This is a genomic window from Methanosarcina baikalica (assembly GCF_031461075.1).
In the GTDB taxonomy this organism is placed as follows: domain Archaea; phylum Halobacteriota; class Methanosarcinia; order Methanosarcinales; family Methanosarcinaceae; genus Methanosarcina; species Methanosarcina baikalica.
Genome location: NZ_JAVKPK010000001.1, coordinates 115,343 through 158,030, shown reverse-complemented (window position 1 = coordinate 158,030; position 42,688 = coordinate 115,343). Strand labels below are relative to the sequence as shown.

The window sequence follows — 42,688 nt, the reverse complement described above, 5'->3', positions numbered from 1 at the left end:
AAATATCTCATAGAGTGGGTTAGAAATGAGAAAGACAAAAGCGTTAGCTTTGATAATTTTGATAAGCCTGGCTCTCTTTGCATCAGGATGTGAGGAAGAGCTGAGTGCAGAAGAGATCGCAACGAAGATGCAGGAAAAAGGAGAAAGCATCGAAGATTACTCCTGCATAATGTATACGGCGACTTATGCCAATGGAGAGAAGGTTCAGGAAAATGAAGAACGGATAATGTACAAAAAGCCGAATATGATGAAGGGTTGGATCATAGAACAGGGAAAAGAAGAAGCTGCAACTGTTTCGGACGGGGAATTCTTGTGGAGTTATAATGCAGGGACAAATACGGTTACAAAAATTAAACTGCCTGAGAAGTCACCTTTAAATAAAAGTGGTTATGTGGGGCTTATTGAGGATTTCCTAAATAAAACAAATGTTTCACTTCTGGGAGTTGAAGAGGTGGACGGAAGGAGCGCATATGTCCTTGAAGCTGAGCCGGAAGCGGAGAAAGAAGGGTACAGCCTATTTTCTCGGACGAAAATGTGGGTGGATAGAGAGACATGGATGCCTCTTAGAAACGAAATGTATGACAACAAAGGAAACCTGGTAATAGAAACAGAAATGAGCGACCTGAAACTAAATACAGGCATTCCTGATCCCGAATTTGAGTTTGAGGTTCCGGAAGGAGCAGAGATAAAAGTTATTGACCTGGAAGATTTTAAAGCTCCTGAAGAAATGAGCCTTGAAAAAGCCAGAGAAAAAGTTAGTTTTGAAATACTTATCCCGGAATACATCCCCGAAGGATATGTGCTTAACTACACAATGGTATACGATAATTACGAGACAGCCCTTGAAGGCCAGGGTTCCGAGGCTGTAATGCTTAACTACCAGAGAGAGGATGAAAGTTTCCTGATAACACAAACTATTTACGAAAACAAGCCCGAAGAAAATGCTACGCCCGCGCAGATGGCTGAAAATGTCAGTATCAACGGAAAGGAAGGAAAATACATTAACCAGTTCGGAGACCTCAAAATTCTGATATGGAATCTTGGAGAATTTGAAATGACCCTTACTGGTTACCTTGAAAAAGCCGAGATGCTGAAAATCGCGAAGTCTTTACAGGAACCTTTTACCGAATTCGATATTCTGGACGCAGAATCTTTAAAGGAGCCTTTTACCGAAGTCTACATCTTGGGGCCTGAAGGGACGGCTGAAAACTATCCAACAGATTACGTACTCGGGGGGAATGGGACAATAATAGTTGGAATTATAAATCATGAGCAGAAGCCCGTAAACGATACAATGGAAGTCAGGCTCGAAGACACGCCTCTACCTTTGCCGGATGATTGGAAAAGTATATGCATCGTGAACAATGAGACCTGGGAAAAAGCAGTAACCATAACTCCTCCCTTCGTGGGAACGAACATGAACCTTGAATTTTTGTTCTACAATAACGATAAAAAGGACATGTTAGAAGAGAATGTCAGTGTGCCTTATAGAGAACTTCATCTATGGATAAATGTAACAACGCAGAATTTCTCGAAGAATGCTTCAACTCCGTTAACGGTGATATAAGCAACTAAGCTGAGATTCAGCACTGAACCCTGTCTTTCTCAAGAAAAGTTGAAATAATTAAAATCGCGAAATCGATATCTGGAAACGGGGGAAATTCCCATGTTTCAACGAGACCTGAGAGCACACGGTCCTGTCGCACATTTTCCGCAGGCTGGTTGATTGAGTTCGGGAAAAGCTTTTGCATTTTCCTGAAGCAGCCTGAAACATTTTTCTTTGTCAAGTCCTCTTGTGCTGAGAGCGCCAGCAGGGCACCTGTCCACACAGACAAGGCATTTCTCACCTTTTTTGTAGCAGCAGAACTCCTCGATCGGGCGTGGAGTAGGAGGGATTTCAGCAGAGATCAAGAGAGTTCCAAAACGACCTGCGCATCCTGCCGCTGTTATCAACATCTGATGGACTCCGAAAGTACCAAGCCCGGCAGCGTAAGCGGCGCTCTTGTGGGACCAGGCAACGTCAAAACCCTTATTCTTATAATCGAAAATAATTTCAGGCACAATTGTCGAGATCCCCTCTTTTGCAAGCTCGGCTTTGAGCGCTTCATTGATTTTCGTGATCAATCGATCTGTTTCACCCTTAGCCTGAATCCATTCTTTTACCGGGTCAGGAGACTTCCAGTTTAGTTTCACAAGTTCTTTTTCAAAAGGCAGGAAGAAGGAAACAACGGTTTTTGCTTCGGGAAATACTTCCTCAGGGTACAGGTTATGAGGCCCTATGATTTCTTTCATTTCATCGAAAATGGGATCATTTGCTGAAACATAACCGATAAGAGGTCCATGGTATCTGGTTTCAGTACCTGGATTTGTGGCGGCTGTTTTAATAATGCTCTCAATCTTATTTTTGAGCTCCATAGTGGTTTCTCCTGAAAATCTGTTGTTGTCGGGTGCATGAATAACAGATTTAAAATTTATCTAGCAAGAATTATTTAAAATAACGGCAGGTCACGCCGAAATAATAGCCACTCTTTAGAGGGTATTGTTCTTGATAGTGGAGTACTATTTTTTGAAAATGGTTTATAGGTTAAAGAAAAAGTGATAATATCCAGATGGAAAATAACGGTATGGAGATTTCAGGGTATAATCTATTTTTAATCAGCATACGGCTCGTTCCCTTCAAGCTTTAATAAGAATGCTTTTACATCCAGACCCGAAGCATAGCCGGTAAGTTTCCCATTTGCCCCTATAACCCTGTGGCAGGGAACGATTATAGCAATTGGATTCCGGTTATTCGCAAGCCCCACCGCCCTATAAGCCTTTGGTTTCCCTATAGATACGGCTATATCCTTGTAAGTCCTGGTCTCCCCGCAAGGTATTTTACACAAAGCTTTCCAGACGGATTTCTGAAAATCCGTTCCCTCAGGAGCCAGCTTGAGGTCAAAGGATTTGAGTTTCCCTGAAAAATAAGCTTCAAGCTGCCTGCCCGTTTCCTTGAAAAATTCTTTGTTTTTTACCCAGTCATCAGGGACTTCTACTTTCCTCTCTCCTTTCAGGAAGATAAGATGCTTCAGTCCGTCTTCATTTCCTGCCAGAAGAATAGGACAAATTGGGGATTCGATTATATCATAATACATTTTGTTTGCCTCCTGCAGCAGTTGCAAATAGAGTTGTAGCGCTTCTGGCAGAAATGTTTATTCAATGGTGTGGCAAAAAGCGCTGGTTGAGCTTAAGTCATGGCCTGAGATGTGGAGAAAATCCTGCTCTGAGTAAAAAGAAAATAAATTAAAGGCTGAGGGACACTTAAAGCCCGCAAGCAGCCTCAAACGTTCACCTAAAATATTTAAATTCATTTAATTTTACGTCCGATGTTCCAGAAAGATCCCGAATAAATATTCAGGTTTTCCACGGCAGAATCAGACTCAGGTCCATCCTTGTCTTTTTCCAGTTCATTCAATTCCTTAATCCTCAACTCCACGACGACCATTGCATCTTCAAAGAGCTGCCTGTTGATTTCGATCCCGAAATACTTTTTGAGTTTCTCTTCAGGAAGCATTGTCGAACCTGCCGAAAGATAGGCTATGTAGTTCTCATTGAAAGTTTTCGGATCTTCCCTGTACTGTTTGAAGAGGGAGAGAGTTATTGCCTTTGAAACTGCGTAGTTAAAAGTATAGTAATTGTTTGTGAGGTAAATGTGGTTAATATAAGCCCATTCCGCAGAATTTTCATCGTAATATTCAACTGAGTCGCTCCCGTATTCTTTAGATAGACTTGTCCAGAGCGCATTGAGTTCGGCTCCGCTGACATTTCCGTTTTCAGCGCATAGCTGGTGTGCTTTATATTCAAATTCCGTAATCATGGGCTGCCTGGTCAAGTAGTTCTGATATTCTCCTATATGCTGGGAAAGTACCGCAACTGCGGTTTCTTTATCAGAGTTTTCGACCACATAATCAACAAAGAGTTCTTCATTGAAAGTTGAAGGAATTTCCATTTCGTATATCTGACCGAAGCAGTAGGTGTAATCTACGGAGTTGCCCATCAGGTAGAAATTGGCCCCATGCCCCAGTTCATGAGTAAGAGCCTTCTGGTCACTGATAATACCGTTGTAGTTGATAAAAATCAGAGCCGGGGCCTTCAGGGCACAGAGTTCGTAACAGTAACCTCCTGGCTGTTTTCCGTGTTCAGGGTCAGGATATACGTCTATGAAATTGCCAGTTACCGTTTTTAAAAAGATTTCATTGAAAATGGGATCCATTCTGGAATAGGATTTCTGGATCTCCTGCAAAGATTCTACATAAGTGTAATTTCTACCAGGTTGATCCGTTAACTGCAGCATGAGGTCGTATGGCTTGAGAGTTTCAAGCCCTAGCTTTTCTCTCCTGAACTTATTGTAGTCTTCAAATACGTATTTTTTCTCCTTGAAAACCGTATTCATATCATCAATCTGAGTTCTGTTGAGATAGAGCCCGTAGAGGCAGGAATCATAAGAATCCGTGTAGTTCAACTGCCTGGAGGCAAGGTCGTCAAGCCGGGCTTTTTCGGAGTAGAGGGATGCCATCGAATCGGACTCGTTGATCAGGTGGTAAAATCTCTTATCATAACATTTTTTCCTGTCTTCTCGGCACTGGTCTGTTGAAAGCAGAATGTTGTAGGACTGGGAATTGACTGAAAACTCCTCCCCGTCCTCAAGCGTTATATTTCCTGCCATCGTGACGTTGTTCGTGATCTTCGAAAGTGCTTCAGTCTCCAGTTTCATGCGCTGATTTTCAATATCTGAAAGATATACAGCCTGGGATTCATTCATTGACCTGTGATCTGCAAACCTCATATAGGTAGCTTCAAGATGCGGCCGATATTTCTCAAGCCCGGGTTCTTCAGAAAAGAGCCTTTCCCACTCATCATTTGAGAGTGATGTCAACTTTACGGTTGCAAACGCAGTGGCTTTCCCATGTTCAGTAGCCAGATCTTGAGAGTCAGTAAGAAGGGAAACAAGGAACTGATCATTAACATTTTTACTGAGCTGAGTATATGCGTAAATGTACAGAATATCAAAAGACCTTGAAAATTCCTTTTCAGCTTCCATATAACTCAGTAAAACAGGTCCCGACAGATTTTCAAATTCCGGACGGAAAGTTTCGTTTATTTCTTCGGATCTCTTTTTTAATGCCTCAAGTTCTTCTAAGGCATCTTCCCTGTTGCTGAAGAGATATGAATCGTTCCATTCAGTGGTAACCTCGTCGGGATTAAGCTCTTCAAATGTGCATTCTTCGCTCATTATTTCCGAAGGCTTCGCCACCTCTGCAGAAGCTCCGCATTCTGAAAAGACTGTAAAAAATAGTAATATTCCGAGAGTAAGGAACCCCTTAATTACTCCGAGAGCAACGAGCCCTTTAACTGATTTTCGTTTCATAAAACCTCTACCCTTGATAGAATCTAAAATGTCCTTCTGGATTATGTATCATGTAAGAAGACTGTTCAACGTTTCAGTAAATTATAGAAAAGATAACTTCCGATATTTTAAAGATATTTATGTAAAAAACTATCGATTTTAAACTACCAGAAAGGCAAAAATTGGGACTGAAAAACAATATAAAAAATGCCTGAATTAAAAGAAAAGCCAAAGTTGAGCTGGCGTATCCCGTTGCAAGTAACAGGGTAAATGATAATATAAATCAAAAATCGAAAAAGTAAAAACAGAAGAAAGCATGGCCAAAAGGCCTTACTTTCCTTTAAGAAGTACTGTATTTATTTTGCGAGATTATAGCTCTGGTTGACGATCTTCAGGGCGCAGTAGTTACCGCACATTGTGCAGGCGTCTGTGTCTTCGGGTGCCCTGCTGGCCCGGACTGCTCTTGCATGTTCGGGGTCGATTGCAAGGGAATACATCTTTTCCCAGTCAAGTTCTCTTCTTGCTCTGCCCATAGCGAGGTCCTGTTCTCTTGCTCTGTCGGGGTACTTTACCATATCCCCTACGTGAGCTGCAATCCTTGAGGTCTTGACCCCTGTGATGACGTCTTCGAGGTTTGGAAGGGCAAGGTGTTCTGCAGGAGTCACGTAGCAGAGGAAGTCACAGCCATAAGATGCAGATACGGATGCACCTATTGCGGTTACTATATGGTCGTAGCCGGGCGCGATGTCGGTTACAAGCGGACCAAGCATATAGAAGGGCTTATGGCCGCTCATTTCCTTCATGAGTTTTACGTTGGTTGCGATCTGGTCGAGCGGGACGTGGCCAGGACCTTCGACAATGACCTGCAGACCCTGTTTATGAGCTTTATCAGCCAGTTCGGCATTGATGATGAGTTCCTGGATCTGGGCACGGTCAGTTGCGTCGTGAACTGCACCTGCACGCATTCCATTTCCTGTGGAGAGTACAACTTCATGTTCCTTGAGAATCTCAACGAGGTAGTCGAAATTGGCATAAAGCGGGTTTTCCTTTTCGTTGTGGAGCATCCAGGAAGTCATAAAGGCCCCGCCGCGGGAACAGAGACCGCCGTACCTGCCGTGGGCTTTGAGCCGGTCCATAGTGATATTGTTGATCCCGGTGTGGATTGCCATAAAGTTGGTCCCGAGCTTTGCCTGGTCTTCGGTCGCCTTGAAGAGTTCTTCTTCAGTCATATGCACAATTGAGCCGTACTTCCTTGCGGCCTCAATGAAAGCCTGATAGAGAGGTACTGAACCTACAGAAAGGGAGATGCTGTCAATGACCATTTTCCTGATTGCGAGGAAATCTCCGCCAGTCCCCAGTTCCATAAGGGTGTCTGCGCCTGCGGCTTCCGCAGCCTGGGCTTTTTCGACTTCCATATTTGGATCGACAATGTCTGAGGATACACCGATGGATGCGTTGACCTTTGTCCTGAGCCCTTCTCCGATACCACAGAGCTTTACCTGCCTGTAAGGGGAAGTTGGAATAACGATTCTTCCGGCTGCAATACCACGGCGGATAAATTCAGGGTCAAGTCCTTCATTCTTTGCAACGACCTTCATCTCTTCGGTGATTATTCCTTTTTGAGCATCTTCCACAATTGTCATATTATTAACCTCAAGCTTTCTATTATCTGTAACATGTATCTGTAAGATTAGGCTGTAATTAAGGTAAAAGTGAGTTAGATCATAAAAAGCGCGTAATTATATATAACGCTATTTAAAAAATTAACTTTAACCTTAATCAACTTTACTTTACTTCAATGCCCATAGATCTCGGAAAAATAAAATATATATTCAAAATAAATCTTTCATAACTAAATCATAAAGTTGTTTTGAGGAAAAAACAAGTAAAGTTGTTTTAAATTAAAAATTGAAGAAGGCAAGGCTCATAGTAAAATCAGGCATAAAAAATATAGTCTAACGGGAGAAAAAATAAGACCTCAATTTTCTATATTCAAAAATTAGTTTACTCTTTTGAACTATTATCTATTGGCAAATCCATTGGCAAATCCATTGGCAAACATCACAATAAATAAATTAACATAGTTTCGATGTGTATTTGATACTTACAACATTCCAAAAAATCATTCATTTACTCCTAGTTGTGGAGTTCAAATGGCCTGGAAAGTTTGCTTGAACTCCACAAAAACGTTTAAGTCAATATTATAAATTTTATTAATGGAGTATAAGGAACACCCAGTTTTGTTACTGTTAAGAAGTTTCATTAACATAATTAGGAATTTTATCGCTAATATTCTGGAATTATTGAGGTATTGCCATAAAATAAAATTCCTGTCCCAGAGTAACCTTGACTTTTAAAAAGCCCGTGCCACTGATAGTTGCTTTTATTTCGTTCAGGTACTGGCCCCTGTATTCTTTGGGCCACTCCCCAGGGTCATTATTTGCTTCCAAACGGATGTGGAAATCTATCGGTGCTCCTTGTCTACATTCACTTACATAGACATAACTGTCATAAGTTGGATTTGAGGCATACCTGGTGTATTCTCCATAAGGGATTACAGAAATATTCGAAGTGTTTTCAACCGGGAATAATATTGGACTTCCGTTACTTATAGGATCGAAAATATCAAAATAGTCTGCAACAAAATTTGCACTAAAAGAAATATCCTGGAGCACGGATTCATTTGTCCTGAATCCAAGCATATATCCTTTCTCAGTTTCTACAATGAAGGTTGTCCAACCTCCTGGCGTTGTTTTGTTGTCAAAGATTTCAGTTGCATTTTCAAAATAGGGACCTTTGCGGTATTGTTCAGGCCAATTGTTGATTTCGTGCATCAGCTCCTGGGTAAAATAAGGGTCTTTCTGAGCAAGTGGAGTGAAAAATCTGCCTTCTTTTGTTGCAGGAATCGGAACCATTATTACAGTAGGCCCCAGCACATTTCTTCCGGAAAGGCCCTCTACCCTGACACCATATCCACAATGATAGTGTTGACTTCTATCCCTCCAATCTTTCGTATCCATATGAATAGCATGGAACCATATGCTCACGACAATGCCCCCTCCAACAAGAATAAGCAAAACAGTAATAAGTAACAGATTTCTTTTTCTCACTTTTACTTGCCCCCTCATATTCTAAAAAATGAGAGGAGTTATCCTCTCACATAATTTACAAGCCCCTTATTGTATTTTGTTGCCTCACGTAGTCCATCCTTACCACGTCTCCATATTTTTGTCCGACATCCCAGTTATTATATACAATCCGGTATACCAACTATCTGGCTCGTCGGAATAATCACTTGCAGTTTGCGCATAATTTATACTGACTCCCATCTTTCTGCACGCACTATATGTCATTTTATTATGAGTACCTGTATTAGTACCATCTACAGACCATTGAATCCCAATATCTTTCTTTTCTTCATTGGAAACATAGCAATTGTCAATATAACTAAAGAAGATTTTTTGCTGATTTTTGTCTGCCTCGAGTAAGTACCAATAAGGCAATTTAGCTGTTGTATTTAGTGTTATAATCGGTTCTGGCTCTGGGACATTCTACTCGATTTCTTCAACAGGCTTTCTCAGTTGTCTTTTCAGTTAATGGCTTAGCACTAGAGGCTGGTATTAAGCAACATGCTTATCAGCAGCATTGCCAAAATCAATGTTCTTAATCCAAATTTCTTCTTTGTTATCATGTCTTTACTTAGTTTCTTTACTCCAGAGGCAGAATTAAGTAAGTTAAGTACTTGCAAGTCTATGATTCTCTTGCCTCTGGGAATATGGAGTTCAGATTGGCTCTCAAACTTTTTGTTTGAACTCTATATATGTTACATTAGATTAATTATTCATAAGTGGGTGGGATTAATTCCCTAATAAATATTAATAAAGGTAAAGTTATAGACCTAAGGTGAACAAATAAAAATCAATTAGAATTTTTAGGCAGAACTTACTTATAGGGTAATCGCTATCGGTTGTTTCTTACCTGGGCTTTAGATTTTAAGTTCTTAACTTATAGAAAGCGTAAGCTGTACGCTTTCTAAACAAAAAAATAGAAACCAATTCATAAATCATTCAATATAAACTAAATAATAATTTTAAAGCTAGTTTAATATGTCCGATTTTTAGAAATAATCAAAAAATTGTTAATATATTGATGTTATAGCAGTTTTAGTGATCTCTTAACTTCAAAAAAGTCACTATCTCCGAGTTAAAAAATATAAACTGAAAAATTAGAAATTTTTTACTTTTTCTGTTTATTCATTTCTATAATTAACTGGACTGTTTGCCTATGAAGGGTTAATATGAAATCGCTCAAGGTTCCGAAGATAAACATCTGAAGGCCGAATATGATCAGCAGGGTTGTAAGAATGGTAAGTGGGATATGATCGGTTCCCTCGATCCACTCGCTTACAACAAAGGTTCCTGTGAACAGGCCTGCCAAGATTGAGATGTAACCTATAATTCCAAAGTAAAACATAGGGTTATGCATTTTTGCAAGCTTGTAGATAGTAGACCCGATTCTGAACCCGTCTTTTACCGGATTTAGCTTGGTTGCACCTTTTTCACTTCTCGGAAGGTAAGTGATAGGGACTTCTTCGACCCTTTGCTTTTTAAGAATGCATTCCACAGAAATCTCAGTCTCGATTTCGAAGCCTGTCTTGTTAAGTTCAAGCTCCCTCACACTCTCGAGCGTAAAAGCACGGTAACCTGAGAGAATGTCTTTTAATTTTACTCCGTACGCAATGTCAAAAAACATGTTTATCAGACGGTTACCCATAAGGTTAAGCTTTGTAAAGGCTCCAGGGGAGTAATTTTCCAGCCGATTGCCTATAACGTGATCGGCACGGCCTTCAAGCACAGGCTCGAGAAGGAAACGAGCCTCTCGGGCAAGATATGTCCCGTCACCATCAACCATTATTACGTAAGGGCTTTCTATAAGCCCGAAAGCCTGAATCATTGCCTGCCCTTTACCTTTTCCGGTCTGCATGACAACTCTTGCCCCTTCAGCCTCTGCAATTTCCCCTGTGCCGTCCCTGCTGTTTCCGTCGATCACCAGGATGTTAGAAAAGCCTTCTTTCCTGAAGTCCTTGATAAGCTGCCCTATTGTTGCAGCTTCGTTAAGTGTGGGAACAAGAATGCAAACATCTGCGCTGTTCACGTTTTACACATATCCTTTGCCGGAACCTCTACGCGTGCCGCAGAATCCGTTTTATTGTAAAATATATCAGTTTTCTTATTTCCGTAGAATGAATCCTGAAAAGGGAGTATAATATTGTAATAGATTGAAGGTTCTTATAAAAGCCCCATGTTGTCTAGTTGCTGGCGGACGACTTCGACACCTCTCTCACAATCCTCAGGGGACTTGCCGCCTGTAACCACCAGTTTTCCTGAGCTGAAGATAAGCACAACTACTTTGGGCACATCGATTCTGTACACAAGGCCAGGGAACTGTTCGGGCTCATATTCGATGTTTTCAAGCCCAAGCCCTATTGCAATTGCATTGAGGTTCAAAATAGTGTGCAGGTCTGCGGAAGCGACAATATTCTGGACAGTAATCTGGGGGTTCTCTAAGGTCTTGATCCCGATGCCGTTCAGTTTTTTTGCCATGTTACCTATAACTGTGTGCACGTCGGCAACATTTTTTGCTCCTGTACAGACAACCTTGCCGGAAGTAAAGACAAGGAATGCAGCTTTAGGGTCCGTAACCCTGTAAACGAGCCCTGGGAACTTCTGCTTGTTGTACTCAGCTCCTTCGAACTCCGATTCGATAACAATTAAATCGAATTCTTCAGCGAGTTTAGTGGATGCGACCACGTTTTCGATTTTGATGCTAGATTCGCTCATTAGTCAACCCTCAGTATATAAAGCAAAGGTAATATTCTCTAACCAGTATATAAAGCTATAGTCAAATACTCTGCTTACTATATAAAGCATTTATATATAGGATATAATGAGACAGAAAAACTTAAATTTCGGGCGCCCGTGATTTTAAAGAAATTGAACAAGAAAGGGGTATCCATGCTGTATTTCAGACGTCTCAATCCTCAAACTTTTCCAGACCTTGAAGAATAGCATCATATTTTGTGCAGACTCTCTTGAGGAGGTCACCTTCCACGCTGCGATGAGTGGGTATAAGGATTTGAGCTCCGGTCTCTATTTTTACCCCGTTCCTTGAAGTCCCGTAGTCAGGAGCAACGAGAACGCCGTCTGCGGAAATTCCGAGAGAAAGGTCATTTATGACCTTTGAGACCATCTCGGTTGCCGGCTTTACCTTCTTCTCAATGAGCACAGCGGAAGAAACATATCTTTCCCTGGTCTCCCGAATCTTCTTAATAGTTTCTTCCACGGTTTTAGGGGCCACTTCATCGGGAAGTTCTTCGGCAAGTAACGAAATCGCTTCTATGAGATCTTCAAAAGTTGTTGAATGCATTTCAAGGATTTCTCCGTCGCAGTATTGCCTTACGGTATCAGAGTAACCGGCCGAGACAACCAGCACATCCGCCTCAAGCAAACGGGAGATCTCTTCCTTCGAAGGTGAGTAAGCATTGGCCACAAAGTATTCCTTAATCCCGCACATGCTCATGAGAGATTCATACATCGGAGTCACAACAATAGTCTTTTTTCCGATCCACAGGTTGATCTCACTCTGCCCGCCCTGAGACCTCAAAAGTTCAAGGATTTTCTCCTTTATGGCTGTCGGGTCGTTTTTCTTAAGCCCGAAATAATCTGCAAAAAGAGAAGTTGTGGAAAGCTGCCTGCTCCTTCCGCAGGGTACGGACTCTACAAACCCCCGCTCTATAAGGTCCTTTATATGATCATAGGCTCCGCTTCCCCTCATATCAATAAGGTCTGACTGGAGCATAGGCTGGTGGTAAGCAATCATGGAAAGGGTGCGAAGTTTCGGGGCCGAAAGCTCTTTTGGGGCAACTTCCCGCATAAGTTCGGAATATTCGGGCTTGACCTGCATGACGTAACGGTCCCCGAGGTCAAGGATCTCAATACCCGAGCCCCTGGAAGAGTAAGCCTCCGTTAGTTCCTGTACTACTGAAAGGACGGCTTTTTTTGGCTTCCCTGTAATTTTTGCAAGCTTCTCGAGGCTTACTGCCCTCCCAGCGGCAAAAAGTGCCGCTTCGATAATCTCAAGCATCTCAAGCTCACTCATAAATTTCACTTCCAGAAAAAGAATAAAATTGTTCTTCAATCAGGTTAACTTTTAATCAGGCGGATTTTAATCAAACTAACTTGCTTTTGCAGGCTTCGATTAGGGTCAATATCTCAAAGTGCGGTTTTCGGAGGTTCTTTGCCAGGGTTATCATGCAAAGGCATCTCACCTGTAAAATCTGTTTCCGAGGAGCTTTTAATTTGAGGCCCCGACATTTCGGCTTTTGATTCTAACTTTATTTCATGGAAATGAGACGGGTTGCCCTCAGTGGAAACTCCGGATTCCTCTCCCGGATATATATATAGTTCCTCGAAAAGTTCATTCTGGAAAAGCCAAATCTTCCTGTTTGAAGCAAGAAAGAGAAGAGAGAGATAATCCATGACTCTATCTTCACTTGTTTCCAGAAAACTGGAAAAAACTACTACAGGCTGCGCTATAAATAGTTCCGCAAGCCTGGCCCAGATAAGTGCCAGCCGCGAGCTTATGGTTTCTTCATGCGCAAGACCCAGGACATCTCCTGTAGTAAGTTGAAGACGAGAAGGAGGTTTTTCTGCAATTAGGAGGGCTTTCTTTTCATTTCTTCTGGAGAGGCTTTTTTCTGCTTTCTTTAGTTCAAGAATCAGTTCGTTGAGTGTGACCGGTCTGGTGGAAATGCGGCGGACAGGAAGTTTCGGAATAGGAAACTCCCCAGGCTCAGGAAGATCCTGATCGTCAAGAAAAGCAGAATCAAACTCATCGACTTCTTCCTTCTCTATCTCGAGGATTCCCGAGGATTTCATGCGAAGAAGAATCGCAGAATAAAGAAGTGTTCTTGAGGAAATTCTGAGATCCATTTTTTGGAGCTTTTCCACCCTTCCCAGAAAACCGTCAGTCAGCTGTACGATATCTATATCCCAGGGGTCGATCTTCCCATCCCGAGCAAGCTCAACAAGTATGCCCAGGGGTTCATAGGTCTCAAAATCCGAAATATCAAGCAGCTTCCAATCAATTCCAAGACATGAAAGAGTATTTGTAAGTCCGTACGTTTCCGGGTCCGCAAAAAGAGAGTTGTTTTCCCCGGATTCAAGAACAGTAAGAGCCTTAAGTCGGGGGACTTCCAGTGCTGCTCCCGCATTATCCATAAGCTCAGCCATTAAGCTTCACTCCGGTAATACTCGTGATATTATTTTCCTGCATTGTAACTCCTATTGTCCTGCTTGCGGCCTGGATCATGGGTTTTCTCAGGGAAACAACAATGAACTGGACTTTTGACCCTGAGTTTTTAACGCGTCTTGAAACCCTTTCCACGTTCTGTCCATCAAGGAACATATCAATCTCATCAAAAGCATAGAACGGAGCAGGGCGGTACTGCTGGATCGCAAAGATGAAAGCAAGGGCTGTAAGGCTTTTTTCTCCTCCGGACATGGCTTCTATTCGCTGGAGAGTTTTTTCTTTGGGCTGAGCCCGGAGGGTCATCCCTCCTGCAAAAGGATCGTCAGGATCTTCAAGCAAGAGTTCACCCATACCGTCGGAAAGCTCATGGAAAATGTCGCTGAAATTGGCATTAATGCTCGTATAGGCTTCCATAAAGGCATCCCGCTTTAGCTGTTCATACTGGTCGATACGCTCAAGGAGCTGCTCTCTTTCGGAAAAAAGAGTATCCCGTTTTCCTTGCAGATCCGAAAGCCTGAGTTCTACCTCATTGTACTCGTCAATTGCCCTCATATTTACGGGCTCAAGCCGTCTGAGGGCCTCTTCGATTGCCTGAATCCTCATGTAAACGGTTTCGTAGTTCGGGACCTCATCGGTCTCCTCTATACCTCTTCTCACGACTTCTTCCATGAACTGCTTTTCCTGGTCAAGAAGGGCGTTTCTCGTAGCTATAAGCGTAAGCACCTGTTGTTTTGCCTTTTCAAGCGTAGTTACGGCAATATTTACCCTGCGCTTTACAGCACTGTGTTCAGCCTGGACACTCTCTCTCTCTTTCTGCAGCCCTCGAAGTTCATCGGAAAGTTCAAGCTCCCTGGTCTTTTTTTCTTCGAGCTTTTCCTCAAGTTCCCGGATTTTTGTTTTTAGGAAGTTTACTTTTTCCAGCCTGGAAGCTTTCTTTCCATCAAGGTCTCTGATTAGTTCCTTTGCTTCTGCAATTTTCTGTTCTGCATACTCTTTTTCAAGCTGAAGAGCATTCAGACTGGCTTCAGTATCCCGGATTCGACCTTCGAGCCGCCGGAGTTCCTCGCCAACGAATTCGATCTTTTTATTTATCTCAGGCAGAGGGGAGTCAGCAAGTTTTTCTTCAAGTCCGGAAATCTGCACTTCAAGTTCAGATGCAGCCTCTTCTTTATCGGTCTTTTCCGCAATTACCCTGTCCATTTCAGCCCTGAGTTCGGTTCTGGACTCCTCGATTGCTTTGAGGTCTACAAGTTTGGCTTCGATAAGTTCTGCAAGTTTGGCTTCTCTGCCTGCAATTTCCTCAAGCTGGAGTTCCTTTCGCGAAATCGTAGCCTCACAGTCCCGGATTTTCCGGTTCAACTCGAAAAGGTGACTTTCAATGCTGTCCTGTTTGCCTATGGCTGCATTCCTGCTTGCATCCAGGGATTTGATCTCGTCTGCAAGTTCAAGAAGTTTGTCCTTTTCTGCAGCTGCAAAAGAAATTCCCGACTTAGAAGAGATGGACCCTCCTACCATTGCCCCGCTCTTCTCAAGGAGTTCGCCTTCAAGGGTGACCATTCTTGCCTTTCCCATAAGGCGGCGTGCACTTGCAAGGTCTTCCATGACAAGGGTATCCTGAAAGACATACCAGAAAGCAGGTTCAAAACCTGAATCAAATTCTATAAGGTCAATTGCGTACCCTATTACTCCGTTTTCGTAACTTAGATTTTCAAGCCGCCTGGATTCTTTCATTTTGTTGAGGGGAAGGAAAGTAGCTCTCCCTCCTTTTCTATGCTTCAGGTACTCAATTGCTTCGGCAGCATCGGCATCGGTATCTACAACAATTGCCTGCATTCGGTTTCCTGCGGCAATCTCCAGAGCTGTTGAATATTGTCTGTCTACTTTTCCCAGCTGGGCAATGGTGCCGTAAATTCCGAAGAGGTCTTCCTGCCGCGAAGCCCCGATTACCATCTCCACGGCTCTTGAATAGCTTCCTCCCTGTTCAGAAGCCCGTACTCTCGCTTCGGTGATTGCATATTCCTGCTGGAGACCATGAAGCTTGCTTTCAAGTTTCCTTATATCCTCCTTGATCCTGAAGTGGCTGCTTTCGATATCGTCATGGTCTCGAATAAGGGACTCCAGGTTTTCGGAGAGCTTTTCAATCTCATACCTCACAGAAAGCGTGTCACTGTCAGAAGTTGCAACCGCTGCTTTCGCATCCCCTATTTGGTTTTCTATCTCCCGCAGTTCGGAGGATTTTCTCCTGAGAGTATCGAGAAGCCGGTCCTCGGCCCGGATGAGCTCGTTCTTTTCGTTCTTGATCTCCTCAAGTTTCTTCCTGGCAGCTATGAGTTCATCCCTTGTCGTGGCAAACTTTGCGTCTACAGCTGCAATCCTGCTCTGGAGCAACATGCGCTCTGTTTTGCGCTCGGAAAGCTCTGACGAAATGCTGTCCTTTCTCAGGTTTTCGGCTTCGATCTTCTCTTCAAGTTCCCGGACTTTGCCCTTGGTAGAATCTATCTCTATAAACGCTTTCCTGCGCCGCGAATCAGCTTCCTCAAGTTCGGATTCCGAAAGCTCGATGCTATCCACACAGCGCGAAATTTCTCCCCGGGTCTCTTCTATCTCCCTCTTGACCTGAAGCTGTTCATCCTCTCCTTTTTTACGGATTTCAAGGGAAAGCTTTTCCAGAGAATCTTCAAGAGCCTGGAGTTCCTGCACTCTCTCGGTTAGCAGAGCCTGAACTTTCTCAAGGTGTTCTTCCTTTCCGGCAAGCTCCTTATCCACATTTTGCAGTTCGGTCCTTGCGTCCTTGAGTTTAGAAAGCAGGACATAACCTTCAAATTTGGCTTTTTCAGCCTTAAGTGCCTGGTATTTTAAGGCCTGGTCGCGTTCCCCGGCCAGTTTTCCTAGCTGGATTTTTACTTCCTCAAGAATAATATCCACACGTTCGATCTGTTGCCTGACGATTTCAAGTTCTCCAAGTGCCTTTTGCTTGCGCTCGTCAAATTCTGCGACCCCTGCGATTTCGTCGATAATCTTTCGTCGTTCTACAGAGGTCATGGAGATAATCTGGGTAACGTCTCCCTGCATGACCACATTATAACCTTCAGGCGTCACCCCGGCTTTTGCAAGCTGAAAATGTATTTCTCCAAGGTTTACAGCTTTTCCGTTGAAATAAAAATAGCTATAGTACCCGCTTTTTGTTCGGCGGATTTTTCTTGAGATCTCGACCTCATCAAGATCTATAGGCAACTTGCGGTCGGAATTGTCAAAACGGATCGTAACCTGGGCAAAATCAGGCTTTTTTGCCTCGTCGCCGTTGTAAATCAGGTCAGTAAGTTTCTCAGCCCGAAGAGTCCTGGAACTTGTAAGCCCGAGTGCAAAGAGAATCCCGTCTATAATGTTTGACTTTCCACTCCCATTTGGGCCGGAAATAGTGGTAAAGTCGTTGTAAAAGGAAACCTTTACTTTTTTTCCGAAGGATTTGAAATTAACGAATTCTATTTCTTTTATATACACAGGATGCCTCTGTAATTTCGCATTTTTGAGGAAGTTTCTGTTTTTAAGCCTCAGTATGCCCGGGAGTTTTTCCGGCTGCACGTGATGATTTCTGCATCTTCACTTTCCCGCAGGTCCACGGATTCTTCTATGAAATGCTTTTTAGAGGTCTTTTCAGCGATTATATATTCACATTTATAATCATCCGCAGGCCGAGCTCTCGAAGGGTCTGTTCTGACAGGGGCAGACGGCCTCACAGAGGGTGACTGTCTTGGGGGCGGCTGCCTGGCAGGTTCGGTTCTGGCTGACGGCTGCTGCCTCACATTGCCTTTAAGCCGTCTTTTATCCCCGCTCTCTGCAATAATGTACTCACACTTTGTCTCAACTTCTTCTTTATCAAGTTCAGCTGGCTCGACTTCTCTGAGCTTCAGCTGGACTTTTGCACTTGTGTCTGGTAGAGGGGCAGGCTCTTCCCTGAATTCAGTCAGTCTGCGTGCTGCAGAGTTTTCTTTTCGGAGTTCAGGGTTTTGTTTCGGCTTTCTGGAAAGGGAAGGAAGATCCAGAGGGTCTTCAGGAAGGGTAAAAGTAACAGAAGGAGAGGTAGCAGGAACAGTATTTTTCGCATCTTCCAGCAGTTTAGTAAGATTTCCTATATCAGTTCCCAGTTTCCTTATAAGCATTTTCTGGTCAAGCAATTCGCGGACAAGACCATCCTGAATGCCTGCAAGTTCCCTCAGCTTCCGGTCAGCCACTCCCGAATCATTTTCTCTGGATGCTTTCAATTCCATTCTCAATTCATCGAGGATTGAAGCCTTGAGTAGGACAGGGTTAGGGATTCCCATCAGTTCGGTTCTGATTTCGGAAAGAACTAGGTCCTTAATGGAGTCTTGATCTGAAACGTTTTCCATCTCGGCCCGCAGTTCGTTGAGAACCGAAACCTTAATCGATTTCTTGAGAGTCTCGAGCTCCTCATAATTTATTGACAGTCGCCTTTTAAGCGGTGTATTGTGCACGTCCCTCTGTCCAGTTCTCATTAAAATACCTCTTATAAGAAATTCGGGTTCCGGTTTCCTGATTGTCTGCAACTTTTTACCGGTAAGTCAGATCACCACAATTATAAATAAATTGATTAGCTTATGAAAATTCAAATAATCTGTATAAAGTACATGTAATCTTGCTTTATATATATATGGTAATCGATAGTATTTTCCAGCCTGATATAACTTTTAATTAAATAGTAATAATAATAAGAATCGCTTTATTAACCTTTCTGAAAATATTTTATAGAAATCAGCTGAGAGAACAGGAAAAAAGATACAAAAGAAAAGTTTTGAAAAATCTCCAAAAACTAAAGATGTGAATCTGCTGAATGGTTAAAAACATACGTTTGAAATTTGGAATCTCCTGGAAAAAATGACTGTTTTTTACATTTATCTTCTGTAAAAAATTAACGATTTGAGGAATAAATAATAAATCAGAGAGCACATGGAACATCTCGTTTCCGAAACAGATGGGTAAAGATATTCCGCAAATATGAGATCAAATTCCGAGAAAAAAGGTCCATAATACTGCAAAATAGGAGAATGAAACCCAAATTTAGCTCTAAAATAGAACGAGTTAAAGGGTTGGATTTCAGTCAAATGATAAAAATTTTCTTGATGTGTTAGTTGATGGATGTGAGGGAATCATCGAAATCGACCAGTACGCTCTCTCTCGATTGAATTTTGGAGGATGTACATTCCATCTCCACAGCGTTTTCATTAACAATGGAGCCGTGAGTTCCGGTGCTTTCAAGGAAAAATTGAACCTCATCAAGTTCAGGCTCGTGGAAATGATCCATTTCGAGAATATCCATAATAACACTCAACACGTTTTTGTGTAAGTGATTGGTGATTCGGGTCATCGGGAATAACACGATGTATCAAGTATTAATAATTTGCGGCAAACGCAAAGCATTTTGAAAAGAAATAAACAAGCTTATTAATATATAAACATTATGCCAGAGAGACGGGAGCTTACTTTCCACAAAATGGCCTTAAAGCTCGATAAAAAAGGAACGAAGAAGTCAAAGAAAAGAAGGCCCTAAAACCCGGATCAAAACGCCCACCCCGAGCGCCAGAAATATAGTGAAAAGAACTATCGCAGCCGTATCTTTTGCTCCTAACTCGTGTTTAAGTACCGCAATCGTTGCCATACACGGCATATAAATAGTCGTGATTACAGCAAACTGGTACATCTGAACAGGTGTCATTACAGCTGCAAAGTTGGCTGTGCCTGCTAATACGGCAAGGATCTGAAGCGCCATTTCCTTTCGAAGAATTCCGAACACCAGTGCGGTTGCAGCGAATGCCGGAAGACCCAGCAGGCCTACAGATACAGGCTCTACAAAGTCCTGGAAGATCGAGAGAAGGCCCAGGGCGTCGGCAACTCCTAGAAACGCGCTTCCAACAAGCAGAAGCGGAAAAGCAATATAAAAAAACTCCCGACTTTTCATCCAGGTTTTCCTGAGGGTAGATTTAAGCTCCGGTTTTCTGAGAGGGGTCATTTCCATAATGAAGCCACTTCTCTGGCCGGGTAGAGTCTTTCCGAGAATCCAGCCCATTCCGGTAATAATTATTACTTCCAGAACATAAATCGAAACCGCAGGCCAGAAGCCTACGAAAGTTCCCACAAGCCCCAGGATTATAACTGTCCTCGCAGAGCAGGGAATGAGAGCTATAAGAAGGGAAGCTATCCTCTTTTCCCGCCGCGTGCCAAGGGCGTGTACTGCCATAATTGCAGGGACATTGCAGCCAAAGCCAAGAACCAGCGGGATCACAGCTCTTCCGTGAAGCCCGAGCTTATGAGTGAGATTGTCCAGCAGAAAAGCCGCCCTGGTGAGATATCCCGAATCCTCGAATATGGAAAGAATGGCGTAAAAGACTGCAATATAAGGAATTGCAATTGCAAATCCTGCCTCCACTCCCCGAAGAGAATACAGGATCAAGTTCCTCACTATAAGCGGCATGCCTGAAATCGCGGTCTCGACAGGCAGGATCACATAGGGCTCGAAGACTTCGTTCACAATCCAGGTCTCAAGGAAACCTCCTACCCGGAAGACAAGAAGGAAAGTAAGGAGCAGGGCGGATATGAGCACCAGAATCCCGAAATTAGGAGAGGTGAGGATTGCATCTATTCTTTCCCTTAAGCTTTTTTTGGGCTCGAACCTTGAGATCACGCTGTCCACTATGTATCCGGCTTCTCCATAGAGATCTCTTGCAACTGTATCGGGTACCGATATTCCATGTTCCATTTCCAGGTTTTGCCTTAACCGCCTGGCAGAAGAGAGTAGGGCATTAGCCTCAGGTGGCATACAGCAGAGTTCCACAAACTCGACATCGTTCAGGAGAGCTGCAGTCTTTGCGCTTAGAGATGAATCAGGAAAAGAATAGTCCAGGTTGGAAAGAGCCTGCCGGATCCAGTGGCTGTACCTTACTCTGTGATGTTTCTGCACTTTTCCCTGTTCTGCGAGGGCCACAAGCATTACTTCATCAAGCCCCACCCCCCAGGTCGCAACTGTTGGCACTACGGGCAGGCCAAGCATTTCGGAGAGCCCATCCGCATCAATAAGGACCCCAAGATTTGCAGCCATGTCTACCTGATTTAACGCAAGAACCATAGGGATATCGAGTTCCAGAAGCTGAAGGGTTAGGTATAGATTTCTCTCAAGCCTGCTCGCATCAAGGACATTGATAATGATATCCGGCTGGTCCTCGATGAGGTATCTTTTGGTTACTTTCTCATCTTCGTTTGTAATCCCAAGCGAATAAATTCCAGGCAGGTCAACTACCTCAATAGTCTTCCCCCGAGCCTTTACAATTCCCCTTTTAAGTGCAACTGTCGTGCCAGGGTAATTTGAGACCTCGACACCTACCCCTGTAAGCCTGCTGAAGAAAACGCTTTTTCCAACGCTTGGATTGCCTATGAAGGCAATTGTCATATCATATGGGGTTTTGCTTTTATTTCCGCTTTCGGAGTTACAGCATGAGCTGGAAATTCCTATCACGTCCCCAGTTATTTTGCTCTTTGCCAGTTATATGCCTTCTCTGCCCCTTTACAGGCTTTTGGTTTTCGGAGTTATGAAGATTTTCTTTGCAATGTCTCTTCCGAGAGCAATTTCCGACCCAACTGCTATAACCGAGATGCAGCCCTGTTTTTGCTTGCGCTTGACTTCAATATCTTCGCCCGTAAGGATACCGAGGGATGTCAGGCGTTCTTTTGTCTCCCTGGGAAGGGTTACCCGAGTAACTTTGCCTGAACTTCCCTCTTCCATTTCATCAAGGGGAATGAATTTTTCCTCTCGCCTGATATTATTTTTATCGATATTGATAGGGTTCCCGTCGGGGCAATATTCGGGACTTCCTAAAAATTCGTAGAGCCTTTCAAGTACGGCATCAGATACTGCGTGTTCAAGTTCGCAGGCTTCTTTGTGAGCTTCCTTCCTATCGAAGTCAAGGACATCAGCCAGGAAGGTTTCAAGCACCTGGTGTTTCCTTTTGATCCTGACAGCCTGATCAGTTCCCTTTTCGGTCAATTCGACTCCCTGATAAGGTGTGTATTCTACAAGGCCCGAAGAATTTAATTTTTTAATCATTTCCGTCACGCTCGGCGGAGATACATTGAGCTCTTCGGATATCTGTTTTGTCTTTGCAGGGCCCTGGTTCTTTCTAATAAGGTAAAGAATAGTTTCAAGATATTCTTCAAATCGCTCTGTATGCATCAACACCATCCCGCCAATAAAGGCCTGATTTTAGATCAGATAATTAGGATCACCTAAAAAACATAACTGCCTGAATAAATATCTTTTGGTTTTTTGACTATTTATATTTATTATAAAGGTTTCAAAACGAAAATCCCGTGGATTCAACTTCAATTGCTGAAATCTTCAAAATAGAAAGGAAGGATTTCTGAAGCAATTCAGGAATTAATCGATTTAAGGACAGCAATTTCGTTACAATCTGGAAATTTGGGGCATTTTAGACAGCCGGACCAGATTTTCCTGGGAAGGCTGTTTTTGTCCACAACCTTAAAGCCCAGGGTTTCAAAAAAACCAGGCACATAAGTAAGTGCAAAGACTTCCTTCATGCCAAGGTTTCGAGCATCATCAAGGCATGCCGAGACAAGCTTTGCACCTATTCCTTTTCTTGCACATTTTGGGTTCACCGCAAGAGCAAGTATCTCTGCAAGATCTTCCCATACTACATGCAGCGAACAGCAGCCTACAACCTCTCCATCAATCTCGCAGATGTAATAATCCCTAATGTTCTCATATATTTCACTCAGAGAACGGGCAAGCATTAGCTCATCCTTCGAATAAGTATTGATAATCTGCTTCATTACAACGACGTCATCTACCCTGGCTTTCCTGATCAATTTCTGTTTCCTCTGAAGTGGCATTTTATTTTCTAATAGAATAAGGCTGTTATAGAATAAACTGTTAGAGTTTATGATTTTTAAAACTGTACTGTGTACCAGCTATGGAATTACTCGCTTTCCAGATAAGAGATTTTCCATCGTCTACAAATAGATCCTATAATTCAGGAAGATCGGATTCTCCTTCTGAGTCGGCAAAGCGTCTAAAAAACATTAAAATTCTAAAATGAACCTTTATTTCTGGATTAAACTGACAAAAGTAGGTTAAAGGAAATTAGCGGGCGCGAAGGGATTTGAACCCCCGATTTACAGCTTAGGAGGCTGCCGCCATATCCGGGCTAGGCCACACGCCCACGAACCGCTTCCTGAGAATACAGCCTTGCAGCCGCCTGCTGAATCTGCATTTCAGGTGAAGTATCCCTAATACCGGTATAAGATATATATCTAATTGTCGGTTCGAAATGGAGAAATAAACGCCTGAGAAAACAAGAGTTGATTTTTCTGGAAAGTTTTAAATCTAATGTAAACCATTGACATTTCTGTGGTTAACAATACCTTATATTTGCAATGGGCTATCTGTCCCTCAGAGATTTGATATTGATATTGATATTTAGAGAATTGTTGCTGTGAGGCTTAAGAGGTACAGTCAGTATCAAGAGGTACAGTCAGTATCAGTCTTTATCAGTTAGTTTAGTCACTATTACAGCCTTTATTTCCCATCGGATCGTGTTTACCTGCAAATATAGGTTTAAGAATCATTGAAAAGCCTGAAAAAGGCGAAAAAAAGAAAAGACACGAGTAAAAGTAAAAATCGATAAGAGGAGAAAATGTGCATATAAAAAACAATCATTCTTATTCATCCCGTACTCCTGAACTCAGGATGATGGTCTTTGCATCCCTTTTTGCGGCCCTGACTGCCGCAGGATCTTACATACAGATTCCTATGCCTTTCTCCCCTGTCCCTATCACACTGCAGGTATTCTTTGTTCTGCTTGCCGGGAGCATGTTGAAAAGCAAATGGGGAAGCCTGAGCATGATAGTGTATACCTTGCTTGGCATTGCAGGACTTCCTGTTTTTGCAGGAGGCAGTTCCGGAATGGGAGTGCTCCTTGGGCCTACAGGCGGGTATATAGTCGGGTTCATTCTCGCTGCTTATATCATAGGAAAGCTTTCCGAAAAGGCGGAAAATACTACCAGATCCAGGCTCCTCATCAATGCCCTTAACATGAGCATAGGAGTCCTGGTTCTCTATGCCTGCGGGGTTTTTCAATTGATGCTGATGGCTGAGATAGGACCCGGGACAGCCCTTGCCCTTGGTATTCTTCCTTTTATACCGGGAGAAATCGTAAAAACTGCAGTTGCCGCGTACATTGCTTCAACCCATGAACTTTAAAGCCTCCTGGCTTCTAATTTTTCCTTTGAAAAAGAAACCGGAGTTTTTCGGAGAATTTAAAACGAAGAAATGAAAGTTTGATTAAGTATGATCAGGCTCGAAAAAGTACGTTATAATTATCCTGATGGAACCCCTGCGCTTAAGAACATAACTCTGGCAATAAAAAAAGGAGAATTCATAGGGATAATCGGTAAAAACGGCAGCGGAAAGTCCACACTTGCTCTCCTGCTCAATGGGCTCCTGAAACCCCAGCAAGGCAGGGTAATGATAAGGGGAATGGATACTCGTGATCCTTCCAAGCTCCCGGGAATCCGGAAGCTCATAGGTATTGTATTCCAGAATCCTGAAACTCAATTTGTGGGCAGGACAGTCGAAGAAGATCTTGCTTTCGGCCCCGAGAATCTTTGCCTTCCTCCTGTGGAAATCAGGAAATGCGTGGATGTGGCCCTTGCCGAAACAGGGCTTGAGAATTACAGGCACCGTTCCCCAAAAAATTTGAGTGGAGGGCAGGGGCAGTGTGTTGCCCTGGCAGGAATTCTTGCAATGAGGCCTGAATGCCTTATTTTCGATGAGGTCACTTCCATGCTTGATCCCGATTCCGGGACGGCTATTCTTGAAAGCATAAAAAAACTGCACCGAAAAGGAAAAACGATTGTATATATTACCCACAATCTCGAAGAGCTTCATGACGCAGACAGAATAATTGTCATGGAAAAAGGGAGAATAATGCTTGAAGGAAATCCTGAGAGCGTTTTTTCGGACTCCTCCCTTCAAACCCTTGGATTCTCCCTGCCTTCTCTTATTGAGCTGGCAGAGCACCTGAAAACTAACGGGGTCGCAATCCCCTGGGAAAAAACATCTTCCCCCCACAGCTTTGCAGAGGAAATATGCCGATTATTCTTGAAAACGTGAGTTTTTCCTATTCCAGTAAGACTCCTCTCGAAACTCCTGCTTTAAGAGACATTAACCTGCGGATAGAAAAAGGAGAGTTCGTGGGGATACTGGGAGAAAAAGGTGCCGGGAAATCCACTCTTACAAAAATTTTCAACGGGGTTTTTAAGCCGAAAACCGGAACCGTGCGTGTTGACGGGCTCGATCCTTCCTCAAAAGAGGCAAAACGCAGGGTAGGAATGGTTTTTCAACAGGCTGCAGACCAGCTCTTTTGCAGGACCATATATGAGGAAATAGCTTTCGGCCCTCTAAACTTCGGGTACTCGAAAAAAGAAACCGAGGAAAGGATTTATGAGGTGCTTGAAGCTGTTTCTCTTGATCGGGCCGTGCTTTCTCGAGACCCTTTCAGCCTTAGTGGAGGGGAAATGCAAAGAATTGCCCTTGCAAGCGCCCTTGCACTCAGGCCGGATTACCTCATACTGGACGAACCCATAACAGGGCTTGATCCTGTTGGGAAAAAGGAAATCCTCGAGGCTCTTCAAAAAATAAAAGACAGGGGAACTGCGGTTATTACAGTAACCCATAACCTTAAAGGGTTTTTTCCGCTGCTTGAAAGAATCGTACTCATCAGGGAAGGAAGGATAGCTTTCCAGGGCAGCAGGGAAAAATACCTTGAAACCGATTGCATACCTCTTCCGCCTATTGCTTCCATGATGAAGGAACTCAGAGCAAGAGGTCTGCCCGTAAATCCTGCAGTATTTACGGTTGAAGGTGCTCTTGAAGAGATCCTTAGAGTAAAATCTGCAATTGAAAAAGAAAATTATGAGAACAATCCGGGTCAGAGAATATAATCTGGTAAGAAACTGCTGTCTGAATAAGAAATTGTTGAAGATTAATGTGATCGACAAAGTGCTAAATTTATTTTAAACAGGAAGCACCTGAATAAAATTTCTGAAAAATACTTTAAAAAGACAAATACGAGGAAACATGCAGGAACCTTTTTTCAGTTATGTTCCTGGGGCTTCCATTCTCCATCGGCTCGACCCCAGAACAAAAATTGCAGCAGTAATGCTACTTGGAATTCTGGCGTTCAGGGTTGAGAATTTTACAGGAATTGGGTCTCTTTTCGTGCTTTTCTTTGCCTTCGCTTCGCTTTCAGAGTTACCAATGAAGGTGTTTTTAAGGGCAGTCAGGCCTATGGTCCTGTTTATGATTTTCATATTTCTCGCGCAGCTATTTTTCACCGATGGAAGAGCTTTTGCTTCATTCTGGGTCCTGCAGCCTAGTCTGGAAGGACTGGATAAAGGGCTTAAGCTTGTTGCCCGGTTCATACTTTTGCTGCTTTTTGCAGCCCTTCTTACAGCCAGTACGGATCCTTCTGCAATCACCTGTGGCATAGAAAGAATGCTCAGACCTCTACCTCTACGCTGGCTGGGAATCAGCTCCTTTGAGCTTGCTACAATGATGAATATCTCTATAGCGTTTCTTCCTCTTCTTTTCGAGAGAGTTGAGCGGACAAAAGCAGCACAGGCTGCAAGGGGAATGGATTTTGTAAAGAATCCTTTCCATTCAGTTCCTGCCCTTGCCATTCCCCTGCTCAGGGGTGTAATCAGGGACGCGGAAGAACTGGCCCTCGCAATGGAGAGCAGAGGTTATCAGGGAATACGCAGAACCTCAATGCATGAGCTTTCCATGCAGAAAAGAGACTGGAAAGCCCTATTTATCCTTGTACTTATTGCCATCCTAATTCTTAGCCTCTAAAAACAAGTAATGAAAAGGTTTTAAGATAAAATAACGACTTTTATAGTCTCTTCAATTGCCGCAGCCATCAAAGAGATATTGGTATATGATCAGTTGTTCATGTAATCATACAAAATAACTATGAAAGAGTGAACACAAAGCAGATATGAAACCTGCTGCAAACGGTTCCTGATGCAGAAAATATCTCTTTGATGGCTGCGGTTTTTCAGGCGCTCCAGTTCGATACTCGCCTGAAGGTCCTTTTTTTGTTAAGGCAAAAAGAGATGTGTGTTTGCGAACTCGAACAGGTTCTCGATGTCACTCAGCCCGCAGTCTCTCATGGCCTCTGCACCTTCAGGGCTTGACTTTGTGAGAGTCAGAAGGGAAGGAAAATTTACTGTTTATTACATCGTAGACGAGCAGGTCCGGCGACCAATGCAGCAACTATGATGGTGGTTGCCCGTTTCCTGGGAAAACGTCAGGCAGCTCTTAATATGGTAGTGATTTCCCTCCGTACTCTCGGGGCAGGAACCCTGCTGGATCGGTTTTACCTGAAAGTAGGGGTTAGCGCAACTGCAATCATGGGAACCGCAAAAGAATTGCTTTCCGGAGACCTGAAGGTATTTTTGTGGTTTTACTGCTTCTTCTTATGTTATACGAAGTTTTCTTCAGGGAAACGGGATGCTGTTGTTCAGATAACCACTAAAATTAAAGGATGAAATAAGAATAATAAAAAAGGTAGAAAAAGTACCATAATAATATAAATCCTGGGGAATTAAATAGTCAATATGCAGGAAAATCCAGAATCTCAAGAAAAAAAGGAAAATAAAGAACATTTTTTTGAAGCTCCGGGAGAACTTAGAACTGGTTATACGGAGGAATCGTGGGCAAAACCTGAAGAAAAAATCGAAGAAAAAGAAGTCCGAACAGAGACCGGAGAAGATAAAGGGGAAGAGACCGGAGAAAAAGAAGTTCGAACAGAGGCCGGAGAAGTAAAAGGGGGAGAGTCCGGGGAAGAAAAAAGCACCATCTACACAATGAAGCGGCGGCTAACCAGGAGCAAGACCGACCGCAAGCTCTTTGGAGTCTGTGGCGGGTTAGGAGAATACTTTGATATTGACCCGACCTTCATAAGGCTCGCTTTTGCAGCCCTTGTTCTGGAAGGAATCGGCATTGTCATATATATTATCCTGGCAATAATCATGCCTCCGGAAGAGAGCGTTGAGATGGTTTCCAGCACTCGGCGCAGCAATCTCCAAAGATGAAATTTTAACCAAGCTGGAGAAAACGTCTGGACAAGCTGGATGCAGCCGATTTCCTGAGTCATCTGTTATAGACTGGGCAAATCTTTCATAGCTGATGTCTATCTCTTTCCCAGGCAGAAGAAATAATATTATAATGGATTACATACGTGACTTTCTTTTTTTGGGGGATTATTTTTTTTAGTTTTCTCCTTTTTCAGCGTTTAAATTTGATTTTAGAGCTTCTACGGTTTTGGAATCAATAACAGTGCGCCTTCTGGTAAAAGCTAAAGCTATGCTAAAAGCCGTTTTACATATAAATGAAAATGAGCGATTTTTTAGCGGATTCTCACCGTTTGGTTTTTACCCGCCATTCACTGGCAAAGATGAGCATCGATTCTTTTCTGAGCTGGCCTATGAGGCACACGTTTGTGTTTTTTGCGGCTTCAACGCCTGAATCGAAGGGCATGGCTTTGGTCGCGACAAGGGGAATTCCTGCCCTTGCCACTTTTGTGACCATATAGGCGGGCTGTCTGCCTGTAGAAAGCATATAATGTTGTGAGAGGTCAAGGCCCTTGAAAAAGGCGGATCCTACTGCTTTGTCTACGGCATTGTGCCTTCCGACATCAACAATCCGTACCGAAACTTTTCCTTTTATGTCTATCAGAGCTGCCAGATGAGTCCCTCTGGTAAGTTTGTATGTATCGGATTCTAGATGTCCTGTGCCTGCAAAAAGGACTTCAGGTTCGAAAACAGAGGCCGAATCGACAAAGATTTCTTTGCTGACCTTTTCTTCTTTTTCAGCTTCTTTGGCTGTTTTGGTACGAAGGAGTTGCTTATCTTTTCGGGTCAGAATATTAACTTCATTCCCTTCAACTTCGACGCTTTCAATCCCCCTGAAACTGACAATTCCTTCTGTGATCAGGTGCCCGACTGCAAGCTCTTTGAGTTCGAGTGGGGAAGCAAAGAGCGTCGTAAAAAGTTTTCCGTCAAGAAAAAGTTTAACAGGGCATTCTCTTGCGAGCAGCACTTTAATATCTTCGGTCCTGCCGTCGGAATAAATTCTTGTTGCAGGGTAATAAGTTGCGTATTTTTCAGGCATATGGATCTCTTTTTTCCAGCTTATCCGATTTTTCGGTGTAAGTGGGTATAGAATCCATATGCCTTTTTCTTTTCCGTCAGTGAAGGCAGACTGCAAGATAGTTGATATTCATTTTTATGTTTTTTCATTTTCGGCGTTATTTAATACATTGAGAAATTATGCACGCTTCAACCGTTATATTTTAAATCCAGTCTGTGAAATAAAAAAATTAAAACTTTATCAGGCTCCGACTTCTGTATGTATCATCACTTTACTCACATGGAGCCTTTCAAGTTTTTTGCTGCTGCCGGGAAGGAATGAGAAACGCACGGAGTTGGAATCAGGGAGATATTCAATCTTATAATCCTTTTCGTATTTTAACCCTCTATCCTGCGCATTTTCATTGAAGTATGCAAACCAGGCATCTAAGGTTCTTTTCCAAATCCTGAGATTGTAATTCTTTTCGTTTTTTCGCTTATATTTTTTCTCTCGATTTCTAAGTATCCCTTATTTTTTCCTTTAATTTCCTCTCTATTCAGTTTAAGCCAATTTCAGGCTCGGCCTTGATTTCGGTTTCGCTTATATATAATCTTTTTATCTCCAATGTTGATTCATTTTCACTTGCTGGATCTGATATTTCAGGGAAAATTAAGTGTACATTTTTGCTTTCATTCGTAAGGTTGTATTTGTCCTGGCTTATTCCTGCATTTTCCATTATTTTTTCAAAATAAAGCTCCCAGACTTTGGGATATTCTGTGGTAATTGTTAACACAAATCTGTCTATGTTCCCTGAGCTTTTTATCTCACTATCATAGAGAGGTTGGTAACCGATTCCTGTCAGGCGAAGAGAACACCGACTATTTGAGGAAATAATATCTGGGGGAATATAGGGTTTCTGCAAAACCCTTATGGCGTTTATCGAAACATCATAATTCGAAACATTATTTTCATTGGTCGATACATTGGAAAAAAGAATAGAAGGGTAGAGCATCATGACTGCCTGGTCTTTCTGTTTAAGGATCAGGGCTCCGTTTTCATAACTGAAAACCTGATCTACATAATATCTGTTTTGGGAACTGTAATTAATGGTGCCGCAGTTGATAGATTGGAAGTAAGGCTCATCGTCCTCAGGGTTTACTATTATGCTCATAACGTACCTATCCTTATTTACAGCAAGATTCCCACTGGATTTTATAGAGTCTATAAACGGAATCTCTCCACCGCCCATATGGAAAGGCACATTCATAACTAGCGGAGGAGCTAAGGAACTTGGATTCGAAGAGTTGATGTATGAGGAATTAGAGTTTAAAGCCAGGATGGTTGACATCATATCAATTTTTGACTTAAGATCTGCCATATCCTCCCCTATATCATCCATATGAGAGTACTCGGCATCATTTTTCCACTCCGGAACAGCATCTATCCGTATGATGGCAAACACCGTAAATATAATTCCTAGAAGTAATACTGCCCCAATAACAGTTGCTGTTGCAGACTCCGAACGGAAAAAAGATCTTCTTTCTGACTCATTTTTATATCCATTATTTTTCTTCATTTCTTGTTGACCCCCTTGCCTCAGCCTCCTACCTTCCGAAATTACAACTCTATATGAACCCCTATGAAGTCAATTTCATAAAACTTTTCATTCTGTTCATCTGGATCATGTTCATCTGGATTTTCTGTGGCTGAAAACCTAACTTTGAGATTTTCAAGTTTTTCAGAAGCATTAACATATGAAGTTATTTCGTAAATATTTGAATTACTGTTCTTGCAATCATCGAAGCTGCTATAGTTTTTCATTTTGGGACCTATCTGCGTCCAATCAGAGCCATTATATATCGAAAGCGGAATCTCATCCGGGCTGCAGCCCTGGGATCGGTAAATTACTTTCAACTTTACTGGCTTTGAGGAATCTGAAATGCCTATTTCATCGGCGTCTATACCAAACGTGAACTCCTGGTATACTGATTCTGGTTTTTTCGGAACTTGCGCCTTTATAAAAAGCCCGTCGTTCATCCCATCAACTAATTCAGTGGGCAGGAATTTATTTGTAGAATTGTCGTAAACACTCCCGTATGGGCAAGGAGTTATCCAGTACGGGACTTTCGTAGGGCCTTGCTGGAGCGCTGTTCTCTGGATTACCTGCTGAGAAGGCATGTCCACAAATAACATGTCTATATCAATCCCACTCTTGATGTTTTCGTTATTAATTACTATGCAATCCCCAAGCATGAAAACAGCATCGTCGGGGTCAGTGTCGTCTGGATCTTTGAAGTCGGACTTGTTGAATTCATACCGCTGCCCGTCAGCGATGAGTATTATTTTGATAGCTGACAGGTCAATAGCTTCTCCTCCACTGTGTGTGATATATACGCGATTGGTATTTGTATTGATATTTTCTCGTAGGTCAGTATGCGGAGTATGCTCCGGATTCAAGGCTCCATCTGAAAATACGGTTAAGGCTATTGTGGAAAAAGCTATAACGACTATACTCATCATGAGCAGTTGCCCATATACCTCTGAAACTGCCTTATAGTCCTTGCCAAGTGCTCTGCATTTTTTACCCTCCACGACAAGAATCACCTTCTACAAATTTGTTGCCTGACTCCCTAAAATGTTGCTAATTGAATATCAACCTGACTGTCTAAGAAAAGTTATTTAATGTAGAGTTGATAATTATTATCTTGGTAAAAAAGTTGATTAAAAAATGTAAATTATACTCAAAACATTCAGCAAAAATTTATATAGAAATGAAGGGTACAATGGTATAAAGTTAAATCTCAAAAACTGTTTAAGTATGTATTTCAGGTGTTAAAAGTATCTGGCAGGCTGTCCTGTCCGAATACCTTTAATCAGGAGGGAGAAACATATGGATTTCACGAAATGGTTTAAAAATACTCACGCAGTTTCCCCGGTTATCGGTGTCATCCTGATGGTTGCAATAACCGTCATCCTCGCCGCCGCAATCGGATCTTCCGTTTTTGGACAGGGACCTGCAAAATCCGCACCGCAGGCGAACCTCGATATTAAAGCAGGACCTCTCGATATCACTGGATCTGTTGATATAGCAACTATAAGAATCGAACACCTTGGCGGAGACCCGATTCATTTCGAAGATGGTGCAATAACAAAAGTTATGGCATCCGTTGGGAGCGGTCAGTCTTATATAATTGGGGCTGCGAATAATGCTATTACCGCTACTCCTGCTGGTCTTGGCGTCTTTGGGGTAGGTTCTGTGAAGACGCTCAGGTTGACGGACACAGCTGGAGCAAATGCTTTTGGAGCTGAACCTAAATCTGGTGAGACTGTCCACATCAAAATCATTGATGTCCAGACCAATCAGCTTATCTGCGATACTGATATAAGGATCCCATAAAAACAATTTAAGCACCTGTTTAAGGTGCTTTTTCCTCTTTCTTTACTTAACTTGTTTTTATCTTGAATTCGTGCTTTCTTTTTCGATTCTCTTCGTATATTTTTTACTACTTTTTGCTGGATTATATCACTCTGGAAATGCGTTACAGTTAAATACTTCAGGTGCAGACTTTTACAGAATTACGTTAATTCCTTCAAGGCTCTGATGAGGTCAATTTTTAAGAATCGAATCTTGAATTACTATCTTCTTGGAAAAAGACTGGAGATAATGTCAATAATATTAAAAAGTAACTTCGTTAAACAGTTTATAATTTTCAAATTAAAAGATTATTCTTTTTTAGATTCAGTTTAAATTTGTTCTTTTATGATTTTTCCAGGTGGTGAATGATTCTGTCCCCTAAAAATCTTAAAATAAACTAAAAAATTTATGTTTTGAAACTAAATATTTTTATTAACCATATTAGGCCAGTTAATTTCAGTTAATTTCAGTTTTGATATAGGTATTGTAAAGCATTGTTTTGAGGACGATGACTTTATAGATGGAGATTTTTTCGGCATCAATGTAAAGATCTCGGCTTCCCAGTTCGTCCACAATAAAGAGTCAATATTTTTGTCTTTGATTTTTGGCATTGGTAAACAAAAATAGATATATATACTTATAACCTATATTTCTGCATGAATTGCCCAAAATGTAATAGTTCCAGTCACAAAAAGAATGGCATAGTTGGCGGGCGTCAACGGTACAAATGCTCTGATTGTGGCTATAACTATACAGTAGAGCTGAAATCAACTGCTTTTTCCGCTTCTGTAAAAAGACAGGCTTTACAACTCTACCTTGAAGGATTGGGCTTTCGCTCAATAGGACGATTTTTAGGGGTAAGTCATGTTTCTGTCCAAAGATGGATAAAGAAATTTGGTAAGGAGTTAGAGGCTCTAAAAAGTGAAAATGAGATATCTATTGTTGAACTGGATGAAATGCATACTTACATCGGTAACAAAAAAAATATTGCTGGATCTGGATTGCTGTTGATAGAGTTGGGAAAAAGTTCATCAACTGCTCTTTTGGCAGCAGAGGAACAGAAACTGGAAAACTACTATGGGAAAAATTGAAGAAAAAATACATTGAAAAAGTGATGACAGATCACTGGAGAGCATATAAAGAGTTTCTTCCAGAAAAGATTCATACTCAATCAAAAGCAGAAACATTTACAGTTGAAGGATATAACAGCATATTGAGGCATTTTCTAGCAAGATTAAGAAGAAAGACAAAGTGTTATACGAAGAGTCTTGAAATGCTAAAGTACTCGGTTCTTCTATTGATGAAATACAGAAATAAAGAGTTAACTATTTTTAGCTAACAATACCTGATTTTTTTCAGTTCGGTTGAAGTTTCTATTTTCATTTAATCGAAGTCGATGGATTCCAGCCCCGCAGCTGTGCTGGACAAAAAAGACCGAAAGGTGCTATTCAGATTACTCGGGAATTATATATCCGTTTAGCACAACACATATCCACAGGACACCGTTTTTGGAAAAGAGAAATACTGTACATATATCGGCTGAGATTGTGATCTTCGTCTTCATGGAGATTAATAAATATGGTCGAGTTTTCAAAATAATTTTCCAGGCTTTTGTGTTTTCTACGCACTTTTGTTTCTACGGAGGTAATTTTGAACTATTGCTTATTCCCGTCAGGTCAAAAAGAAGGGTGAAATTGAGAGTTTTTTCCGGACCAGATCCGTCAACTTCTCAACACAGGGTCAAACAAACATGAAAACCAGGTAAGTAACTATCACCATGCTTACACTGTATTTCAGGCCCAAATACGCAGAACCCTGTCCCATCTTTCCGGCAATGAGCCCGGAAGTAAAAGCCTGTACCAGGGCTGAGTGGAACATGAGCATACTATACTCCTCGATATTGAAATATCCGTTTCCGACTCCTCCAGTCCCCCCTGCCTGGGAAGAGGTTGTGAATGCGGCAGTTTGCGGGAAGAAATTTGTGGCCAGGATATAGACTATGAAAAGGAAGACGAAGAAAGATACATAGATAGTGACTATATAGATTACCATTTGTGACGAGCGCTCTTTTTTCAGCCCTTCTTCGGTCTTAGCCTGTAAAGAAGTAATAGAGAGCACGCTTTTAAGATCATTTGTGGATTCATTTGCTTTTACGAGAATGTGAAGAATCCTGCTTGAAGAAGCTGTTCTGATATTGTTCTCAAGCTTCATAAGGGCTCTTGAAGTGGAAGTACCCCAGGAAACATCTTCTTTTAACTTCACAAGTTCTTTACTTAAGATACCCATTTTAGATTCTGCTATCATTTTTAAGGAATTTGAAAGCAAAATTCCAGAGTCATTCATGCTGGAAAGGTTCCTAAGCATATCAGGCATTCTTTCATCAATCTTGTGTATCCTCCAGGCCTTTATCTCATAAAAGATGATGAAGGGAATAAGGAGAATGACGGTGAAAATAATAATATAATCATCAATCAAGGTGGCCAAGTGTATGGTACTATTGCTTACATGGTCAAAATTTACATTCAACAAATGGCTAAAATTAATCTTGCCTGCAATCTTTTTTGGAAGATGGGAGAGATAATATAACCCAACCGGAACTGCGATGAAAAACGTGTATCTTGGTTCGTCCCGCAAAGTCCTGTAGGGATTGAACAGCATGCCTTTGATATGGAAGAGCTGTCTGTACAGCCTGTACTTTTTACTCCTCTCTTTCTCCTCCTCTTCAGTTAGCCCGGACTCAATCTCTGGAATATCGGAAAGGTTTATTGAAAAACTAGAAAATCTACCTTTCTTAGGATTAAAAGAAAGTTCCCCCACGGTATCGAGAAGTACCATATAAAGAAGAGTTGCAACAGGCACTATAACATAAATAAGCATGTAAAGGATCTGAGCTGAAGCCGGCTTGAAGAACTGGAGCATAACAAGGGTTACCATTATGAAAAGGGGCCCTGCAACGAGTGCTGTCACGTAGACTTCGGCAAGAACATCAAGCCTCTGTAATAGACTTCTGTTTGCCAGCTCTGCAGTGTATTGATATTGATCAGCCTTGCTTTTTATGTACTCGTTTATGGTTCCGCTACTTGAAACAATAATTAATCCATCAACAAAATCCTTAAAAACATCTGAGGAGGTACGTTCTTTGGCAGATTTAAGAGCGCTTATAAAGTCTTTTCCAAGGTAATCCATGTCCCTTACAATATAGGATATTTCTTCCGCACTTGCGCCAAATATATGGGTATACCTGTTCAGAGATCTGAATACATCATAAACCGACATCCCTCCTTTTGTCAGAGCATACATGTAAGTTATTGCCGGAAGCATGGATCTATCTATACAGGCACACCGGTTATTTGTCTGAAAATAGGGATAAATGTATATCAGGAAAAATACGATAAGAAAACATGTAACAAACACTAAAAGGGCGGTTAGGATTGCAAGAAGATAAACATGTTCTCCTGCAAAACCAGCAATTTTAGAATCCACGAAAAGGCTAAGGCGGGAAATTGGGTCCCCAAAAGTTTTCAGTCCCAGCCATAAGCCGAAAATCCCTCCAAAAATTCCTACTATTATCGAATACATTAAGTCAGAGGCTAGGTACTGGTCTACTGTCATGGAGATGTGGGATTGGCGTATTTTTGCCTTCAAATCCTGAAAGCTTTCTTTATTTCTATAAAAAAGGTCTCCAAAAAATCTGTATGCCAATTCATCCACAGCAGTATAAATCATGCTCCCCCCTCTTGAGCAGCCATGTCCTCTGTCATACTCTGTAAGGTATCGTTTTCTATACATTCCATAACCATCTTCGGATAGCTCTGGTATGCCTGGACTACAATGGACACCTGGATGTAATTCCTTATGTTTTTTTCGTACATATAGGTTAGAATTTTTCTTCGATTGTCCATTTCAATTCTCAACTGAGTGGTATCCCATCCTCGGGAATACATGATCTCCTGTATAGTGTGGGAATCCCCTACCTTGACGAAATAATCTTCTGAAGGTTCCCAATTGAAAAGCTCATTTATGCCAAGATCTCCTGTCTCAGGGTCAACATTAAGAACTTCAACGAGGCTTTGGGTTCTTCTCACTCTTTTCTCTCCTATGTATGCCTGCTTCTGAATGCAGAGTACATCAAGAGACTGCAACATGACATGAGGTACATTTATTGGCTCGTGCGTAAGCCTGTTTATAACAGTCTGTACATCTCCTGCGTGCATAGTTGAACTTGTTGCATGCCCTGTTGACATTGCCTGGAAAAGGGTAAGGGCTTCACTGCCTCTCACTTCACCCACAATGATGAAATCTGGACGCTGTCTGAGAGCAGCCCTTAAAAGGTCAAACATGGAAACTTCTCCGGTAGAGTCTCCGGCAAAACTTTGCCTTGCGATCCCGGAAACCCAGTTGTTGTGGTAGAGTAAGAGTTCCCTCGTGTCTTCGATAGAGACTATCTTGGCTGTAGAAGGCATGAATAGAGATGTAGCATTGAGCATAGACGTTTTCCCCGACGCTGTTCCTCCTGCAAAAAGAATATTGTGACCATTTTCGATAACCAGCCAGAGATATACGAGCATATCAAGGTCGCATGTCTCATAGCCGAGCAGGTCTATGGGAGTCATGGGGTCTTTCCTGAATTTACGGATAGTAAAAGAACTGCCTCTGGGGGTAATTTCTCTTCCTAATACAGCCTGAAGCCTCGATCCGTCCTGGAGTCTCGCATCCACTATTGGCTGGCTTACAGAGACATGTTTGTTATTCAACTGGCACATTTTAATTACAAGGGAATCAAGTTCCTCGTCTTTAAAAGAAATATTACTTTCAATATTGAGATATCTTGTATGATAAATATAAAGGGGAACTTCTGCCCCATCGCATGAAATATCCTCTATATAAGGATCATAAAGAAGGGAATTTATTTTTTCGTAGCCTAGAAGGTTTCTTCTAAGATAATAAATAATTTTTTGGAGTGCCGATGCCGAAATTCCAGCTTTATAGCTTTCAAGGAGGAAGAGGGCTTTATCCACAAGAAATGTATCCTTTTCAAATTTGGAAGTTGTAGAACCCAGAATCAGTATATCCTGAAAATCCTCATAAATTCTCTCAAGGAGTTCCTTCTCAAACTTTGTGAGTGAAGGTTCAACAAGCCTATAATGTCTTGTTCTGCGGTCTTCCAGAATCGATACAAAAGTGTAAGGTTCCTGAAGCCAGTATCTTTCGATTTCTTTTAACTCATCAGGCACTATAAACTCTACAAGGGGCCCTTCTTTTTCCTGATTATAATCTGGCAGAGTCCTCAAAGGCTTATCAAAGTAAGCTCTTGCTTTTTTTAAGATCTCTGATATGGAGTTATTGTCGCCTTTTTTCCCCAATAATTCCGAAAGAAATTTGTTTTTAGCTAGTATTTCTTTTACTTCATCCATATGCTCTCCCCAAATTTTCTAATAAAGTTGTATAAGATCAAACCATTATAAAAACCTTCTATTATCTGCTTTCAGAAATATATTTTAACATCAGTTATATTTGGCATTTAACTTTTTTCTAGCTTTTTACTTGATTACACATTTCATTTCAAAAAATCTATATGAGTTTAATTAAAAAGTACACTATTATATTTCTTTCTTTGATGAAAATTAAAGATATCTATATCCCTATTCAGATGAAATAATTTATAATATTTATGTGGAATTATTAATTAACTTTAAAACAATATTTCGTAACAAAGTTGGTTCCATCCTCCGATCTAACCTTGAAAGGTAGAGAATAGGAATATCCTGATTGCAAAAAAAGCAAGATAGAGATATTAATGCCGCAATCAATATCAAGAAATTCGCACTTATAGATCAAAATCTAATTTGATACCTCCAGAGCGTGGGGAAGACCTTGCAACTTGTGAACAAAAGTTCAGGGGATAAAGCAAGAAGCCCCTAAGTTTTTAGCTTAGGGTAGTTCACAGCAGTCATCTTTCAGCAAACAAGAGCCTTGAGTCCTGCAACTGCATTTACCAATATATCCACTTCTTCTTTTGTATTATATAATGCAAAAGAAGCTCTTACAGTGCTGTCCACTTTCAGAAAGCGAGTAATTGGAATTGCACAGTGATGTCCGCTCCTGACACAAATTTTTCTGGTTTGGTCAAGGATCAGAGCAACATCATGGGCATGAAGCCCTTTTACATTAAAGGGTACTATTCCTCCCCTGTCTTCAGGCCCGTAAACTTCCACATGCTCGAGTTCGGAGAGCCTTTTTGCAGCCTCCCTGGACAACTTAATTTCGTGCGTTTCGATTTCCGAAACCCCTATTTTTTCCACATATTCTACTGCTCTTCCTAACGCTATAACTCCTGGAATATTTGGGGTGCCTGCTTCAAAACAGGCTGGGGAAGGTTCCAGGACGTAGGTGTACCCCTCAACATCCGAAATCGTACCTCCTCCAACTGAGGCACTTTCGAGCATGTCTGGTTCTTTAATATAGAGTACGCCAGTGCCCTGCGGTCCAAGCAGGCCTTTATGTCCGGCAGTTGCAAAAAAATCACAACCAAGGTCTTTGAGGTTGACTGGAATATGTCCTGCGGATTGGGCACCGTCAATCAGGGTTTTTATACCATTTCTATGGGCAAGTTTCGTGATATTTTTTACATCCTGGATTGAACCGAAGACATTTGAAACCTGAGTTATTGCAACTAATCTGGTTTTCTCAGTGAAGGCATTCTCTATCATAGAGGTGTCTATTATGCCCTCATCGTCCGGGTTTACAACCGTGACATTTACCCCATTTTTATGCAGGCGCAGCCAGGGCAGGAGATTTGAATGGTGTTCGAGCAGAGTTGTAACAATATGGTCTCCAGCCTCCCAGGGATAACTGTTTGCAATAAGGTTGATTCCTTCAGTGGTATTTTTCGTAAAAACCGTCTTTGAAGCCTCTGCGTTTAAAAAACGGGCAACAGTTTCCCTCGCGTCCTCATAGTGGTTTGTGGTCTCCCTAGCCAGACGGTGTGCTCCTCTCCCATGATTACCAGCATACTTGTAAAAGTACTCGACCATTGCTTCAACTGCAGGTATCGGCGTCTGAGTAGTCGCTGTGCTGTCAAGGTACACAACTTCTTTTAAAACAGGGAAATCTTCGCGGACCGCATATACATCGTACATGCTTCTTTTTTAGGAATGAGAAATAAAAAAAGGTTGTGCAGGTTATTTACCCTGCATTCCGCCTATCATAAAGCGGTAAAGGTCTAATTCATCTGAGTCCAGGTTGTCAGTACAGCCTTTTACAACGGCATGATAACCGTCTTTGTGCTTATATCCATATTCTTTTCTTTTTCTGTATTCATGCTTTAATTCACTCATAGTTTTCCTCCTGTCTCTTCAATGTTTGCGCTTATATGCGGGTCAGAATCAGTCCTTCTGGAGACAAGCGCCCTGCAATCCGGGTTAAAGTTCCCTGCCTTTTCGGATACGGCCATTGAATGCAGGTGAGAATTCTCAATCCCTCCAGAATTTCTACAATCAAAGTCAGATTCTAAATCCTTCGGGATATGAATTCCTGCGTTAAGGTTAGAACTCCCAATCCTTCTGAATGAAGCCCTATAAGCAGGCCAGAATTCTATGTCCTTTGGGCTAAACCCCATAACAGCGCAACAAGCGTTGTTCTTACCCACAACAAAGTATTAATTGTCGTTTGTAATATATATTGATTCCGGAATTTCTTTTAAATTAACTTTAAATTTTTTGAATCAACCCCGATTTTTCGAGCGAGTAATGGAAATAGCCCTCGGTTTTTAATCTCTGGAAATCATGCACAAAATTTACTTTCTAGCTTCCAGGGTTGCCATCAGTCCTGAAAGATGGGCCGGAATCGCCCCTATAGCAGTACAGGTCTCAAGAGAAAGCCCTTTGTAGGTAATGTCAAGATGATATTTTCCTCTCTCAAAGAGTTCTTTGGGAAGCCCTTTATGCCCGAGTCCTACGAGAAACAGAAATGAGCGATTTCGAAGAGCTTCCTCAGCGATTTTTACAGGCAGAACCTGTCTTTTTGGGTCCGGTTTTGAGGTGGTGATCACTATTTCCCCAAACTGGGACGGGAACCCTTTCTTTGGAAGGTCTGATACAGACAGATGATTTTTTTCATAAAGAATTTTGAGATAACTCCCCGATTCCCCTATAGTGGTTTTTTCCATCACGAAAGCCACCAATTCTTCCGCAGTCATTTTAAAAGGAAAGTCGTAAAGGGCAAGGTGAAACCCAAAAGCGTGGCAGATCGGAGCAGCTCTCGCAATTGCCCGGTAATGCGCATCAAGAACTTTGATCTTATCATAGGTATTTACTATCCCAAGGGTGAGCATAAGGTGCTCCATTATTCTTTTTCGTAAAATAATGTTTCGTCAACCTTTAGGGTCTGTTTAAAACTTATTTTTGATACTTTTTAATAATTTTCAGGATTTTCAGTTATTGGAAGACGTATGCAAAATAATGGCCATTATATTCAACTAAAAAAAGTGATAAGTTTTGATTTTTCAGATTTGGTATATAACTCCCCCCACTACCCCTTAGCTTTTGCTTTTTTACCTGTTTTTCAATTTAAAGGTTATTTGCTTTTGGAAAATAGTGCTTTCATTTCTTTATTACTTTTATGTAATTTGCTTTTGTTGTTGTATTTATTCCATTCTTATTTTTTACTGTTAAGCTAACGGTATATGTTCCTGCTTTTTTGTAAATATGTGAAGGATTCTGAACTTTTGAAGCCTTTAAATCTCCAAAATCCCATTTCCATTTAGTAGGTGTGCCTATACTAGTGTCAGTAAAACTGACATTCAGAGGCGCGTTTCCAGAAATGGGAGTTGCAGAGAATGCAGCAACCGGGTTTGGTGGAGCTGCTGTCACTTTTATATAATTTGTTTTTGTTGTCGTATTACTGCCTGCAGCATTTGTTGCTTTTAAACTGACTGTGTAGTTTCCTGCTGCAGAATAAGTATGTGTTGTATTTTGCTGGGTTGAATTAGTTCCATCTCCAAAAGTCCATTTCCATTTCGTAGGAGTTCCTGAACTTTTATCAGTAAAGGCTACATTCAACGGTACATTTCCTGATGTGGCATCGCTGGTAAAACTTGCAACTGGCTTTATAATTGCTGTCACTTTTATGTAATTTGTTTTTGTTGTTGTATTGCTACCTGCAGCATTTGTTGCTGTAAGTGCTACTGTGTAAATCCCTACTTTGGAATAAGCATGTGTTGGATTTTTTACTGTTGAATTTGTTCCGTCTCCAAAAGTCCATTTCCATTTCGTAGGAGTTCCTGAACTTTTATCAGTAAAGGCTACATTCAACGGTACATTTCCTGATGTTACATTGCTGATAAAGTTTGCAACCGGTTTGGGTGGAGCTGCTGTCACTTTTATGTAATTTGTTTTTGTTGTTTTATTGCTGCCTGCAGCATTTGTTGCTGTAAGCACAACAGTATAGCTTCCCGCTGAAGAATACTTATGGATTGGATTTTGAACTGTTGAGTTTGTTCCGTCTCCAAAATTCCATGTCCAGGAAGTTGGTGTTCCTGTACTTGTGTCAGTAAACTGTACATATAGAGGAGCATAACCTTTTGTGACATTGCTGGTAAAACCAGGTACGGGTGGATTTTTTAGGGCAAACTTCTGAATGCGATCATTGTTCTTATCAGCAACATAAGCATTACCCGAAGAATCTACAGCAATATCTGCAGGGTCGTTGAATTGTCCATCGTTTGTTCCATAAGAACCCCATTGTGTTATATAATTGCCGTCACTGTCAAACTTCTGAATACGATCACTGCCTTTATCAGCTACATAAATATTGCCTGAAGAATCTACTCCAACACCTTGGATATAATTTAACTGTCCATCGCCGTTGCCAAAAGAACCTAATTGCATTAGATAATTGCCGTTACTGTCAAACTTTTTAATGCAATGATTACCATTGTCAGCAACATAAACGTTATCCAAAGAGTCTAAGACAACATCAACGGGATTATTAAATTGTCCATTGCTTACACCTTTAGTACCCCATTGCATCAAATAATTTCCATTGCTATTAAATTTCTCAATGCGATTATTACCGCTGTCGGAAACATAAACATTACCTGAAGAATCTACAGCTACACCACTCGGTTCTTTAAATTGTCCATTGCCACTACCACGAGAACCAAACTGTGTAATGACATTACCATTTCTGTCAAACTTCGCAATGTGGTTCCAAGTAGAATCCTCAATATAAACATCACCTGAAGAATCTACAGCAACACCATTTGCCTGAAATATTGATACATTACCAGTAGAACCCCACTGATTAATGAATTTTCCATTACTATTAAATTCCTGAACGCGAGCATTTTCCTTATCTGCAA

The 42,688-nt window shown here is 41.7% G+C and carries 35 protein-coding genes, 1 tRNA gene and 1 pseudogene (1 of these 37 only partly in view); 11 read left to right on the top strand and 26 right to left on the bottom strand.

The genetic code is table 11. From position 1 onward, the window contains the following. Positions 1-25: 25 nt before the first annotated feature. Complete coding sequence (locus tag RG963_RS00655; protein ID WP_310574340.1) at positions 26-1,567, top strand: DUF1616 domain-containing protein; 1,542 nt, start codon at positions 26-28, stop codon at positions 1,565-1,567. Positions 1,568-1,671: 104 nt separating this feature from the next. Here RG963_RS00655 and RG963_RS00650 read toward each other — a convergent pair whose 3' ends face one another. The 16 genes from RG963_RS00650 to RG963_RS00575 form a co-directional block, all read right to left on the bottom strand. Beyond that, a complete protein-coding gene (locus RG963_RS00650; protein ID WP_310574339.1) occupies positions 1,672-2,415 on the bottom strand; it encodes an epoxyqueuosine reductase in 744 nt (247 codons plus the stop codon). A 236-nt stretch (positions 2,416-2,651) separates the two neighbouring features. Further along, complete coding sequence (locus tag RG963_RS00645) at positions 2,652-3,134, bottom strand: methylated-DNA--[protein]-cysteine S-methyltransferase (protein WP_310574338.1); 483 nt, start codon at positions 3,132-3,134, stop codon at positions 2,652-2,654. A 212-nt stretch (positions 3,135-3,346) separates the two neighbouring features. Beyond that, positions 3,347-5,407, bottom strand: a complete 2,061-nt coding sequence (locus tag RG963_RS00640) for a M3 family oligoendopeptidase (protein ID WP_310574337.1) — start codon at positions 5,405-5,407, stop codon at positions 3,347-3,349. Positions 5,408-5,742: 335 nt separating this feature from the next. Beyond that, a complete protein-coding gene (gene thiC / locus RG963_RS00635; protein ID WP_310574336.1) occupies positions 5,743-7,029 on the bottom strand; it encodes a phosphomethylpyrimidine synthase ThiC in 1,287 nt (428 codons plus the stop codon). Positions 7,030-7,686: 657 nt separating this feature from the next. Continuing rightward, the gene (locus RG963_RS00630) at positions 7,687-8,496 is read right to left on the bottom strand and encodes a hypothetical protein (RefSeq protein ID WP_310574335.1); all 810 of its coding nucleotides are present in this window, start codon (positions 8,494-8,496) and stop codon (positions 7,687-7,689) included. A 1,126-nt stretch (positions 8,497-9,622) separates the two neighbouring features. After that, entirely contained in the window at positions 9,623-10,540 is a 918-nt protein-coding gene (gene aglJ, locus RG963_RS00625) for an S-layer glycoprotein N-glycosyltransferase AglJ (RefSeq protein WP_310574334.1), read from the bottom strand. A 134-nt stretch (positions 10,541-10,674) separates the two neighbouring features. Then, the gene (locus tag RG963_RS00620) at positions 10,675-11,226 is read right to left on the bottom strand and encodes a TATA-box-binding protein (protein WP_310574333.1); all 552 of its coding nucleotides are present in this window, start codon (positions 11,224-11,226) and stop codon (positions 10,675-10,677) included. Positions 11,227-11,419: 193 nt separating this feature from the next. Then, a complete protein-coding gene (scpB, locus tag RG963_RS00615) occupies positions 11,420-12,544 on the bottom strand; it encodes an SMC-Scp complex subunit ScpB (protein WP_310574332.1) in 1,125 nt (374 codons plus the stop codon). Between the two features lie 113 nt (positions 12,545-12,657). Then, positions 12,658-13,677 (bottom strand): ScpA family protein, encoded by a 1,020-nt coding sequence (locus RG963_RS00610; RefSeq protein WP_310574331.1) that lies wholly within the window; start codon positions 13,675-13,677, stop codon positions 12,658-12,660. Then, on the bottom strand, positions 13,670-17,197 hold the full coding sequence (gene smc, locus RG963_RS00605) for a chromosome segregation protein SMC (protein ID WP_310574330.1): 3,528 nt from the start codon (positions 17,195-17,197) through the stop codon (positions 13,670-13,672). Before smc ends, RG963_RS00610 begins: the two co-directional genes overlap by 8 nt. A 50-nt stretch (positions 17,198-17,247) precedes the next feature. Beyond that, the gene (locus RG963_RS00600) at positions 17,248-18,210 is read right to left on the bottom strand and encodes a hypothetical protein (RefSeq protein ID WP_310574329.1); all 963 of its coding nucleotides are present in this window, start codon (positions 18,208-18,210) and stop codon (positions 17,248-17,250) included. Positions 18,211-18,839: 629 nt separating this feature from the next. Next, positions 18,840-19,079: a hypothetical protein gene (locus RG963_RS00595; protein ID WP_310574328.1), complete on the bottom strand. Its 240-nt coding sequence runs from the start codon at positions 19,077-19,079 to the stop codon at positions 18,840-18,842. A gap of 162 nt (positions 19,080-19,241) precedes the next feature. Next, complete coding sequence (gene feoB / locus RG963_RS00590; protein ID WP_396654674.1) at positions 19,242-21,221, bottom strand: ferrous iron transport protein B; 1,980 nt, start codon at positions 21,219-21,221, stop codon at positions 19,242-19,244. Positions 21,222-21,269: 48 nt separating this feature from the next. Continuing rightward, the gene (locus tag RG963_RS00585; RefSeq protein WP_310574327.1) at positions 21,270-21,935 is read right to left on the bottom strand and encodes a metal-dependent transcriptional regulator; all 666 of its coding nucleotides are present in this window, start codon (positions 21,933-21,935) and stop codon (positions 21,270-21,272) included. Between the two features lie 197 nt (positions 21,936-22,132). Further along, complete coding sequence (locus RG963_RS00580) at positions 22,133-22,612, bottom strand: N-acetyltransferase (protein ID WP_310574326.1); 480 nt, start codon at positions 22,610-22,612, stop codon at positions 22,133-22,135. Between the two features lie 254 nt (positions 22,613-22,866). Then, positions 22,867-22,941: transfer RNA gene (locus RG963_RS00575), tRNA-Arg, on the bottom strand. 527 nt (positions 22,942-23,468) lie between these two features. Here RG963_RS00575 and RG963_RS00570 point away from each other — a divergent pair. The 7 genes from RG963_RS00570 (at position 23,469) to RG963_RS00540 (ending at position 27,877) form a co-directional block, all read left to right on the top strand. Then, positions 23,469-23,981: a biotin transporter BioY gene (locus RG963_RS00570; protein ID WP_396654676.1), complete on the top strand. Its 513-nt coding sequence runs from the start codon at positions 23,469-23,471 to the stop codon at positions 23,979-23,981. 87 nt (positions 23,982-24,068) lie between these two features. Then, complete coding sequence (locus RG963_RS00565) at positions 24,069-24,893, top strand: energy-coupling factor transporter ATPase (protein WP_310574324.1); 825 nt, start codon at positions 24,069-24,071, stop codon at positions 24,891-24,893. Next, the gene (locus RG963_RS00560) at positions 24,869-25,723 is read left to right on the top strand and encodes an ATP-binding cassette domain-containing protein (RefSeq protein ID WP_310574323.1); all 855 of its coding nucleotides are present in this window, start codon (positions 24,869-24,871) and stop codon (positions 25,721-25,723) included. The genes RG963_RS00565 and RG963_RS00560 overlap by 25 nt, the downstream gene beginning before the upstream one ends. 136 nt (positions 25,724-25,859) lie before the next feature. After that, positions 25,860-26,633, top strand: coding sequence for an energy-coupling factor transporter transmembrane component T family protein (locus RG963_RS00555; protein ID WP_310574322.1), 774 nt, complete (start codon positions 25,860-25,862; stop codon positions 26,631-26,633). Positions 26,634-26,824: 191 nt separating this feature from the next. Then, positions 26,825-26,977: an ArsR family transcriptional regulator gene (locus RG963_RS00550; protein WP_310574321.1), complete on the top strand. Its 153-nt coding sequence runs from the start codon at positions 26,825-26,827 to the stop codon at positions 26,975-26,977. Positions 26,978-27,058: 81 nt separating this feature from the next. Then, positions 27,059-27,331 carry a hypothetical protein gene (locus tag RG963_RS00545; RefSeq protein WP_310574320.1) on the top strand — a complete coding sequence of 91 codons (273 nt, stop codon included), beginning with the start codon at positions 27,059-27,061 and terminating at the stop codon, positions 27,329-27,331. Between the two features lie 69 nt (positions 27,332-27,400). Further along, positions 27,401-27,877 carry a PspC domain-containing protein gene (locus RG963_RS00540; protein ID WP_310574319.1) on the top strand — a complete coding sequence of 159 codons (477 nt, stop codon included), beginning with the start codon at positions 27,401-27,403 and terminating at the stop codon, positions 27,875-27,877. Positions 27,878-28,202: 325 nt separating this feature from the next. Here the strand turns inward: RG963_RS00540 and fdhD are convergent, their stop codons facing one another. The 3 genes from fdhD to RG963_RS00525 all read right to left on the bottom strand — a co-directional run bounded on the left by fdhD (position 28,203) and on the right by RG963_RS00525 (position 31,505). Beyond that, on the bottom strand, positions 28,203-29,051 hold the full coding sequence (gene fdhD / locus RG963_RS00535; RefSeq protein WP_310574318.1) for a formate dehydrogenase accessory sulfurtransferase FdhD: 849 nt from the start codon (positions 29,049-29,051) through the stop codon (positions 28,203-28,205). 418 nt (positions 29,052-29,469) lie between these two features. Continuing rightward, positions 29,470-30,489 carry a hypothetical protein gene (locus RG963_RS00530; protein WP_310574317.1) on the bottom strand — a complete coding sequence of 340 codons (1,020 nt, stop codon included), beginning with the start codon at positions 30,487-30,489 and terminating at the stop codon, positions 29,470-29,472. 41 nt (positions 30,490-30,530) lie between these two features. Next, the gene (locus tag RG963_RS00525) at positions 30,531-31,505 is read right to left on the bottom strand and encodes a type IV pilin N-terminal domain-containing protein (protein WP_310574316.1); all 975 of its coding nucleotides are present in this window, start codon (positions 31,503-31,505) and stop codon (positions 30,531-30,533) included. A 298-nt stretch (positions 31,506-31,803) separates the two neighbouring features. Between RG963_RS00525 and RG963_RS00520 the strand changes: the two genes are divergently transcribed. Both RG963_RS00520 and RG963_RS00515 read left to right on the top strand, forming a co-directional pair. Further along, the gene (locus RG963_RS00520; protein ID WP_310574315.1) at positions 31,804-32,310 is read left to right on the top strand and encodes a type IV pilin; all 507 of its coding nucleotides are present in this window, start codon (positions 31,804-31,806) and stop codon (positions 32,308-32,310) included. Positions 32,311-32,984: 674 nt separating this feature from the next. Further along, positions 32,985-33,667, top strand: a protein-coding gene (locus RG963_RS00515; protein WP_310574314.1) for an IS1 family transposase whose coding sequence is annotated in 2 segments (ribosomal slippage) — positions 32,985-33,305 and positions 33,308-33,667 — 681 coding nt in all. Because the reading frame shifts where the segments join, the coding sequence is not laid out codon by codon here. Between the two features lie 401 nt (positions 33,668-34,068). On the opposite strand, the gene RG963_RS00510 is transcribed toward RG963_RS00515, so the two are convergent. Then, positions 34,069-36,054, bottom strand: coding sequence for a type II secretion system F family protein (locus RG963_RS00510; RefSeq protein ID WP_310574313.1), 1,986 nt, complete (start codon positions 36,052-36,054; stop codon positions 34,069-34,071). Then, complete coding sequence (locus tag RG963_RS00505; RefSeq protein ID WP_310574312.1) at positions 36,051-37,742, bottom strand: type II/IV secretion system ATPase subunit; 1,692 nt, start codon at positions 37,740-37,742, stop codon at positions 36,051-36,053. Before RG963_RS00505 ends, RG963_RS00510 begins: the two co-directional genes overlap by 4 nt. Positions 37,743-38,053: 311 nt before the next feature. Here RG963_RS00505 and RG963_RS00500 point away from each other — a divergent pair. Beyond that, positions 38,054-38,178, top strand: a pseudogene (locus tag RG963_RS00500) (RNA-guided endonuclease TnpB family protein); the annotation flags it as partial. Between the two features lie 107 nt (positions 38,179-38,285). On the opposite strand, the gene RG963_RS00495 reads toward RG963_RS00500, so the two are convergent. The 5 genes from RG963_RS00495 to RG963_RS00475 form a co-directional block, all read right to left on the bottom strand. Continuing rightward, positions 38,286-39,467 (bottom strand): cysteine desulfurase, encoded by a 1,182-nt coding sequence (locus RG963_RS00495; RefSeq protein ID WP_310574311.1) that lies wholly within the window; start codon positions 39,465-39,467, stop codon positions 38,286-38,288. Between the two features lie 42 nt (positions 39,468-39,509). Further along, complete coding sequence (locus tag RG963_RS00490) at positions 39,510-39,665, bottom strand: hypothetical protein (RefSeq protein WP_310574310.1); 156 nt, start codon at positions 39,663-39,665, stop codon at positions 39,510-39,512. Next, positions 39,662-39,976, bottom strand: a complete 315-nt coding sequence (locus RG963_RS00485) for a hypothetical protein (protein ID WP_310574309.1) — start codon at positions 39,974-39,976, stop codon at positions 39,662-39,664. Before RG963_RS00485 ends, RG963_RS00490 begins: the two co-directional genes overlap by 4 nt. A 147-nt stretch (positions 39,977-40,123) precedes the next feature. Then, positions 40,124-40,672 carry a DUF531 domain-containing protein gene (locus RG963_RS00480; RefSeq protein WP_310574308.1) on the bottom strand — a complete coding sequence of 183 codons (549 nt, stop codon included), beginning with the start codon at positions 40,670-40,672 and terminating at the stop codon, positions 40,124-40,126. Between the two features lie 256 nt (positions 40,673-40,928). Beyond that, on the bottom strand, positions 40,929-42,688 hold the 3' portion of the coding sequence (locus RG963_RS00475) for a PKD domain-containing protein (RefSeq protein WP_310574307.1). 151 nt of this gene lie beyond the right edge of the window; 1,760 of the gene's 1,911 nt are visible here — the last part of the coding sequence; its start codon lies beyond the right edge, outside the window — the gene reads right to left on this strand; the stop codon is at positions 40,929-40,931.

Coding starts and splice junctions, on each gene's coding strand:
- RG963_RS00655 (WP_310574340.1), top strand. CDS start 26: ATGAGAAAGACAAAAGCGTTAGCTTTGATAATTTTGATAAGCCTGGCT.
- RG963_RS00650 (WP_310574339.1), bottom strand. CDS start 2,415: ATGGAGCTCAAAAATAAGATTGAGAGCATTATTAAAACAGCCGCCACA.
- RG963_RS00645 (WP_310574338.1), bottom strand. CDS start 3,134: ATGTATTATGATATAATCGAATCCCCAATTTGTCCTATTCTTCTGGCA.
- RG963_RS00640 (WP_310574337.1), bottom strand. CDS start 5,407: ATGAAACGAAAATCAGTTAAAGGGCTCGTTGCTCTCGGAGTAATTAAG.
- thiC (WP_310574336.1), bottom strand. CDS start 7,029: ATGACAATTGTGGAAGATGCTCAAAAAGGAATAATCACCGAAGAGATG.
- RG963_RS00620 (WP_310574333.1), bottom strand. CDS start 11,226: ATGAGCGAATCTAGCATCAAAATCGAAAACGTGGTCGCATCCACTAAA.
- scpB (WP_310574332.1), bottom strand. CDS start 12,544: ATGAGTGAGCTTGAGATGCTTGAGATTATCGAAGCGGCACTTTTTGCC.
- RG963_RS00610 (WP_310574331.1), bottom strand. CDS start 13,677: ATGGCTGAGCTTATGGATAATGCGGGAGCAGCACTGGAAGTCCCCCGA.
- RG963_RS00600 (WP_310574329.1), bottom strand. CDS start 18,210: ATGAGAACTGGACAGAGGGACGTGCACAATACACCGCTTAAAAGGCGA.
- RG963_RS00595 (WP_310574328.1), bottom strand. CDS start 19,079: ATGACCCGAATCACCAATCACTTACACAAAAACGTGTTGAGTGTTATT.
- RG963_RS00585 (WP_310574327.1), bottom strand. CDS start 21,935: ATGCATACAGAGCGATTTGAAGAATATCTTGAAACTATTCTTTACCTT.
- RG963_RS00580 (WP_310574326.1), bottom strand. CDS start 22,612: ATGCCACTTCAGAGGAAACAGAAATTGATCAGGAAAGCCAGGGTAGAT.
- RG963_RS00570 (WP_396654676.1), top strand. CDS start 23,469: ATGATGGTCTTTGCATCCCTTTTTGCGGCCCTGACTGCCGCAGGATCT.
- RG963_RS00565 (WP_310574324.1), top strand. CDS start 24,069: ATGATCAGGCTCGAAAAAGTACGTTATAATTATCCTGATGGAACCCCT.
- RG963_RS00560 (WP_310574323.1), top strand. CDS start 24,869: ATGCCGATTATTCTTGAAAACGTGAGTTTTTCCTATTCCAGTAAGACT.
- RG963_RS00555 (WP_310574322.1), top strand. CDS start 25,860: ATGCAGGAACCTTTTTTCAGTTATGTTCCTGGGGCTTCCATTCTCCAT.
- RG963_RS00550 (WP_310574321.1), top strand. CDS start 26,825: ATGGCTGCGGTTTTTCAGGCGCTCCAGTTCGATACTCGCCTGAAGGTC.
- RG963_RS00545 (WP_310574320.1), top strand. CDS start 27,059: ATGATGGTGGTTGCCCGTTTCCTGGGAAAACGTCAGGCAGCTCTTAAT.
- RG963_RS00540 (WP_310574319.1), top strand. CDS start 27,401: ATGCAGGAAAATCCAGAATCTCAAGAAAAAAAGGAAAATAAAGAACAT.
- RG963_RS00530 (WP_310574317.1), bottom strand. CDS start 30,489: ATGAAGAAAAATAATGGATATAAAAATGAGTCAGAAAGAAGATCTTTT.
- RG963_RS00520 (WP_310574315.1), top strand. CDS start 31,804: ATGGATTTCACGAAATGGTTTAAAAATACTCACGCAGTTTCCCCGGTT.
- RG963_RS00510 (WP_310574313.1), bottom strand. CDS start 36,054: ATGATTTATACTGCTGTGGATGAATTGGCATACAGATTTTTTGGAGAC.
- RG963_RS00505 (WP_310574312.1), bottom strand. CDS start 37,742: ATGGATGAAGTAAAAGAAATACTAGCTAAAAACAAATTTCTTTCGGAA.
- RG963_RS00495 (WP_310574311.1), bottom strand. CDS start 39,467: ATGTACGATGTATATGCGGTCCGCGAAGATTTCCCTGTTTTAAAAGAA.
- RG963_RS00490 (WP_310574310.1), bottom strand. CDS start 39,665: ATGAGTGAATTAAAGCATGAATACAGAAAAAGAAAAGAATATGGATAT.
- RG963_RS00480 (WP_310574308.1), bottom strand. CDS start 40,672: ATGGAGCACCTTATGCTCACCCTTGGGATAGTAAATACCTATGATAAG.